General features: G+C 69.3%; 54 protein-coding genes (1 of these 54 running past the window's edge). 20 read left to right on the forward strand and 34 right to left on the reverse strand.

Features of this window, described 5'->3' with window-relative positions; all coding sequences use genetic code 11:
• Positions 1-340: 340 nt before the first annotated feature.
• On the forward strand, positions 341-667 hold the full coding sequence (locus AB0B28_RS01835; RefSeq protein ID WP_360114855.1) for a hypothetical protein: 327 nt from the start codon (positions 341-343) through the stop codon (positions 665-667).
• 4 nt (positions 668-671) lie between these two features.
• Here the strand turns inward: AB0B28_RS01835 and AB0B28_RS01840 are convergent, their stop codons facing one another.
• Positions 672-1,334 carry a pentapeptide repeat-containing protein gene (locus tag AB0B28_RS01840; protein WP_360114858.1) on the reverse strand — a complete coding sequence of 221 codons (663 nt, stop codon included), beginning with the start codon at positions 1,332-1,334 and terminating at the stop codon, positions 672-674.
• A gap of 77 nt (positions 1,335-1,411) precedes the next feature.
• A complete protein-coding gene (locus AB0B28_RS01845; protein ID WP_360114861.1) occupies positions 1,412-1,981 on the reverse strand; it encodes a CGNR zinc finger domain-containing protein in 570 nt (189 codons plus the stop codon).
• A gap of 80 nt (positions 1,982-2,061) precedes the next feature.
• Between AB0B28_RS01845 and AB0B28_RS01850 the strand changes: the two genes are divergently transcribed.
• Together AB0B28_RS01850 and AB0B28_RS01855 are read left to right on the forward strand one after the other, a co-directional pair.
• Positions 2,062-3,078, forward strand: coding sequence for a DMT family transporter (locus AB0B28_RS01850; protein WP_360114864.1), 1,017 nt, complete (start codon positions 2,062-2,064; stop codon positions 3,076-3,078).
• Positions 3,079-3,229: 151 nt separating this feature from the next.
• The gene (locus AB0B28_RS01855) at positions 3,230-4,216 is read left to right on the forward strand and encodes a DUF1731 domain-containing protein (RefSeq protein ID WP_360114867.1); all 987 of its coding nucleotides are present in this window, start codon (positions 3,230-3,232) and stop codon (positions 4,214-4,216) included.
• Between the two features lie 124 nt (positions 4,217-4,340).
• Here AB0B28_RS01855 and AB0B28_RS01860 read toward each other — a convergent pair whose 3' ends face one another.
• The 3 genes from AB0B28_RS01860 to AB0B28_RS01870 form a co-directional block, all read right to left on the reverse strand.
• The gene (locus tag AB0B28_RS01860; RefSeq protein WP_360114870.1) at positions 4,341-5,000 is read right to left on the reverse strand and encodes a YoaK family protein; all 660 of its coding nucleotides are present in this window, start codon (positions 4,998-5,000) and stop codon (positions 4,341-4,343) included.
• Positions 5,000-6,343 carry a choice-of-anchor A family protein gene (locus AB0B28_RS01865; RefSeq protein WP_360114873.1) on the reverse strand — a complete coding sequence of 448 codons (1,344 nt, stop codon included), beginning with the start codon at positions 6,341-6,343 and terminating at the stop codon, positions 5,000-5,002. Before AB0B28_RS01865 ends, AB0B28_RS01860 begins: the two co-directional genes overlap by 1 nt.
• Positions 6,344-6,818: 475 nt before the next feature.
• Positions 6,819-7,721, reverse strand: coding sequence for a TetR family transcriptional regulator (locus AB0B28_RS01870; protein WP_360114876.1), 903 nt, complete (start codon positions 7,719-7,721; stop codon positions 6,819-6,821).
• 74 nt (positions 7,722-7,795) lie between these two features.
• On the opposite strand from AB0B28_RS01870, the gene AB0B28_RS01875 reads away from it, so the two are divergent.
• Together AB0B28_RS01875 and AB0B28_RS01880 are read left to right on the forward strand one after the other, a co-directional pair.
• The gene (locus AB0B28_RS01875; RefSeq protein WP_360114879.1) at positions 7,796-9,022 is read left to right on the forward strand and encodes an MFS transporter; all 1,227 of its coding nucleotides are present in this window, start codon (positions 7,796-7,798) and stop codon (positions 9,020-9,022) included.
• 12 nt (positions 9,023-9,034) lie between these two features.
• Positions 9,035-9,424 (forward strand): carboxymuconolactone decarboxylase family protein, encoded by a 390-nt coding sequence (locus AB0B28_RS01880; protein ID WP_360114882.1) that lies wholly within the window; start codon positions 9,035-9,037, stop codon positions 9,422-9,424.
• Between the two features lie 45 nt (positions 9,425-9,469).
• Here AB0B28_RS01880 and AB0B28_RS01885 read toward each other — a convergent pair whose 3' ends face one another.
• Positions 9,470-10,591: a DUF5925 domain-containing protein gene (locus AB0B28_RS01885; protein ID WP_360114884.1), complete on the reverse strand. Its 1,122-nt coding sequence runs from the start codon at positions 10,589-10,591 to the stop codon at positions 9,470-9,472.
• 257 nt (positions 10,592-10,848) lie between these two features.
• On the opposite strand from AB0B28_RS01885, the gene AB0B28_RS01890 reads away from it, so the two are divergent.
• The 3 genes from AB0B28_RS01890 to AB0B28_RS01900 all read left to right on the forward strand — a co-directional run bounded on the left by AB0B28_RS01890 (position 10,849) and on the right by AB0B28_RS01900 (position 15,018).
• On the forward strand, positions 10,849-12,903 hold the full coding sequence (locus AB0B28_RS01890; RefSeq protein ID WP_360114887.1) for a cytochrome c oxidase assembly protein: 2,055 nt from the start codon (positions 10,849-10,851) through the stop codon (positions 12,901-12,903).
• Positions 12,904-12,969: 66 nt separating this feature from the next.
• Complete coding sequence (locus AB0B28_RS01895; protein WP_360114890.1) at positions 12,970-14,121, forward strand: PLP-dependent transferase; 1,152 nt, start codon at positions 12,970-12,972, stop codon at positions 14,119-14,121.
• Positions 14,122-14,229: 108 nt separating this feature from the next.
• Positions 14,230-15,018: a class I SAM-dependent methyltransferase gene (locus AB0B28_RS01900; protein WP_360114893.1), complete on the forward strand. Its 789-nt coding sequence runs from the start codon at positions 14,230-14,232 to the stop codon at positions 15,016-15,018.
• On the opposite strand, the gene AB0B28_RS01905 is transcribed toward AB0B28_RS01900, so the two are convergent.
• The 5 genes from AB0B28_RS01905 to AB0B28_RS01925 all read right to left on the reverse strand — a co-directional run bounded on the left by AB0B28_RS01905 (position 15,015) and on the right by AB0B28_RS01925 (position 18,725).
• Positions 15,015-15,590 carry a hypothetical protein gene (locus tag AB0B28_RS01905; protein ID WP_360114896.1) on the reverse strand — a complete coding sequence of 192 codons (576 nt, stop codon included), beginning with the start codon at positions 15,588-15,590 and terminating at the stop codon, positions 15,015-15,017. The genes AB0B28_RS01900 and AB0B28_RS01905 overlap by 4 nt on opposite strands.
• Positions 15,591-15,692: 102 nt before the next feature.
• The gene (locus AB0B28_RS01910) at positions 15,693-16,583 is read right to left on the reverse strand and encodes a biotin-dependent carboxyltransferase family protein (protein ID WP_360114899.1); all 891 of its coding nucleotides are present in this window, start codon (positions 16,581-16,583) and stop codon (positions 15,693-15,695) included.
• Positions 16,580-17,224, reverse strand: a complete 645-nt coding sequence (locus tag AB0B28_RS01915; RefSeq protein ID WP_360114902.1) for an allophanate hydrolase subunit 1 — start codon at positions 17,222-17,224, stop codon at positions 16,580-16,582. The genes AB0B28_RS01910 and AB0B28_RS01915 overlap by 4 nt, the downstream gene beginning before the upstream one ends.
• Positions 17,221-17,964, reverse strand: a complete 744-nt coding sequence (locus AB0B28_RS01920; RefSeq protein WP_360114905.1) for a 5-oxoprolinase subunit PxpA — start codon at positions 17,962-17,964, stop codon at positions 17,221-17,223. Before AB0B28_RS01920 ends, AB0B28_RS01915 begins: the two co-directional genes overlap by 4 nt.
• 320 nt (positions 17,965-18,284) lie before the next feature.
• Complete coding sequence (locus AB0B28_RS01925; RefSeq protein ID WP_360114908.1) at positions 18,285-18,725, reverse strand: DUF1707 domain-containing protein; 441 nt, start codon at positions 18,723-18,725, stop codon at positions 18,285-18,287.
• 81 nt (positions 18,726-18,806) lie between these two features.
• Here AB0B28_RS01925 and AB0B28_RS01930 point away from each other — a divergent pair, with 81 nt between their 5' ends.
• Complete coding sequence (locus AB0B28_RS01930) at positions 18,807-19,997, forward strand: NADH-quinone oxidoreductase subunit D (RefSeq protein ID WP_360114911.1); 1,191 nt, start codon at positions 18,807-18,809, stop codon at positions 19,995-19,997.
• A gap of 4 nt (positions 19,998-20,001) precedes the next feature.
• Here the strand turns inward: AB0B28_RS01930 and AB0B28_RS01935 are convergent, their stop codons facing one another.
• Entirely contained in the window at positions 20,002-20,655 is a 654-nt protein-coding gene (locus AB0B28_RS01935; protein WP_360114914.1) for a hypothetical protein, read from the reverse strand.
• Positions 20,656-20,746: 91 nt separating this feature from the next.
• On the opposite strand from AB0B28_RS01935, the gene AB0B28_RS01940 reads away from it, so the two are divergent.
• Positions 20,747-21,634, forward strand: coding sequence for a sigma-70 family RNA polymerase sigma factor (locus tag AB0B28_RS01940; protein WP_360114917.1), 888 nt, complete (start codon positions 20,747-20,749; stop codon positions 21,632-21,634).
• Between the two features lie 73 nt (positions 21,635-21,707).
• On the forward strand, positions 21,708-22,136 hold the full coding sequence (locus AB0B28_RS01945; RefSeq protein WP_360115899.1) for a carboxymuconolactone decarboxylase family protein: 429 nt from the start codon (positions 21,708-21,710) through the stop codon (positions 22,134-22,136).
• Positions 22,137-22,238: 102 nt separating this feature from the next.
• Here the strand turns inward: AB0B28_RS01945 and AB0B28_RS01950 are convergent, their stop codons facing one another.
• From AB0B28_RS01950 to AB0B28_RS01965, 4 genes are all read right to left on the reverse strand, one after another.
• Positions 22,239-22,550: a DUF1416 domain-containing protein gene (locus AB0B28_RS01950; RefSeq protein WP_360114919.1), complete on the reverse strand. Its 312-nt coding sequence runs from the start codon at positions 22,548-22,550 to the stop codon at positions 22,239-22,241.
• Positions 22,551-22,576: 26 nt separating this feature from the next.
• A complete protein-coding gene (locus AB0B28_RS01955; RefSeq protein ID WP_360114922.1) occupies positions 22,577-23,428 on the reverse strand; it encodes a sulfurtransferase in 852 nt (283 codons plus the stop codon).
• A 439-nt stretch (positions 23,429-23,867) separates the two neighbouring features.
• The gene (locus tag AB0B28_RS01960) at positions 23,868-24,590 is read right to left on the reverse strand and encodes a DUF2993 domain-containing protein (RefSeq protein ID WP_360114925.1); all 723 of its coding nucleotides are present in this window, start codon (positions 24,588-24,590) and stop codon (positions 23,868-23,870) included.
• A 55-nt stretch (positions 24,591-24,645) separates the two neighbouring features.
• Positions 24,646-25,665 (reverse strand): hypothetical protein, encoded by a 1,020-nt coding sequence (locus AB0B28_RS01965; RefSeq protein WP_360114928.1) that lies wholly within the window; start codon positions 25,663-25,665, stop codon positions 24,646-24,648.
• A gap of 405 nt (positions 25,666-26,070) precedes the next feature.
• On the opposite strand from AB0B28_RS01965, the gene AB0B28_RS01970 reads away from it, so the two are divergent.
• Complete coding sequence (locus AB0B28_RS01970; protein ID WP_360114931.1) at positions 26,071-26,793, forward strand: response regulator transcription factor; 723 nt, start codon at positions 26,071-26,073, stop codon at positions 26,791-26,793.
• 47 nt (positions 26,794-26,840) lie between these two features.
• Here AB0B28_RS01970 and AB0B28_RS01975 read toward each other — a convergent pair whose 3' ends face one another.
• On the reverse strand, positions 26,841-27,875 hold the full coding sequence (locus tag AB0B28_RS01975) for an arabinan endo-1,5-alpha-L-arabinosidase (RefSeq protein WP_360114934.1): 1,035 nt from the start codon (positions 27,873-27,875) through the stop codon (positions 26,841-26,843).
• 292 nt (positions 27,876-28,167) lie between these two features.
• On the opposite strand from AB0B28_RS01975, the gene AB0B28_RS01980 reads away from it, so the two are divergent.
• Positions 28,168-28,959 carry an SGNH/GDSL hydrolase family protein gene (locus tag AB0B28_RS01980; protein WP_360114937.1) on the forward strand — a complete coding sequence of 264 codons (792 nt, stop codon included), beginning with the start codon at positions 28,168-28,170 and terminating at the stop codon, positions 28,957-28,959.
• Between the two features lie 85 nt (positions 28,960-29,044).
• Here AB0B28_RS01980 and AB0B28_RS01985 read toward each other — a convergent pair whose 3' ends face one another.
• From AB0B28_RS01985 to AB0B28_RS02010, 6 genes are all read right to left on the reverse strand, one after another.
• On the reverse strand, positions 29,045-32,017 hold the full coding sequence (locus tag AB0B28_RS01985) for a S8 family serine peptidase (protein WP_360114940.1): 2,973 nt from the start codon (positions 32,015-32,017) through the stop codon (positions 29,045-29,047).
• A gap of 326 nt (positions 32,018-32,343) precedes the next feature.
• Positions 32,344-32,937 (reverse strand): DUF1707 domain-containing protein, encoded by a 594-nt coding sequence (locus AB0B28_RS01990; protein WP_360114943.1) that lies wholly within the window; start codon positions 32,935-32,937, stop codon positions 32,344-32,346.
• Between the two features lie 4 nt (positions 32,938-32,941).
• Positions 32,942-33,379 (reverse strand): hypothetical protein, encoded by a 438-nt coding sequence (locus AB0B28_RS01995; RefSeq protein WP_360114946.1) that lies wholly within the window; start codon positions 33,377-33,379, stop codon positions 32,942-32,944.
• A 303-nt stretch (positions 33,380-33,682) separates the two neighbouring features.
• Positions 33,683-34,531 (reverse strand): hypothetical protein, encoded by an 849-nt coding sequence (locus AB0B28_RS02000; protein ID WP_360114949.1) that lies wholly within the window; start codon positions 34,529-34,531, stop codon positions 33,683-33,685.
• Positions 34,532-34,705: 174 nt separating this feature from the next.
• A complete protein-coding gene (locus AB0B28_RS02005; RefSeq protein ID WP_360114952.1) occupies positions 34,706-34,987 on the reverse strand; it encodes a hypothetical protein in 282 nt (93 codons plus the stop codon).
• Positions 34,988-34,991: 4 nt separating this feature from the next.
• On the reverse strand, positions 34,992-35,828 hold the full coding sequence (locus AB0B28_RS02010; protein ID WP_360114955.1) for a hypothetical protein: 837 nt from the start codon (positions 35,826-35,828) through the stop codon (positions 34,992-34,994).
• Positions 35,829-36,271: 443 nt separating this feature from the next.
• Between AB0B28_RS02010 and AB0B28_RS02015 the strand changes: the two genes are divergently transcribed.
• The gene (locus AB0B28_RS02015; RefSeq protein WP_360114958.1) at positions 36,272-37,336 is read left to right on the forward strand and encodes a hypothetical protein; all 1,065 of its coding nucleotides are present in this window, start codon (positions 36,272-36,274) and stop codon (positions 37,334-37,336) included.
• A gap of 102 nt (positions 37,337-37,438) precedes the next feature.
• On the opposite strand, the gene AB0B28_RS02020 is transcribed toward AB0B28_RS02015, so the two are convergent.
• The 3 genes from AB0B28_RS02020 to AB0B28_RS02030 form a co-directional block, all read right to left on the reverse strand.
• Entirely contained in the window at positions 37,439-38,140 is a 702-nt protein-coding gene (locus AB0B28_RS02020) for a sensor domain-containing protein (protein WP_360114961.1), read from the reverse strand.
• A gap of 500 nt (positions 38,141-38,640) precedes the next feature.
• Positions 38,641-39,375: a hypothetical protein gene (locus tag AB0B28_RS02025; protein ID WP_360114964.1), complete on the reverse strand. Its 735-nt coding sequence runs from the start codon at positions 39,373-39,375 to the stop codon at positions 38,641-38,643.
• 60 nt (positions 39,376-39,435) lie between these two features.
• Positions 39,436-39,960 (reverse strand): hypothetical protein, encoded by a 525-nt coding sequence (locus tag AB0B28_RS02030; protein WP_360114967.1) that lies wholly within the window; start codon positions 39,958-39,960, stop codon positions 39,436-39,438.
• Between the two features lie 271 nt (positions 39,961-40,231).
• On the opposite strand from AB0B28_RS02030, the gene AB0B28_RS02035 reads away from it, so the two are divergent.
• Positions 40,232-40,963, forward strand: coding sequence for a hypothetical protein (locus AB0B28_RS02035; RefSeq protein ID WP_360114970.1), 732 nt, complete (start codon positions 40,232-40,234; stop codon positions 40,961-40,963).
• Positions 40,964-41,026: 63 nt separating this feature from the next.
• Here AB0B28_RS02035 and AB0B28_RS02040 read toward each other — a convergent pair whose 3' ends face one another.
• Both AB0B28_RS02040 and AB0B28_RS02045 read right to left on the reverse strand, forming a co-directional pair.
• Entirely contained in the window at positions 41,027-41,650 is a 624-nt protein-coding gene (locus AB0B28_RS02040) for a GNAT family N-acetyltransferase (protein ID WP_360114973.1), read from the reverse strand.
• Positions 41,651-41,771: 121 nt separating this feature from the next.
• The gene (locus AB0B28_RS02045; RefSeq protein ID WP_360114976.1) at positions 41,772-43,982 is read right to left on the reverse strand and encodes a hypothetical protein; all 2,211 of its coding nucleotides are present in this window, start codon (positions 43,980-43,982) and stop codon (positions 41,772-41,774) included.
• A 720-nt stretch (positions 43,983-44,702) separates the two neighbouring features.
• On the opposite strand from AB0B28_RS02045, the gene AB0B28_RS02050 reads away from it, so the two are divergent.
• The 4 genes from AB0B28_RS02050 to AB0B28_RS02065 all read left to right on the forward strand — a co-directional run bounded on the left by AB0B28_RS02050 (position 44,703) and on the right by AB0B28_RS02065 (position 47,648).
• Positions 44,703-45,506: a hypothetical protein gene (locus AB0B28_RS02050; protein ID WP_360114979.1), complete on the forward strand. Its 804-nt coding sequence runs from the start codon at positions 44,703-44,705 to the stop codon at positions 45,504-45,506.
• Positions 45,507-45,737: 231 nt separating this feature from the next.
• Positions 45,738-46,625 carry a hypothetical protein gene (locus AB0B28_RS02055; protein WP_360114982.1) on the forward strand — a complete coding sequence of 296 codons (888 nt, stop codon included), beginning with the start codon at positions 45,738-45,740 and terminating at the stop codon, positions 46,623-46,625.
• Positions 46,622-46,939, forward strand: a complete 318-nt coding sequence (locus AB0B28_RS02060) for a hypothetical protein (RefSeq protein WP_360114985.1) — start codon at positions 46,622-46,624, stop codon at positions 46,937-46,939. Before AB0B28_RS02055 ends, AB0B28_RS02060 begins: the two co-directional genes overlap by 4 nt.
• 118 nt (positions 46,940-47,057) lie before the next feature.
• The gene (locus AB0B28_RS02065; protein ID WP_360114988.1) at positions 47,058-47,648 is read left to right on the forward strand and encodes a TetR/AcrR family transcriptional regulator; all 591 of its coding nucleotides are present in this window, start codon (positions 47,058-47,060) and stop codon (positions 47,646-47,648) included.
• A gap of 66 nt (positions 47,649-47,714) precedes the next feature.
• Here AB0B28_RS02065 and AB0B28_RS02070 read toward each other — a convergent pair whose 3' ends face one another.
• The 6 genes from AB0B28_RS02070 to AB0B28_RS02095 form a co-directional block, all read right to left on the reverse strand.
• Positions 47,715-48,863, reverse strand: a complete 1,149-nt coding sequence (locus AB0B28_RS02070; protein ID WP_360114991.1) for a M23 family metallopeptidase — start codon at positions 48,861-48,863, stop codon at positions 47,715-47,717.
• Positions 48,860-49,384 carry a hypothetical protein gene (locus AB0B28_RS02075; RefSeq protein WP_360114994.1) on the reverse strand — a complete coding sequence of 175 codons (525 nt, stop codon included), beginning with the start codon at positions 49,382-49,384 and terminating at the stop codon, positions 48,860-48,862. Before AB0B28_RS02075 ends, AB0B28_RS02070 begins: the two co-directional genes overlap by 4 nt.
• 3 nt (positions 49,385-49,387) lie before the next feature.
• On the reverse strand, positions 49,388-51,271 hold the full coding sequence (locus tag AB0B28_RS02080) for an MFS transporter (protein WP_360114997.1): 1,884 nt from the start codon (positions 51,269-51,271) through the stop codon (positions 49,388-49,390).
• 56 nt (positions 51,272-51,327) lie between these two features.
• Entirely contained in the window at positions 51,328-53,952 is a 2,625-nt protein-coding gene (locus AB0B28_RS02085) for an ATP-binding protein (RefSeq protein ID WP_360115000.1), read from the reverse strand.
• 494 nt (positions 53,953-54,446) lie between these two features.
• Positions 54,447-54,836, reverse strand: a complete 390-nt coding sequence (locus AB0B28_RS02090) for a hypothetical protein (RefSeq protein WP_360115003.1) — start codon at positions 54,834-54,836, stop codon at positions 54,447-54,449.
• 32 nt (positions 54,837-54,868) lie between these two features.
• A complete protein-coding gene (locus AB0B28_RS02095) occupies positions 54,869-55,147 on the reverse strand; it encodes a hypothetical protein (RefSeq protein ID WP_360115006.1) in 279 nt (92 codons plus the stop codon).
• 321 nt (positions 55,148-55,468) lie between these two features.
• On the opposite strand from AB0B28_RS02095, the gene AB0B28_RS02100 reads away from it, so the two are divergent.
• Positions 55,469-55,748, forward strand: partial view of a hypothetical protein gene (locus tag AB0B28_RS02100; RefSeq protein ID WP_360115009.1) — the 5' end (the start) only. It continues 473 nt past the right edge of the window; the window shows 280 of its 753 coding nt (coding positions 1-280); its start codon is at positions 55,469-55,471; the stop codon falls past the right edge of the window.

Below are 55,748 nucleotides of genomic sequence, written 5' to 3' on the forward strand. Positions count from 1 at the left end.
CTGCCGCCTGCCGCCTGCCGCCTGCCGCCTGCCGCCTGCCGCCTGCCGCCTGCCGCCTGCCGCCTGCCGCCTGCCGCCTGCCGCCTGCCGCCTGCGCTTCGCTGCGGCGCCGAGCCGAGTCGCGCGTACGCTCGCCGCCGTCCCGCCGTCCCGCCGTCCCGCCGTCCCGCCGTCCCGCCGTCCCGCCGTCCCGCCGGGTGGGGTGGTGGTTGGTTTTGGGTTTGGTGGAGTCGGGCATTCGGCGGTTCGGGGGCTGTTCGCCTCTTAGGTTGGAGGGCGGCTCGGCTCGGTGACGCCCGTGGGCGTGGCTGGGCCGTGTATCGGAGTTGAGGGAGGGTGTATGAGCGACTTCGCGTTTGCGGGGAAGAGTTTTGAGATTCGGCTCGACAACGGGGTGGTGTTCTTCAACAGTTATGGCCCCGAGGGGAACCGGCTCCTCTACGAAGAGGTCGACGGTGTGGCCGAGAGCGGTTCCGAGGAGGTTGAGCTGTCGGTCGGGGAGGTCGCCAAGGGGATCTATCTGCTCGGGTGGAACGAGGTTTCGGGCGCGACCGTCAGTCAGGTGCTCGACTTCAACAAGGGCACCGTGACCGGCTACTGGTCGGTCGATGCTGGTGGCAAGCGCACCGGGGAGGTGCGTTCCGGCGTGTTCCGGGAGGTGAAGTAGCCGGTCAGGCCAGGGTGAATCCTGCCGCTTTCGCGAGTTCTCCGGCGATCTCTACGGCCTGGTCGGGAGTGATGAGCGTGCCTCGCAGGCTCATCAAACCGGTGATGCCGTCGAGGTCGGAGCGGCGCATGTCGCAGCCCTTCGCGTTGGCGACTCGGGAGAAGTCCGCGCCCGGGAATGTGCAGTCGATGAAGACCGCTTTGGAGAAGTCGCCCAGGAAGGTCGCGTTCATGAAGCGGCAGCGTTCGAAGACCAGCGGTCCTTTGGCCGTGCCGATCGAGATTCCCGCGAAGTCCGCGCGGGAGTCGGCGATGTAGAGGTCCTGCGCCATCGCGAATTGCGCTTGCCAGCCCACCAGTTGGCTGTCGGTGATCTCGACCCGGCGCGCGGTGGCCCGTTCCCAGCGGCCGTTGGAGAGGACCGACCGCTCCACGGTCACGTCCACGACCTCGAACGGCGAGATCGCGGTCTCCGAGAGGTCGACGTTGCGCAGCTGGGACTGTTCGAGGCTGCCGTCCAGGTGCGCGCCGGACCAGTCGGCGCCCTCGATGAGGTGCTCGCTCAGTTCGAAGTCGGATTCGGGGAGCTCGCCGAGGGGCCGGAGTCGGTCGGGTTCGACCAAGGGCCTGCGCATCGAGCGCTTGTCGTCGATCTTCCTGAACTTCACGGAGCCTCCTCGGTCGGCGCGGACTCCGGCAGGCTACGGGAGGCCACCGACATTCGAGGCGCCGGACGCTCCGAGGTTCAGCTCCCGGTTTCGCGGTTGCGTTCTCGGTGGGCGCGGACGCGCTGCTTGACGCCGCAGCGGTCGCCAGGGCACCAGCGGCGGCGCCCGCTCGGGTCGGCGAAGACGTCGCCGCAGTCGTCGGCGGCGCAGCGGCGCAGCTGCCGGGCGTCGTCGCCGCTGAGCATGAGCACCGCCTCGAGGGCGAGCCAGGACATCGCGGTCTCGACCGAGTGCGGTCCGGAGTGGCGAAGGCGCCCTTCGTCGACCCACGCGCGCGGCGGGGTGTACGGCTCGATGGCGCGGTTGGCTGCGGCCACGGCGGCGATCGGCGGGGCGGTGCCCGCGATCGCGGAGTCGGCCAGCGCCTGGAGCGCGTCGCGGGCCCAGCGGGCCAGGTCGAGATCGGCCTCGGTCACCTTGACCTCTGGTTCCGCTCCCATGCCCCGGCGCAGCCACTCGGCGAGGCGGCTGGTGTCCGACAGCCGCTCGAGGGGTTGAGTCGCATGTAGATCTGCTTGTGTCGCAATGAAATCGAGCCACGGACGGCCCGCGTGAAACGTGAACTCGCCAAGTGTGTCAATTTTCATCACGACACTGTAACAGCTTGACTTGTTACAAACTAGGGCGGAACGTTGTAACGAGATGAAGCGTTACAACTGGAGGTTCCATGACCGCGCACGTCGCCGCACCGCCCACCGCCTCCGCCACAACCGACTACCCGATCCCGCTCGCCACCCCCGCAGCAGTCGACACTCCCGCCGCCGTCACCACCACCACCACACTCTCCCCGCTCCAGCGCCACCCGTTCCTCCTCGGCCCCGGCCTCTCCATCGCCTTCGTGGTGATGTGGACCGGCGGCTACATCGCCGGCCCCATCGGCGTATCGGCGGCCAATCCACTCGCTCTCTGCTTCTGGCGCTTCGGCATCGCCGCAGCAGCCCTGACGCTCCTGGCGGTCCTCACCCGCGCGCGCTGGCCCGAGTCCCGCGCCGCGTGGGGCCAGGTCATCGCGACCGGCCTGCTCATGCAGGCCGGCATGTTCAGCTTCGCCTACCTCGGTCTCTCCCTCGGCGCTCCGGTCGCACTCGTCGCGATCGCCAACGGCGCCTCTCCCGTGCTCGTCGCACTCGGCGGCGTGCTGCTCCTGCGCGAACGCCTTCTACCAGTGCAATGGGGCGGCACTTTACTCGGCTTCGCCGGCCTGGCCCTGGCCGTCACCGGCGAATGGACCGGCTTCGCCATCGGCGCGGCCGCGCTGCTGCCGGTCGCGGGAGCGATCGCCTTCGCGGCGGGCACCCTCGTCCAGCGCCGGACGGGAGCCCGCATGGACCTGCGCTCCGGTTCGGCCATCCAGATGGCCGTGGCCGCCGCGGTCACCATGCCGCTCGCCATGATCTTCGAAGGCGGGCTCTACATCCCGGTCACCCAGACCACCGTGGGCGCCATCGCGTTCCTCGTCGTCGGCAACTCCGGCGCCGCTGCCGCGCTCACCTTCCTCATGCTCCGCCACCGCAAAGCCGCCGACTCCACCCGGCTGATGCTGCTCGTGGCCCCGCTCGCCACGCTCTCGGCCTGGCCGCTGTTCGGCCAGCTCCCGGGCCCGATGCTGTGGATCGGCCTAGCCGTAACCATCGTCGGGATCGCGCTGGCGACCCGCCATCCCCGACACGCAGCGACCACATAGGACTAATAGGTCGGGCGGTGCGCGAGTACCGCCCGACGCATTCCCATCGCATCCACCGCAGCCGATGCCGTAGTGGGCGAGACAACCTCCGAAAAATATTTGAACACGTTCAAGTACTGGCGTATCGTTGGCCGGGAAGGAGGAAGCCCTCATGAGAATCGTCATCCCCGGCGGGACCGGGCACCTCGGCGCCGTCCTCGAACGCGGCCTGCTCACCGCCGGACACCACCTCACCGTCCTCACCCGCAACCCCTCCAGGCCCCACCACCTCCACTGGGACGGCCGCACCCTCGGCCCCTGGGCCACAGCGATCGACGGCGCCGACGCGGTGATCAACCTCGCCGGACGCAGCGTCAGCTGCCGCCCCACCCCAAAGAACCTCGCGGCCATGACCGCCTCCCGCATCGACTCCACCCGCGTCGTCGGCCAGGCGATCGCCGCGTCCGCGCGGCCACCGGCCGTGTGGCTCCAGGCCAGCACCGCCACGATCTACGCCCACACCCACGGCTGCGCCAACGACGAGGCCACCGGCCTCATCGGCGGCACCGAACCCGACGCGCCCGCCCACTGGCGAGCGAGCATCGACCTCGCGCTGGCCTGGGAACGGGCCCTCGACGAGGCCGAGACGCCCGGCACGCGCAAAGTCGCGATGCGCTCGGCGATGGTGATGAGCCCCGATCGCGGCTCGGTCTTCGACGTCCTGTCGAAAATGTCGGCGCTGGGCCTCGGCGGACCGGTCGCGGGCGGGCGCCAGTTCGTGTCGTGGATCCACGAAGCGGACTTCACGCGCGCGATCGAGTTCCTCATCGGACGCGACGACCTGGCCGGACCGGTCAACCTCGCGGCCCCGCACCCGTTGCGCCAGAAGGACTTCATGCGCATCCTTCGGAGGTCGAGGGGCCACCTGATCGGGCTGCCCGCGACGAAGTGGATGGCCGAACTCGGAGCGTTGGCCCTGCGCACCGACACGGAACTGCTGCTCAAGAGCCGCCGAGTGATTCCCGGACGCCTCGAAGCGGCCGGGTACGAGTTCGACTACCCCGCATGGGAAGCCGCAGCACGGGACCTTGCCCGCCGGAGGCCGGACGCACGCCAGGTGGCGGGCGGGGCGGCCATGCTGCTCGCCAGCCGAGCCTGAATCAGAGCGGAAGCAGGGCGGCCGCCGGTGGGAAGGGTGGTCGTGCGGCGCGGTGGCGGCGATTGCGCCGGTCAGGCATCCGGCGCGAGCGCTCACCGCGCCTCGACCGGTGACTCGCCTCGCCTCAGGCCTTGTCGCGCCTTGCTTCGGTGAAGGCTGCTATCGCCATCGTCGCGGCCACTGCCGCTGCGCCCCAGCAGACTGCGCTGAACGACAACTCGTGCGCGATGGTGGCTCCGAGCCCGGCCGCGACCAGATACACGCCCCACACCCCGGCCTGGAGACGCGCCGAACGCAGGTCGTTCCTGTCGCCGGAGAGGTTGACCGACAAGGCGATCAGCGTCCCGGTGAGCACCGTCGTGGTCACCCCGGCCAGGCCGATCCTCGCCGCGTGGATGCTCTGCACGCCCATCGCGAACGCCGCCAAGGCGATCGAGAGCACGAACGTCCCCGAAAGCCCGGCCAGCGCGAGCACCACCACCTCGGCCACCAGCAGGAACGGCACGCCGAAACTGGTGAGCACGTGCCGCCGCGTCGTCAGTGACGCCAGCACCGCGCCCACCGAAAACCCGACCAGCGAGCACAATGGACCGAGTGCTGAGAGACCGTCCTCCCTGCCGGTGAGCTCGCCCGAGACGGCCACGGCGAGGAGGACGGCGTTCCCGGTCTGGTTCGCCACGAACTGCTGGCCGAGGCCGAGGAACCCGGCCCCGTCGACCGCGCCCGCGAGTGCGGTGAGCACGAGCGCGGTCCACGCGTGCGCAGGAGTGGCGTTGCGGGGCATCAGCCGCGGGCGGCCTTCTTGCGGCGCGAGGCCACGACGAGCACGACGGTGCCGACCGCGAGCAGCGCGCCAGCGGCGATGATCAACGGCCGCAAGGAATCACCGGTGGTCGTGAGCGAGCCGTTCCCGCCGTTGCCGCCGGGGCCCTCCGAGCTCGGCCCGGTCGAGTCCGACGGGCCGTTCGCGGGAGTCGAGGGAGTGTCCGAAGGGGTCGGTTCGACGTCGGAGTCGCACGAGAGCTCGGCCGAGAACGGCGCGTGGTGGATCTCGCCGCCGTTCTCGCCGACCTCGCCGAGGCTGGCGTTCTTCGCGATGATCTGGCCTTCCACGTTGGTGGGACTCACATCCGAGTAGTCGGCGTTCGGGGCGAGGATACTGCCCTGCCCCGTGTCGCCTCCGGCGATCCGCAGCCGTGTGGTGTCGCCGAAGTTCCACAGCAGGTACGGCGATTCGACGATGCTGATCGGCGACTGCGGCGCGACGACCCAGTCGAACTCGCCGCCCGTCCCCGAGGTGTCCACATTGATCAACAGCGGCGTGTCTGCCGAGGGGCGCACGCCCGGGAACACCAGGTCGGCCATGTTGTTCAGGTCCTCGCCGGTGACTTCGAGGACGTTGGTCTGCCCGGGCTCCAGGTCGATCCGGATCTGCTGGCCCGGGGCCACTTGGCCTTTGGCGACGGCCGCGCCGCTCGCGTCGCGCATCGTGACCGTGCTCGCGCACCCGACGAGGAGGGCCGAGTTCTCCCGCAACTGCGCGAAGGCCGCGTCGAAGTCGATCGGGGAGGTCGGACCGACCGAGGAGATCGGTTGCTGCGCGGTGAGTTCCACGCGTGGCGTGCTGTCGTACCCGGCGCCTTCGGAGACGAGGCGGGTGTTGACGCTCGCGCCGTTCTGGTCGGTGTTGAGCACGTCGGTGTCGGACAGGTCGCCCACTTTCACGTACCCGCCGTTGAGCACCTGCACGACCGAGGTCGCGGGGTCGACCCCGAAGTCGATCCGCCCGCCCACGACGAGCGCGCTGGGGGAGGAGTCGCCGGGCGCGGTGTAGGAACCGGTGCCGGTGTGGATCATGACGTTGTAGGAGCCCTCGATGAGCAGGTCGCCGCCGGTGGCGATCGGCCCTTCGGCCTCGGTGGAGGCCAGGACGGTCTGGTCCTCCACGAACGCGTTGAAGCCCAGCGCCGGGTCGAGCGGGTTGAGTGTGACGGTCGCGGCCTGCGCGAACGGCGCGGTCCCGGCGGTCCCGAGCGCGAGGACGGCGGCGACGCCCGCGGCCCCGAGCGCCGCGAGCCTCCAGGCGGTGCGGCGGACGTTCGGCGGTCGGTTCGATGTGTGCTGCAAGGTTGTCCCCTGGGATGGTCGACGGTCGGTGGCGGCGGGGGAACCGCGAACGAGCCTAACCGCGAGAGCGCTTGCGGCGGGTGAACGAAACACCTCAATGGGCAAACGGCTGCCCGAATCGGGGACGCGGGCCGGTGGGCGAGCGGAGCGAGGCGGCGCGGGAGTGTGGAGAACCAGGCGAGCGATCGCCCGGGCTGGCGAGGGGTGGGGAGAAGCGCGGAAAAGTAAACGATGAACGGCGGCCCGAGGCAGAAACGGCCCGGTGAGTGAGCGGGGCGAGGCGGTGCGGGAGTGCGGGTGACCGGTCGCCAGGGCTGGCGAGGGGGCGGGGCGCGGGAGCGTCAACGACGACCGGCGGCCCGAAGCGGAAACGGCCCGGTGAGTGAGCGAGGCGGGCGCGGCGGCGGCCTGGCGATTGGTCGCGCAGGCTTGTCGGGGCCAGAGCGATTGCGTCTGTTGGCGGGCGTGCCAGCGGTTATGCGGCCAGGAGTTTGAGGACCACTGGGCGGGAGATCGTGCCCGCTACCGATTTGGCGAGGTGGTTGGCGCTCGCTCCGGCGGCGTTCGCGCTTCGGAGGGCTTCGCCGAGCGCGGCTTTGGCGGCCTCGGTTTCGGCTTGGGCGCGGCGCAGTCGTTCGGCGGCGGTCGCGACCGGGTCGGCTGCACACGTGTCGTTCGCGGCGGTGTCGTTCAGAATCGCCGTGCCCGTGCCCGTGCCCGTGCCCGTGCCCGTGCCCGTGCCCGTGCCCGTGCCCGTGCCCGTGCCCGCGGTCAAGGTATTGACTGAGCCCGCTACCGCGTTTGCGGCTCCCTCCGCGAGGGGGATCAGGAAGGCCTTGATCGCCTCAGCATCGTTCGCCCTGTCGCCGAGCATCAGGTGCCGCAACTGCGGGACGAGGTTGATCCAGTTGGGGATCCCGCACAGCGCCAAGGCGAGCAGCGCGCCCTGGAAGGGGCCGTCGGTCCCGAAGCGTTCGGCCACGCCTTCGCGCTTCTCGCGCGAGTGCTGGTCGCGCCAACCATCCACGTCGTGGGCGTCGTCGCCGCGGTGCAGCGCCTCCCATACGAGCAGTCTGAGCAGCTGGGGGTGTTCGCGGTGGTAGTCGTAGAGGCGGCCGACGAAGTCCCCGGCGCTGTGGGAGCGCCACAGCGGGACCACGGTCTCGGCGAACTCCTGCATGACGTCGACCAGGACCGCGTCGAACAGCTTGTCCTTGCTGCCGAAGATCCCGTAGATGCGCTCCTTGTTGACCCCGGCGCCCTCGGCGATGCGGTCGACGCGGGCGCCCGCGAGGCCGAGTTCGGCGAACTCCTCGCGGGCCGCGGTCATCAAGGCGGTGCGGGTGGCGTCGGAGCGTTTCCCCTCAGGTGTCGGCATGAGGCCTAGATTACCACGAACTAAACCAACTATTTGGTTGACAACGGCTCGGATGCGGGCCTAGATTTGCCGCCATGACAGCACCCACCATCGCGTCATCCACCCACGCTGACGCGCCGCGTCCGGCCCCCGGCGCCCCGACCGCCTTCGCCTCGGCGGGGCGGACCGTGCCGGTCTTCGCGCTCGCGGCCCTGCTCGCCACCGGCCAGATGTACGTCCCCATCCCGATGTTCGCCGAGATGGAGGCCTCGTGGAACGTCGGCCTCAACTCCATGACCTGGATCATCAGCGCCTTCGCGTTCGGTTACGCCGGGGGCTTCGTGCTCTTCGGCCCGATGGCCGACCGCTTCGGCCAGAAACGCGTCATGCTCATCGGCCTCACCGCCGCCGGGGTGGTCACACTGTTGACCAGTCTGGCGCCGAGCCTGGCCGTCGCGATCCCGCTGCGCATCGCGCAAGGCCTGATCGTCGGCGCGATCCCGCCCGCGATGACCGCGTACGCGACCTCTCGCATCGCCCCAAGGCGCCGCGCCGTCGCGGTCACCACCATCATCACCTCGTTCCTCGCGGCCACGGTGATCGCGCAGCTCATCTCCCAGACCGCGGTCCAGTACGCCGACTGGCGCTGGGTGTTCGCGGCCTCGGCCGCCCTGTTCGCCCTCACGGCCCTCGTGGTCTGGCGGGTCATGCTCCCCGACGCTCCCCCCGGCCCGGGCCGCCTCTCCGCGAGCTACGCGGCCATCCCGCGAGTGCTGCGCCTGCGGCGGCTCCTGCCGCTGCTCGGGGCGGGCTCGCTGGCGATGTCGGTCATGGTCGCGGTCTACACCGGCATCGAACTGACCGGGATCGTCACCGGCTCAGGGGAACTGCTCGCGCTGCGGGCCAGCGCCCTGCCGGTGATGATCGCGCTGCCACTCATCGCGATCCCTCTGGCGCGCTTGGCGAAGCCGACGCAGATCCTGGTCGGCACGATCGTGGCCGCGGCCTCGATGGTCGCCGCCGTGTTCGCCTCGGGTCACATTGTGCTGCTTGCTGTCCTGCTCGCGGTGCTCGTGGGCGGCCTGGGCGTCGTGGCCCCGGCGACCACGCAGACGGCCGGGGAGCTCGGCGGCGAGCACCGCGCGGCCGCGTCCTCGGTCGCGATGTTCAGTTTCTACGTGGGCGCGACCGCCGGGCCGCTGGTCGCACGCGCCACGGCCGGGCATGGGTTCGCGGCGCTGGCCTGGACCCTTGCGGGGATGATGCTGCTTGCAGCAGGATTGGCCTTGTGGGGCAAGCGGATGCAGGCCTCACAGGATTAAGGAGTATCCCTGATGGATCATCATGGTGAACGCTACGAGCGCGGATACAAAGCGCTCCAGCAACTCTCGGGCGAGGCCGAGCCGACCGCGATCTCCTCGCTCGCCGACATCGCCCCCGAGCTGGGCCGGTTCATCGCCGAGTTCGCTTACGGGGACGTCTATTCGCGGCCGGGGCTCGAACCCCGCGACCGCCAGCTCGTGACCCTCGGCGCACTGGCCGCGCTGGGCAACGCCGCCCCGCAGCTGCGCTACCACATCAACGGCGCCCTCAACGCCGGTTGCACACGTGAGGAAGTGGTCGAGGCGCTCATGCAGATCGCGGTGTACGCGGGCTTCCCTGCGGCCATCAACGCGCTTGGGCACGCCGAGGCGGTGTTCGCCGAGCGCGACGCCGAGCAGTAGACGAGGGACGGGCGGCGGGTCTCCCCGCCGCCCGTCCTCGTGTGTCTACAGGTATTGGCCGACCTGTTGGGGGATGGGCGAATCCGAGCGGTGGGGCTCGGTGCCGCCGCGTCGCGCGTACAGTTCGGCGAGCGTCATCGGCTCGGTGACGGTCTCGCCGTCGAGCCAATCGGTCGCCTCCAGTGTGGACAGAGCACCGACCTCGATCTGGGCGAGGCACCGGCCAGGGCGGACCACGGCCGGGTGCAACCGGTCGAGGCGCTCGTTGGTGGTGATCGCGACCATGATCTCGCGGCCTTGGCCCAGCAGGCCGTCGGTGAGGTTGAGCAGGCGCGCGAGCGACTGGCCCGAGGCCTCCTTGGCCTCGCCGCGGATCAGCTCGTCGCAGTCCTCCAGGACCATCAGCCGCCACTGCGGCTTGCGGGCCTCGCCGGATTCCAGGTCGGCGTCCATCGACAGGTCCATTTCGGACCCGATGATGACCTCCATGAGATACGAAGGGTCCGAGAAGAACGCCTCCGGGTCGAGCACGGTGTCGACCTGGCACCACGGCGCCCACTCGCGCGCCAGCGCCCGCAGCGCCGTGGTCTTCCCCGTCCCGGGCGGGCCGTGCAGCAGCACCAGCCGCCCCGTGACGTCAGAGGAACGCGTGGCCATCAGCTTCCCCAGCGCCGAGGCGGCGCTGGAAGAGTAGTTCTGCTCGATCTCGGGCCACTGCGGGGCGCTGATCGACCGCGTGGACCGGAACGGCCCGCGCGCCGAGCGGTACCAGAAACCCATGTCGACCTTGTCCTCGCGCGGCTCCTCGGCGGTGCCGGTGCGATCGGTCACGAACGCGGCGATCTCCTCGGCGCGCTCACGCGTGACAGCGGTCACGAGCGCCTGCCCGGAGCCGTCGCGCCACCGCTGCCACCGCAGGGTCCAATCCTCGCCGGTCACCAACTGGAGAAAAGAAGTCCCCGAAATCGACCGAACGAGTGAACCGCCCTCAGGTATGAGATCGGCGTCCTCCGCGACCAGGTCCAACCCCCGCGCCACCGCGTGCGGCTGCGCGCCACTCACATACGCCTCCAGGGCCATGAGGTTCAGCACATTCGACGGGTCATCGCCCCCGTCCAGCGTGAAGTGCATATTGCCGAGCACGCCACCCCCCTGAAGCAGGTTCATGATCTCACCGCGTCTTTCGATGATTCCCATCGCGATCCACCATAGAAAACTACGGGCCCGCCCACCGCGCCAGACGATGCGCGACTGCGCCTGAGTACGACGCCGCCGAGGTACGACGCTGCGAACGGTTCACCGTGATCGTGTCTTATGAGCCCGACTCGACTGGCCGCCGCCTTCGGGGCGCGCCTGGGAGTTGTCGGAGATAACTGCCCCACCCGGTGGGGCGTGAGCTGGATTAATCAGCCATGCTGGGTGACGTGACCGCATCGACCGAGACCAGCCAAAACACCGCCGCTACCATACCTGGCGGCGGCGTGGGGTCCCGAAGCGGCCCCGAGCAGGGCCCGAGGCGCGGCAGGCGCCTCCTGGCCGTCTGCGCGGCGATCCTCACCGGCCTGGCCGCGGCCGTGGCCGCCCTCGACCTCGGCGGTGCGGTCGACGTGGCCGACATCCCCGGCCTGGCCGCCCCCGACCCCACCGTCACCTGGGCCGCCGGTCTCCTCAAATACGCGTACGACCTCGCGATGCTCGCCGCCGTCGGCTGCACCATCGCCGCCGCGTGCTTCCTGCCCGGACGCGAAGGCGACCGCACCCGCTTGGCCGCGCAATCGTGGCGGTGGCTGCGCATCGGCGCGATCGGGGCGGCGCTGTGGGCCGTCGTCGCGCTCGTCAGCATCCCCGTCGACTTCGCGAACACCTTCGCCCGCCCCCTCGACCAGGTCACCCTCCCCGGCGTGTGGTCCTACGTCGCCCAATACGAGCAGGGCCAAGCCCTCGGCCTCACCGCGCTCCTGGCCACTACCGCCGCGATCATCGCCGCCCGCGTCTTCACCGTCCCCGGCGCGTTCGGCGCCGCCGCGTTCGCCCTCGCCGCGACCGTGCCCACGATCTTCACCGGCCACTCGGCCTCCAACGGCAACCACCAGATCGCCGTCGACGGCCTCCTCATCCACGTCGTGGCCGCCGCGTTCTGGGCCGGAGGCCTTCTGGCGCTGTTCATCGCCCGCCGCGACCCGGCCGTCGCCGCCCGCCGCTACTCCTTCGCCGCCGCGCTCGCCTACCCCGCGGTCGGCGCGTCCGGCCTGATCGTGTTCGCCGCCAACGTCGACATCGCCGATTTGTGGCAGACCCCGTACGGGCGCATCGCGCTCGCCAAGATCGCCGTCCTGGCCGTCGGCGGCGTCCTCGGCTGGGCCCACCGCCGCCGCACCCTCCCCCTCGTCCAGACCGGCGACCGCCGCGCGTTCGGCCGCCTCGCCGCGGTCGAACTCGTGCTCATGGCCGTCGCGTTCGGCCTCGCCTCGTCCCTGTCGGTGACACCGCCGCCCGCGAGCGAACTGCCCGACCCCAACACCGCGCTCCTCGGCTTCTCCACGCCAGGGCCGGTGACGTTCACGTCCGTGGCCCTCGACTGGTACCCCTCGATCCTGTTCTGCGCCATCGCGATCACCATGACCGGCTTCTACATCGCCGGAGTCGCGCGCCTGAAGCGCCGCGGCGACGCCTGGCCCTGGTACCGCACCGCCCTGTGGATCGCCGGATGGGCCGTCGTGGTCGGCGTGACCTCCACCGGCCTGTCCAAATACGGGATGGTCCTGTTCAGCGCCCACATGATCCAGCACATGGCGCTCAACATGCTCGCCCCGATCCTCCTCGTCATCGCCGCGCCGGTCACCCTCGCGCTGCGGGCCCTCACACCCGACCGCGCCGGCGGGCCCCGCGAATGGCTCCTCGCCGCCGTCCACAGCCGCTGGTCGCGCCTGGTCTCCCAGCCGCTCGCGGCGCTGTTCATCTACCTGACCAGCCTCTACCTCATGTACTTCACCGGGATGTTCGAGTGGGCCATGCGCTCGCACTTCGGGCACCTGTTCATGACCGCGCACTTCCTCGCCGCCGGGACGCTGTTCTTCTGGGTCATCATCGGCCCCGACCCGAAGCCGCGGCCGCTGAGCTACCCGGCGAAAGTCCTGCTCTACTTCGTGTCGATCGTGTTCCACGCGATCTTCGGCCTCACCCTCATGATGGGCACCGACCTCATCGCCGCCTCCTGGTACACCCAGATCGCCCTCCCGTGGGTCGGCGACCTCCTGGCCGACCAGCGCGCCGGCGGCGGCATCGCGTGGGCCTTCGGCGAGATCCCCAGCCTCATCATCATCGGCGTCCTCATCGCCCAATGGACGCGCGCCGAAGACCGCGAAGGCCGCCGCCTCGACCGCATCGCCGAACGCGCCAGCGCCTCCGGCCGCCCCGAGGACGACCCCCACGAGGTCTACAACGCCTACCTCGCCAGCCTCGACCAGGAACGCCGCTGAACCCAGTCACCTGACCCAGTCGAACGACCGTTGCCGCCCACCGGCCCCGGCCGTATCGTCGGGGCCATGAGCGAAGCGCGATTCGAGACCCTCGCCGTCCACGGCGGCGAACCCCGGCCCACCCCCGACGGCGCCGTCGTCCAACCCATCTACCAGGGCACCGTGTTCGAGTCCCGCCCCGGCGACGACTACGACGACATCCAGTACCTCAGGCTCAACTCCACCCCGAGCCAGGAGTACCTGCACGGCAAACTCGCCGCCCTCGAAGGCACCGAGGCCGCGCTCGCCACCGCCTCCGGCATGGCCGCGATCACCACCACGCTGCTGGCCACCCTCAGCGCCGGGGACCACATCATCGCCGCCGGGGCGTTCTACGGCGGCACCCACCACTTCCTCACCGAGCAGGCACCACGCCTGGGCTGGGACGTCGACTTCGTGGACCCGGGCGACCCCGACGCGTGGCGATCGGCCCTGCGACCGGGCACCAAAGCGTTCATCGTCGAGACCATCAGCAACCCGCTCGTGCGCGTGGCCGACCTCGCCGCGATCGCCTCCTTCAGCCGCGAACACGGCCTGACCAGCGTCATCGACAACACCTTCGCCACCCCGGTGCTGCTGCGGCCGCACTCGATCGGGTTCGACGTGGTCTGCCACTCGGCCACCAAGGCGCTCAACGGGCACTCCGACATCGTCGCCGGAGTCATCGCCGGGAGCGCCGAACACGTGGCGCGCATCCGGGCCGTGCTCAACCTTTACGGCGGCTGCCTCGACCCGCACGCGGGATTCCTGCTCGCCCGCGGACTCAAGACGCTCGCGCTGCGGGTGCGCCAGCAGAACGCGAACGCCTCAGCGCTGGCGCGGTTCCTGGAGGGCCACGAAGCGATCGCTCAAGTGAACTACCCGGGCCTGGAATCGCACCCCGACCACGCTCGGGCCGCGGCGCTGCTCGACGGGTTCGGGTCGATGCTGTCGTTCAGGCCCGCCGGAGGGGTCGAGGCCGCCGAGGCGCTGTTGAAGGGGCTGCGGTTGCCTTACACCGCACCGAGTCTGGGCGGGGTCGAGTCGCTGATCACGCGCCCGGCGCGGACCAGCCACGCGGGCATGAGCGCCGAAGAGCGCGCCGCAGAGGGAATCCACGACGACCTGATCCGGTTCTCCTCCGGCATCGAGTCCACAGAGGACTTGATTGCGGACTTTGCGCAGGCGCTGGGAGACTGATCGGCGAATTGTCCATAAACGAGCGATGACGACCCGTTGGCAAGCGTTCGCGCGCCGTTCATTAGTGTGGGCGGTGCGCGAACGTCGACCCGTGAAGGGGGCGAAGCCATGCGACGGTCCGACCGGATGCTCCTGCTCGAATTGACTGAGGGGCTGGGGGATCTCAGTGCCGCCGTGGCCGCACTGGGCGAGTCCCAGCAGCGGATCGAGCGGCGACTCGACGCGATCGAGGCCGAGGCGGCCGCGAACCGCAAGGCCGCCAAGGCGGCAGCTCGGGGCCTGTACGCGCAGGTCGAAGACCTCATGGCGCTGCAACAGGGCCTCGGGGTCGAAGCGCCGCTGCCGCGGATGCGCGGCTGGGCCGCAGGGCCGGAGCTGATGCGGTTCCTGTTCGAGGAAGTGGCCGCGCGCGGCGGGGCGCGAGTCCTCGAATGCGGATCGGGAACCTCCACTGTGGTTCTCGCTTACGCGTTGCGGGCCTTGGGTTCGGGCCGGGTGACGGCGCTGGAGCACGACCCGGCGTACGCGGCGCGGACACGGCGCGAGATCGCCGAGCGCGGGCTCGGCGAATGGGCCGAGGTGGTCGACGCGCCGCTCACCGCCGTCGACATCGACGGCGAGTCCTGGCGCTGGTACCTGCCCGCGGCCCTGCCCGGCGGCGAGATCGACGTCCTCGTGGTGGACGGCCCGCCGGGCCGCACGGGCCCGCAGGCGCGCTACCCGGCCCTGCCGGTGCTGTTGTCACAGTTGGGATCTGACGCGGCGGTGGTGCTCGACGACGCCGACCGCCCCGACGAGCGCGCCATCGTGGCCCGCTGGTGCGCGGACTTCGAGGAGTTCACCGCCGAGCGGCTGCCGTTCGAGCGCGGCGCGGTGGTGCTGCGCCGCGGACGTTAGAGCGTTTCGAGGCTCGCGAAGAGTTCGAGGAGCTCGTCGTGGCCGGTGCCGGACGGGTCGTTGGAGAAGCCGTAGAGGCCTGTGAACGCGGCCTCGCCCGAGACGACGATGATCATGCGGCCGTAGACGGGCCCGTGGACAGGGTCGGTCGCGGTCAGTTCGACCTCGTGCGCCTCGAATGCGCCGAGGCGGACCGATTCGGAGCGCAGCAGCTCGAAATCCACGGCCTCCGGCCGCATCAGCAGGGTGTGGTCCTCGGCGAGCAGTTCGGCCAGGACGGCCGGGTCCTGGCTGGGGGCCACCGGTTGGGAGAACGTGAACGCCACGGCCCCATGGGAACCGGCGTCGGCGCCGGAGGAGTACATGTCCCACCGGTCGTAGGAGGGGATCTCCTCCCAGCCCCGGGGCAGCTCGTAGGCGAGCCCGGCGCGTTCGTCCTCGACCCGTTCGAGCGGCAACACGAACCGGAGCACGGCGACTGCGACACCGGTCCCTATGAGCGCGAACAGGATCGCGTAGACGAGGACGGCGCCGCGCGTTCGGCGTCGCGGGGCCTGCGGGCCGTCGGTCATGGCGGTGCTCCAGGGGCGCTCGAGGGTGCCCCCATGCTATAGCCGCGGCGACGCGGCGTGCCTGGCCAGCGGGTCGCTCGGACGTTCGGGCCGCTGGCCAGCTCAGGCCCGCTTCCCCCAGTGCGGCAGTGGGATCGGGACGAAGCGGATGCTCGTGCCGGGCCTGGCCTGCGCGGCCGCGGCCCCGGCTTCGGCGCCGACGACGCCGATCACCGGATAGCCGCCCGTGGTCGGGTGGTCGGCGCCGAAGAGGATCGGCTGGCCGTTGGGGGGTACTTGGAGCGCTCCGGCCACGATGCCTTCGCTGGGCAGTTCCGTGGCGCCGTCGAGCCGCCGCAGGGACGGCCCTTCGAGGCGCAGGCCGATCCGGTTGGAGTGCTCCGAGACCGTCCAGACCCCGCGGGTCAGCTCCGCGACCGCTTCGGGCCGGAACCAGTCGAGCCTCGGTCCCAAGTGGAGTTTCATGACCAGTTCGTCGCCGATGCCCGACCACGGTGCGGGCCATTGGGTCGGCAGCGGCGGGTGGGCCAGGCTCGGGCCGAGCGGGACGCGGTCGCCGACTTTGAGCGGGGCCGGGCCGAGCCCGGAGAGCAGGCACGTGGAGTGCGAGCCGAGGCTCGACTTCGGGTGCAAACCACCGGAGAACGCGAGGTAGGAGCGGACACCGACCTCGGCGGGACCGGCATCGAGCACCGATCCGGCCTTGAGCTTGACCGGCTGCCCCCAGGATTCGGGGCGCCCGTCCACGGTCACGGCGCACGGCGCGCCGCCGACGACCACGGTCACGTTCCGGTGCGCCTTGACGGTGCAACCAGTCAATGTGGTCTCCAGAGCGCAGGCCCCGGTCGGGTTGCCCGCCAACTGGTTCGCGAGCCTCCATGAGGGCCGGTCGGCCGCCCCTGAGGGCGGTACTGCCAGGTGGCCCCAGCCCGGGCGGCCGGAGTCCTGGCAGGTGGTGAGCACGCCGGCTCGCAGGATCTCTATGTAGCTCATACCCTCACCGCCGCGAACCGGACCCGCGTCCCGGGCACCAGCAGCGCCGCGGGCTCGCGATGTTCATTCCACAATCGACCTGGATTGGTCATGGTCGCGATGAGTTGCCAGCCGCCGGGGCTCGACCGCGGGTAGACCCCGGTGTAGGGCCCGGCGATCGCGACCGACCCGGCGGGGACCGAGGTGCGCGGGTTTTCCCTGCGCGGGACCTGATACCGCTCGGGGAGCCCTTCGAGGTAGGCGAACCCGGGGGAGAACCCGCAGAACGCCGCCTCGTACTCCACTTCGGAGTGGATGTCGGCCACGTCGTCGGGTCGCACGCCCCACAGCGCGGCGACCGCTTCGAGGTCGGGTCCGTCGTAGCAGACCGGGATCTCGACGGTCTCGCCGCCGGTCTCGATCTCGTCGGTCAGGGGCCAGCCGGGCAGTTCGGCGGCGAGCAGTTCGGGTTCGTCGACCCCGCAGACGAGCACGGTGGTCGCGCCGGGCACCAGATCCGAGGCCTCCAGCAGCCCGGACATGCGGCGGGCCTGGAGGGATCGGTAACAGGCGCGCGCGGCGGCGGTCGTGCCGCAGTCGATCAGGATGGCTCGCGGTCCGGCCGGGAGGGGCCTGAGCCGAGTGTGCTTGGCGGTGCTCACGAGAAAGCCTCCACGTCGATGCCTTGTTCGTCCAATGCGGACCGTATCGCCGACGCGAGGGCGACCGCGTCCGGCCCGTCGCCGTGCACGCAGATCGACTCGGCCGCAACCGGAGTCGGGGTGCCGCAGGTCGCGGTCACCGAGCCCTTCTCGGCCAGTTCGAGCGCTTGGGCGAGCGCGGCCTCCGGCTCCAGGAGCGCGCCGGGCGCACCTCGTGCGACCAGGCGGCCGTCCTTCAGGTAGCCGCGGTCGGCGAAGGCCTCGCCGACCACGCGCATGCCCGCCTCGGTTGCGGCGCGGTCGAGTTCGTTGCCGCGCTGCGTCAAAACCACGCTCACCCCCGCCAGGCGCATCCCCTCGACGACCGCGGCCGCTTGGAGCGGGTCGCGTCCGGTCCGGTGGTAAAGGGCCCCATGGGGTTTGACATAGGCGACGTGTGATCCGGCGGCTTCGGCGAAGACCCGCAGCGCCCCGATCTGGTAGGCGACCTCGGCGGCCAGCTCGCCTGGCGGGACGTCGATCTCGCGCCGACCGAAGCCGGCGAGGTCGCGGTAGGAGACCTGAGCGCCGATGCGCACGCCCGCGGCGGCGGCCAGATCGCAGACCCGGCGCAGCGTGGGCGGGTCGCCGGCGTGGAAACCGCACGCCACATTCGCGCTCGTGACGATCCGCAGCAGCGCAGGGTCATCGGTGAGCTCCCAGCGGCCGAAACCCTCCCCCAGGTCAGCGTTGAGGTCCATGTGTCAACGGTACCGGATCACTCTTTCGGGTGCATTCTGCGCACTCGGGTGCTTGCGGCGACGATTCCTGTCGGTGGTGTCTGAAACGATCGCTTCCTCTTCCCCTCTTGGGAGGGTGGGGGTTTGGGATGGCATCCCCCCCCGCGCGAGAAAAAGCCGCCCACCGCCGCAAGCGGCGAGAGCGGCACGAGATCGAGAACCAGCGAGGCGGTTCGAAACACGGGCGGATCGGGCGGCGCGCTCTGCGCCGGGTTCGGCGCGGAACAGGCCCGCGGGGGCAGTCGCGCTCAGGGGCCGCGCCCGTCACCGAGTCCGAGGGGTCAGAACAGGCCCGCGAACGCGGCCACCACGAACAGCACCAGGATCACCAGGACCGCGATCGCCGCCCACAACAACAGCTCCGGCGCCACGAGGAACAGCACCAGGGCCGCGGCGATCGCGATCGCCACCGCCACGCCCACGATCCGCCACTTGCGGGCCGCCGGCTCCTGGCCCTCACGCAACTGCTGGTTGGCCTTCGACAGCGAAGGGGGCATCATCCGCGTCGGCTCGACCGGGCCGTCGGCGAACCCGGGCGGGGACAGCGCCTGGAGGTCCGACAGCAGCACGTCCAACTCCGAATAGGTGCGCGCGAGCATCGCCGCGTCCACCCGGTCCTGGTACTCGGCGACGTCGAGCCGCCCCTCCTCGACCGCCTGGCGCAACCGCTCCATGACGACCTGCCGGTCGGACTCCGAAGCGCGCATCTGATCGCGGTCCATGCGGTCACCTCCATAGTCGTCCGCTCCGTCTAAGGATGCCAGGGCCCGGCAAGCCCCGCCAAGGCAACGCCCGGTACGGACATGCCCGACGCGGCACTTCCCCAAACGCGGCGAAACTGCGACGATGGGGCGGTGACCGAACAGCAGATCGCCGTCGGCGTCGGCGCCGGAACCGAAGCGGCCGACATGGTGCTCAACATCGGCCCCCAGCACCCCTCCACCCACGGGGTCCTGCGCCTGCTCCTGCGCGTCGACGGCGAGCGCGTCACCGCCTGCGAACCGGTCGTCGGCTACATGCACCGCGGCGCCGAGAAACTCTACGAAGTGCGCGACTTCCGCCAGATCATGCTCCTGGCCAACCGGCACGACTGGCTCTCGGCGTTCTCCTCCGAACTCGGGGTCGCCCTCGCGGCCGAGCGTCTCGCCGACGTCGAGGTCCCCGAGCGGGCCGTGTGGCTGCGCATGGCCCTCGCCGAGATGAACCGGGTCCTCAACCACCTGATGTTCCTCGGCTCCTACCCGCTCGAGATCGGCGCGATCACCCCGATGTTCTACGCGTTCACCGAACGCGAACGCCTCCAAGCGGTCATGGAGGAGGCCAGCGGCGGCCGCATCCACTACATGTACAACTGCGTCGGCGGCCTCAAACAAGACGTCCCCGCAGGGTGGGAGGACCGGTCCCGCCGAGCCCTCGACGAGGTCGAGCACGGCATGGTGCGCCTGGACAAACTGCTGCGGCACAACGAGATCTTCGCGGCCCGCACCCAGGGCGTGGGCGTCCTCGACGCCGCGACGGCGGCCGCGTACGGCGTCACCGGGCCCGTCGCGCGTGCCAGCGGCCTCGACTTCGACCTGCGCCGCGACGAGCCCTACCTCGCCTACGCCGAACTCGACGTGCCCGTGGTGGTGCGCACCGAAGGCGACTGCCACGCCCGGTTCCTGTGCCTGCTCGACCAGGTCGCCGTCTCGATCGATCTCGCCCGCGCCTGCCTCGACCGGGCCGCCGCACTCGACGGGCCGGTGAACGTGAAGCTCCCGAAGATCTTCAAACCCCCGGTCGGCGAAACCTATGCGTGGACCGAGAACCCGTTGGGCGCCAACGGGTACTACCTGGTCAGCCGCGGCGAGAAGACCCCGTGGCGGCTCAAGCTGCGCACCGCCTCGTTCGCGAACGTGCAGGCGCTGGCCACGCTCATGACCGGGTGCCTGATCCCGGACATGATCGCGATCTTGGGGTCGATGTTCTTCGTGGTGGGCGACATCGACAAGTGAGACCTCAGGCGCAGGTGCCCGTCGTCTCCAGGACGCGGAACGGGGCGGCCTCGACGGCGGCCGTCCAGCTCGACAGGACTTCGCCGCCGGGGCACGGCACCGACCCGTACGCCCATGTCGCGTCGGCTTCGAAGGGCGGCTGGGGCGCGAACGAGGCGACCTGGCCCTCCAAGGGGCGGCAGCCGGTCGAAGCGCGCAGGACCACCGGTTCGGACCAGCGCCCGCCCGCGGGGTCGGCGCCGACGGTCGTGATCCGCAGGCTCACGAACGTGGCGGTGGTGCCCGACCACACGGCCTCCTTCGCATCCTCGGCCCGCTGGAGGGACCGCAGGGAGAACCGCTGGGCCAGCGCCTCGACTTGATCGACGGTCGCGCCGGAGATCTGCACGGTGCGCGACAGGGACAGGCCCGGCCGGGCCGGGGTGATCTCGCACGGTTCGGATTCGAGGGGCCCGGCGGCGAGGACCGCCGCGCCCGAGAGCGACCCGGCCGCCTCGCCGAGGGTCGCGTCCATGACCGCTCTTGCGGCGGCGGCGTCGACCTGTTCGGGGACGGTGGCGCGGGAGGCGGCGAACGCCGAGGCGAGGAGCAGCACCGCCCACACCGCGACCGCCGCGCGGAGGCGGCGGCGCCAGGTCGCCGACAGGTTCGAGAACACGAGAGACAGTCTGCCCTACCCGATCCGTGCGATGACGGTCACAATCCGCGATCCGGTGTCACACTCGGGAACCATGCCCCGTCCTCATCACATGCAACCGACGCGAGCGCGCACCGCGGCCGAGGCCGCCGCGGTCTTCGAGGGGCTCCGGCCCCGGCTCGTCGGCGTCGCCTACGGGCTGCTGGGGACGCTGCCCGAGGCCGAGGACGCCGTCCAGGATGCGTGGATTCGTTTGCAGCGCACCGATCTCGAAGCGATCGAGGATCTGACCGGCTGGCTCGTCACCACCACGTCGAGGCTCGCTTTGGACGTGCTGCGGTCGGCCCGCCACCGCCGGGAGGCCTACGTGGGCCCGTGGCTGCCCGAACCGGTCGAGACCGCCCCCGACCCGGCCGAGGCCGTCAGCCTCGCCGATTCGCTCTCCTGGGCGATGCTCGTGGTCATGGAGACGCTCAGCCCCGCCGAGCGGGCCGCGTTCGTCCTCCACGACGTGTTCGGCCTGCCCTTCGACGAGCTCGCGCGCGTCCTCGCCCGCACTCCCGCGGCCTGCCGAAAACTCGCCAGCCGCGCCCGTTCCCACATCGCCGAGCGCCGTCCCCGCTTCGACGCCGACCCCGAGCAGCACCGCGACCTGGTCGAAGCGTTCGTGCAGGCGACCGGCAGCGGCGACCTCGAAGGCCTCCTGCGCCTGCTCGACCCCGAGGCGGTGCTCGTCTCCGACGGCGGCGGCCGCGTCTCGGCGGCCCTGCGGCCCATCCACGGCGCCGACAAGGTCGCCCGCTTCCTCATCGGGGTCGACGCCCGTTACCCCGACTCGGTCAAGCGCACCACTCTCGTCAACGGCGGGCTCGCGCTGGTCATGATCAGCGGCGGCGCCGTCGCCACCGTCACCGCGCTCGGCATCCGGGGCGGGCGCATCACCACCCTCGACCTGGTTCGCAACCCCGACAAGTTCCACGGCCTCAACACTCGGCCCTGACCACGAAGGAGTCACCATGGAATCCCGACTCGCCTACCACGGCACCGAATTCGGCAAGGCCTACTACAAGGCCATGCTCGCCATCGAGAAGCTGTTCCACACCTCCTCGCCGATTCCACAGTCGACGATGGAGCTGGTCAAGTTGCGCGCCAGCCAGATCAACGGCTGCGGCCTGTGCACCGACATGCACTACAAGGACGCCGTGCACGCCGGTGAAGACCCCGAGCGGCTCAACCTCGTCACCGTGTGGCGCGAGGCCCCGGCCTTCACTGACGCCGAACGCGCCGCCCTGGCCCTGGCCGAGGAGTCGGCGCGCATCGCCGACAACCCGCACGGCGTCAGCGACGAGACCTGGGAAGCGGTCCGCAAGCACTACGACGACGAGCAGGCCACCGCCCTGGTCGCCATGTGCGCCCAGATCAACGCCTGGAACCGCGTCAACGTGATCCTCCGAGCCCCCGCCGGGTTCTACGACCCGGTCACCCGCACCTACAAGAAGTAGCAGCGAACGCCGAAGGGGCCCACCGCGAAAGCGGTGGGCCCCTTCTCGCTGCAAGGGACTGGGAAAAGCGAGCTGAGCCTCCCGAAACCGTCCCTGGCGGACTCAGCGGCTGACGGCGAGTTTCGTCTCGTTGAGGCCGCGGGCGGCCTCGATCTCGCCGGTGGCGTCGCCGTAGCGCGAAAGCGCACGGAGCGTCCACTTGCCGGGGGCGGCGAAGAACCGGAACCGGCCCCCTTCGCCGGTGACGACCTCGGCGGTGAACTCGCCGGTGCCGTCGAGCAGACGCACATAGGCGCCCTGGACCAGTTCGCCCTCGTCGGTGACGACCGTGCCGGTCAGCACGGTCTCCTTCGCGAGGTCGACCGACTCGGGCAGGGCGGTGTCCTGATCGGGTGCGGCGCAACTGTCGGACATGGTGTTCCTTTCCGTACCGTCGCCGGCTACTTGGTCCCAGGCTCGTCGCCGAGCGCGATCGGGACGCCCACGAGCGACCCGTACTCGGTCCACGAACCGTCGTAGTTCTTGACGTCCTCGTAGCCGAGGAGCTCGCGCAGCGCGAACCAGGTGTGGCTGGAGCGCTCACCGATGCGGCAGTAGGCGATCGTGGCCTTGGACTCGTCCAGGCCCGCCTCGTCCACATAGAGCTCGCGCAGCTCGGCCTCGGACTTGAACGTGCCGTCCTCGTTCGCGGCCTTGCTCCACGGCACGCTCAGCGCCGTCGGGATGTGACCCGCGCGCTGCGACTGCTCCTGCGGCAGGTGCGCCGGAGCGAGCAGGCGGCCCGCGTACTCGTCGGGCGAACGCACGTCGATGAGGTTCTTCGAACCGATCGCGGCCTCGGCCTCGTCCCGCTTGGCGCGCAGCGACCAGTCCAGCGGACCGGCCACATAGGTCGTCGCCTCGCGCTTGGGGACCTCGGTCACGACCTCGCGGGCGTCGAGCTCCCACTTCTTGCGGCCGCCGTCGAGCAGCTTCACGTCCTGGTGGCCGTACAGCTTGAAGTACCAGTACGCGTACGCCGCGAACCAGTTGTTGTTGCCGCCGTAGAGGACGACGGTGTCGTCGTTGGCGATCCCGCGCTCCGACAGGAGCTGCGAGAACTGCTCCTGGTTGACGAAGTCGCGGCGGATCGGGTCCTGGAGGTCGTCCTTCCAGTCGATCTTCACCGCGCCCTTGATGTGGCCGGAGTCGTAGGCCGAGGTGTCCTCGTCGACTTCGACGAACACCACACCCGGGGTGTCGAGGTTCTCTTCCGCCCAATCGGCGGTGACCAGCACGTCTTCACGAGCCATGGCTGTTCTCTCCTGAACGTTAATGGAATGACTAGGTTTCGACTGTTCCGAGTTCGAGAGCGTGCCCAGAGAGTGGCGCGGAGCGTTGCGCCGCCGAAGCGGCAGAGCTGGATTCGTTCAGGGAAGATTCCCGATCAAGCCGATGCGGCCCCGGTTCCCGACTCGCGCACACAGGCGACTGCGGGTGAAAAAACGTGGGGGCCTTGCTCTGGAATTCGCGCACGCTGGGCCGCAATGCGGCGACTGCCTCGGGCATGGAGCCCGGCGAGTCGCCTAGGGCATTCGACAGAGCGTGGCCGCGATCATGCAGTAGTCGATCGCGCGCCGCTTCGTGAGCATCGGCTTGCGCATGGCCAGAACGCTAGCAGACTTCCCGCCCCGAATCCACACCCGTTCTCGCGATGCGGACATCCATGCGAACCGTGCGTGACCGCGAACCTCAGTTCAGGACCACGTCCTCGGCGCTGGCGGCGACGGCCAGAGCGCCGTCCTTGAAACTGACGTCGGCCAGGACGATGCCGTAGGGCAGCTCGGGGAGGCCGATCGTGGTGCCCAGCTCGGCGGCGAACTGGTCGATCTGGGACTCGACCTGCGCCGGGAGCGAGGACGTGAGCGACTCGACCGCGTCGGGGCGGTAGGAGAGCGCGCCGTCGGCGATCTCGATCTGCCCCGTCGCCCGCAGCTCGATGGTGAACCCGGCGATCTCCCTGGTCGCGTTGACCACGGCCGTCCCGTCGTCGTCGATCTCCAGGTCCAGGCCGGTCTGCTCGGCCAGCAGAGCCTCGACCGACTCGATCGAGATGGTGCCCTCCAGGTCGAGGGTGCGGGCGATGACCTGGCCGCCGTCCGAGAGCTCACGCCAGTCGGCCTCGACGTCGCGGGCGACCATCGTCAGCTCGGGGAAGACCAGGTCGTTCGCGCCCACGTCGTGGAGGGTGATGTCGATCTGCGCGAACTCGCCGCCCCACGCCTGGGTCAGGAACGGCCAGTCGTGGATCTTGACGTCGGGCCGCTGGTCCGAATGCGCGCCGTGGTCGGCGGCGGTGGCCGCGACCTCGTCGGCGATACGCCGTTCGGCCAGCGCGTTCGCGACGCGGTCGCCGAGGGCGACGACGGCGGCGAGCACGACGAGGGTGATCAGGACGCGGCGGAAGATCTTCACCGAGTGCTCCAAATAAGGGGGAGGCGGGGTGCGGGTGGCGTGAGGGGCGTTTGTGTCAGTCGATCATGTAGTAGGCGCTGACGAGGTAGACGACCGGTCCGGTCACGGCGAACGCCAGCAGCGGCCCGGCGGCGCTGACCACCGGGTTCGGGGCGGTGCCGGCCTCGTCGATGCGGCGGGACGCGGACAGGTAGCCGCAGGCGAGGTCGGCGAGCACTGCGGTGAGCGCGACGAGGAGGCCGCCGATCGCCGCGTGGGAGGGCTCGGGGCCCTCGATCACGAACCCGGCGTACGCGGCCGAGGCGGTGCCGCACATGGTGCCGATGACGATGCCGAACGCGCCCCGCGTCACCTGCCGGTTGATGCGCGGATCGGGCATGACCAGGTCGACGGCGCGGGCGGCGAGGATCGCGGTCCCGGCGGCCACGACCGCCGAATACATCGCGGGCGGGGCCGAACCCAGGCGCGAAAGCACGATGTAACACGCGTATCCGCATACGGCTACGCATACGAGCATGGTGAACCCGAGGCGTTCGGTCACCCCGGCGTGGTCCTTGCGAAGCAACTGACCTGCGACGGTCGCGCCGAAGGCGAGGGCCAGGAGCACGGTGATCGGCAGGAGCGAGACCGGCTGCCAGGTGACGGCCGCCCAGTCGGCCGCGAGCGCCAATGCGGCGGCCACGGCGAGCGTGATCCACACGCCGTCGATCTTCCGCACCCACGTGACCAGGGCGATCATCGCGAACTGGAGGACGGCGATCCCAGCGGCGTAGACGGGGCGTTCCATCTGGGTGCCGAGGATGAGGCCGGCGCTGACGACCATGGTGACCGCGATCGCGGGGAGGCGGTGCCACAGCGCGGGGCTCGGCGGGGGGAGCGTGTGGTGCTCGCGGCCGTCGTCGTCGGTGGAGCGGTAGGAGCCGGTGGCCGGCTCGCGGCGGGCCTCGGCGGCGCGGCGCTGCTCGGTGGGGGTCGGCTCGGCATCGGCGTAGGCGCCGCCCCAGGCGGGAGCGTCGGCGGCTTCCTCCGTGGGCGGCTCGTAGCCCCAGGTCTCGTCGGGTCGGCTGTACGACACGAGCAACAGCCTACGGCAGGCCCCCAACGCCGCTCGAAAGCTCGCCTCACGCGCCTGGGTGAACCACCGCTTCGGCAGTGGCGCAGGGGGTTCGGGAGGTGCGGCGCGTCGGCGGCTCGACGTCACGGCGAACCCGAATCGAATAGGATATATCCTATAGGATATAGGACATCTGGTTCGCGGCGGTCGCAGATGAGCGGCCGATGACGGTCGAATGAACGATTGGCGTCCCACTTCTCACGCCGCGACGTCCCGCATCGTGAGGTGACATGCGGGTGACGCTGGTCATTCGGTTGGTGACCGTTTACACTTGGCCCAGACTCCACCTACCGCATGTAAGCCCACCCGTCGCCGAAGCCGGGAAAGCGATAGTCGCGCGTGCGCATCTACCAGCGGAGGACTGCCTTGGAAATCCTGATCCTCACTTCCAACCCCGTTCCGGAGTCGCCAGAGTCGATCCTGCCCTCCCTGGAACTCCTGCCGCACCGATCCCGGTACGCCGGACGGGACGTGCGGGCCCTGCTTTCGGGCCCCAGCCCCGACGCGGTCATGGTCGACGCCCGAGCCGACCTCGCCGACGCGCGCGCCACCTGCCGCGTCCTTCAAGCCACCGGCCTCACCGTCCCGCTCTTCGCGATCGTCACCGAAGCGGGCCTGGCCGCCCTCCAAGCCGACTGGGGCGTGGACGACTTCCTGCTCTACTCCTCGGGCCCGGCCGAAGTCGAGGCCCGACTGCGCCTGGCCACCGGCAAACCCAACGCCGCCCAAGCCGCGGGCCCGGCCGTCATCCGCGCCGGCGACCTCACCGTCGACCCCGACACCTACGCGGCCAAACTCAAAGGCGCGCCCCTCGACCTGACCTACAAGGAATTCGAACTGCTGCGGTTCCTCGCCCAGCACCCCGGACGCGTCTTCACCCGCGAACAACTCCTGCGCGAAGTCTGGGGCTACGACTACTTCGGCGGCACCCGCACCGTCGACGTCCACGTCCGGCGCCTGCGGGCCAAACTCGGCAGCGAATACGAATCTATGATCGGCACCGTCCGCCAAGTCGGCTACAAATTCGTCGCCCCGCCGCCCGACCACCTCCGCGAAACCGAACCGGCACCCGAACGCGTCGACGCATGAGCGAAGGCGGGCCCACCAGGGCCCGCCTTCGCTGTGCCGTAAGCGTTTCAGGACCCGTCGAGGACGGGCCAGCCGCCGCTCCATTCGATGGCCTCGACGCCGAGGTCGAAGTGGCCGTCCTCGTGGTAGGAGTGGTATGCCATGAGGCCGTTCATGATCGACTGCCCGCCGGTGGCCACGTAGTCGCCGTGCGCGCCGAGGACGAGCGTGCCGCCGCCCTGGGTGAGCGGGACGCCCGCCGCGTCGGTGAACGGCCCGGTGGGGGAGGTCGAGCGGCCGACCCGGATGTTGTAGGTCGAATCGGCTCCCGCGCAGCAGGTGTCCCAGGACGTGAAGAGGTAGTAGTAGCCGCCGTGTTCGACCAGCGCCGGCGCTTCGATGCCGGCGCCGCCGCGCCCGGCGACGTGGATCGGGTTCGCGCCGGGTTTCACTTTGCCTGAGGGCCAGTCGAGTTCGAGCATGTAGATGCCCTGCCACCATGAGCCGTAGGCCATGTAGTGCTTGCCTTCGGCGGCGAGGATCGTGGGGTCGATCGCGTTGTAGGGGTCGCCGGGGCTCGACTCCCACACCTGGCCTTCGTCGATCCAGGCGTAGGCGGGGTCGGCCGGGTCGAGGGTGGTGTTGGTGGCCAGGCCGATCACCGAGCGCTGATTGCCGAATGTGGACGCCGAGTAGTACAGGTAGTAGCGGCCCTCCGCCGCGTCATGGTAGATCTCGGGCGCCCAGAGGTTGTCGACGCCGGGCACGGCCGCGGTGAGCCACGCGGGCTTGACGTCCCAGACGGTGTCCACATAGGTCCAGGTGGCGCCGTCGTCGGTGGAGGTGCGGATGGTGATGTTGCCCTGGCCGAGCGGGCCCCAGCCGGTGGCGAACACGTACCACGGCTCGCCGTCCTCGCAGGGCGCGAACAGGCCCGGATCGTGCGCCCCCAGATCGCCGCCGACCGTACCGGGAGCGTCGGCGGCGCAGGCCTGGCGCGGCCCGGCGGGGTCGGCCGCGGCGGTGGGGGCGAGCGCGGCGAGGCCCGCGAGGAGCCCCGCGGCCGCGAGCGCGGCGATGAGGGAGGTGCGTTTCGGAGTCATACGGGACCGCCCGTCCTTCGATCGAGAAATAGAACAGAGTCGATGTTATCGGAAACATATGTGAACGGTCAAATCTCCGGTGTCCCGCGCCCGGGCGTGACGCCACCAAGGTGCCCCCGAACCAATCCACCTCCGCGAAACCGAACCGGCACCCGAATGCGTCGACGCATGAGCAAAGGCGGGCCCGACAAGGCCCGCCTTTCCCCTTGCCCCGCAAAGTAGGGCAGACCCCACCATCCCCACACCCGGCCACCGGATTGCTCACACCGACCACCCCCCATAGCTTCAGGGCATGAACGCCACCAGCAACCACCGCCGCGCGCTCCCCGCCGCACTCGCGGCCCTCGCCCTCGCCGCGACCGGCTGTGCCACCACGAACGACCCGGCCCAGCGCACCTACGTCGCACTCGGCGACTCGTACGCCTCCGGCTTCGGCGCAGGCGACTACGACGCCGACGACGGCTGCCACCGCTCAGCGCACGCCTTCCCGGCGCTGGTCGCCGAGGCGATCGATGAGGAGCTCGAGTTCGAGGCCTGCTCGGGCGCGGTCGTCGCCGACGTGGTCGAGCAGCAGCTCGACGCGCTCGACTCGGCGATCGACTTCGTCACGATCACCGTGGGCGGCAACGACTCCGGACTGGAGGCCGTGCTCGGCGCCTGCGCCGACACCGACACGGCGGCCTGCACGGCCGCGATCGAGGAGGCGCGGGCCCTGATCACCGAGGACCTTCCCGGGAGTCTCGACGGCCTGTACACGCAGGTCGAGGCCCAAGCAGGAGAGGCGACGATCATCGTGGTGGGGTACCCGCGGCTGTTCTCCGAGACCGCCTGCGAGGCCGTGCTCGACACCACGCCAGACGAGCAGCGGGCCGTGAATGAGCTCTTCGACCTCCTCGCCGACACCATCGCGGCCGCGGCGACCGGCCACGGCTTCGCGTTCGTCGACCCGCGGGACGCGTTCGACGGACACGAACTGTGCACAGAGGACACTTGGGTCATGGGTCTGGAATCGGCAGAGCCGTTCCACCCCAACGCCACCGGGTACGAACGCTACGCGGAACTGGTCCTCCCGCACTTGAACTAGGCACGCGAAAGCGCCCGCCGCGTTGGCGCGGCGGGCGCTTCGCTCATCTCGTTGTATGCGGCCTAAACCGCTGCGGTGCAAGCGGTCAGGTGGCGATCCCCACGATCGTGGAGTCGATCAGCGTGCCGTCGGCCGCGTAGTCGACCGTGCCCAGGTAGCGGGAGTCCACGTCCAGACCCGACCAGGCCAGGTCCAGCGAGTACGGGGACGCCATCGACACCGTCTGCTCGGCCGGGCTGACCTCCAGGGTCCCCTCGTCCGTGCTCGGCACGATCCAGGTGTGCAGGGTCGCCTCCAGCGGCGAAGGACCGGCCCACTCGTCCACGAACACCACGAACGTGTAACCGCCCGGCAGCGTCACGGCCTCGTTCGAACCGCCCGAAGCCGAGTAGCCGACCAGCGTCAAAGCGCCGGCCTCGTCCTTGACGTACACGAACAGGTCAAGGTCGGTCCCGAGCGGGTGCTCCTCGTCGAACGTCGCGAACCGCACCAGCGCCGCGTCCTCGGGAGTCGAGAACTCGTAGGCGACCGTGTGCGAGTTCTCGGCCGGCGAACCGGTCGGGAACGAGGACGAGTCCGGGTCGGTCAGCGTCGCCGTCGACACCTCGGAGGCCACCAGGCCCGACACCGTCGAGGTCAGCGTCCCGTCGAAGCCCGCCACGCCCGAAAGCGAAGCCGAACCCTCGTCGCCGTTGAACGACACCTCGTCGGTCGCCGCGAGCTGCGTCGGCTCCACCGTGATCGGCGAACGCACTTCGTGGACGGTCTTGGTGCCCTTCTTCTCCACCCAGGTGATGTCGCCGAACGCCCAGTCGCCGAACGCCGCGTCAGTGCGCGTGATCGTCAACGTGTACGTGTGCGACTCGCCCGGCTTGAGCGTGAACTCCTTGGCGTCCACCGAGACCTCGAAGCCCGCCGGAGCGGTGATCGTCGCCTTGTAGGTCGACTTCTTCTCCGAGATGTTGGTGACCGTGCGCGACACCTCATAGGTGCCGGTCAGCTCCGCGACCGTGATCGACGGGTAGTTGAGCTGCGAGGGCTCGATCGAACCCAAAGCGTCGCAGTTCGACTGGATCTTGTACGCCTCGGGCGTGCCGCAGATGTACTGGATCCACTCCACAGGGGACGACTCGTACACCAGGCCCGGGTCGAGCATCTTCGCCCCGTCGGCGTGACCGGCGCCGTAGTCGAACGGCGTCGCGTCCTCACCGGCGCGCTGGATCGGGTTGCCCGCCTGGTCCTCCTGGTAGGCGGTCGTCATGATCGCCGACTTGATCGCCATGGGCGACCAGCCCGGGTTCGCCGACTTCAAAAGCGCCGCAAGGCCGGCCACGTGCGGGCTCGACATCGAGGTGCCCTGGTTGGTCGCGAAGTCGTTGCCCGCGTGGTTCTCCGGGGTGGTACCGGCGAGGATCTCCACACCCGGGGCGGTGATGTCGGGCTTGAGCAGGTTCTGCTCGGCCGACAGCGCCGGACCGTTCGAGGAGAAGTCGGCCATGGTCGGCGCGTTCTGACCCTCCCGCTCCGAAGTCTCCACCTTCACGCGCGGGTTCTTCTTCGAGTCGACCCACGCCTGGAGGTCCTGACCGTCGGTGTAGGACACCGAGAGCACCGGAACCGCCTGCGAAGTGACCGTGACGGCCGGGCCGCGCTCGAACTGGTCGACCACGATCAAGGCCACGCCGCCGGCGTCGGCGACCTGGTTCGCGTTGTCGGTGAACAGGTTCCCCCGCACACAGATGATCGCGAAGTCCTCGGTCTTGGCCGGGTCCAACGTGCCCGCGTCACAGCGGGCCGCGGCCTCGGGGTCGGCGTCGTCGTACGCCGCGTCGACCGCGTTCTTCACGTACCACTTCGCCTTGCCCACGAGCCCGGCGACCTCGATGTCCTCGTTGCCGAACTCGAGCTCGGTGCGGAAGGTCTGGTCGTGGGTCGAGGCCGCCACCGTGGTCACCCACGGCTCCTGGTGGTCCACAGTAGAGGTCGGGCCGTCGTTGCCGGCGCTCGCCGCCACGAACACGCCCGCCGCCGACGCGTTGAAGAACGCGATCGACACCGAGTCGAGGAACTCGGGCGTACCGGTCGAACCGATCGAGAAGTTGATGACGTCGACGCCGTCGTTCACGGCCGCTTCGATACCGGCCACCAAGTCCAAACCGGAGCAACCACCCCAGCAGACCTTGTACGCCGCAACGCGAGCCGCCGGAGCCAGCCCCGAGAACTTCCCGACGTTCTTGCCGTCGATGAAGACCTTGGTGCCGTAGTTGCCCGCCGCAGTGGTGGCGGTGTGCGTGCCGTGACCGTTCGAGTCACGCGGCGACGCATACGAATCGACCGAGACGCCGCGCGCATCGAACCAGCGCGCGCCGATCAGCTTGTTGTTGCACTCGATGTTCGCGGCCGGGTCCTCGTCCTCACCGGTCTCGCACTCGCCGTTCCACTTCGCGTCGATCGTGGCCTGGTCGGGCCGCGGCTCGGACAGCGGAGCCAGCGACGGGTTCTCGGGCCAGATGCCGGTGTCCAGGACACCCACGATCACGCCTTCGCCCGCGCGTTTGTGGGAGCCGAACTCCTCTTCCCAAGCGCCCTTCTTGCCGGCGACGTTGATGAACTTCGTGGTGTCCACCGCGGCGGTGGGCTCGTAGATCACGTCGGGGATGACCGCGAGGACGTCGTCGCTCGCGGCGAGCTCCTCGGCCTCGGCCGCGGTCAGATGCGCCCCGAAGCCGTTGAGGACCGTGTCGTACTCGACCAGCGCGTCCACGTCGAATTCGGCGATCACGTCGGCGCGCTCGGCGGCGAGGAAGTCGCCGTACTCCTCGACCGCGCTGGTCGTGAAGTCGATGGTGTCGCCTTCGGCGGGCGCGGTGGCGTCGAGGCCGGACTCGCCGCCTTCATAGGTGGCGATGGGGTCCGACGCGAGCTGGACGACGTAGTAGCCGTCCGCGTATTCGATCGCGGTGTCGGCCGCTTCCTTGAAGTACTGCGGGGTCACCTCGGGCAGCGCGGGGAGTTCGGCCGAGGCCGGGGAGGCGGTGGAGGTGAGTGCGACGACCACGACGGGGATCGAAGCCGCCGCGAGGGCGGCTCTGGTTCGCGCTCCGGCGCGCCGGGGGGCGCGTCTTCGCAGACTTCGGGGGGACGGAGATCCCATACGATGAGCTCCTCTCAAGGGGGACGAGCGCCGCTGGGTGAATACTCGGCCACGGTTCGCGAGGGAACCGTGGCTGCGGCGCACGGAAACGAGCCTATTGCGAGGAAGGTTCGGTGTAAACCCTCATATGAGGAGAATGCCGGGATCAGGCATGACTGTTATGCGGCCGTTACAAAAGACGTACCGACAGTTGGCCATTCAGTGAATGACGAGGGCGCTGCGCTGCGGTTCTACCAGCGCCACCACAGGAAGCGGCGCTCGTGTCGAACGGTCACGGAGCTGATCTTCATCCGACCATAAAGGACGAATCGGATACCGTCGACCCCTTGGTACGAGGCCTTGTTCTCGACCGAACTCGCCACCACGTCGATGTTCTCGTCCACCGCGTACGCGCCCGCGGGAAGCACCAGTTCGACCGAAGAGGCGATGAGATTGAGGTCGATCTCGACCTGGGTGCTGTTGATCTTCGCGTGGCGGCAGTCGAGCTTCACCGAGCTGGCCTTGGCGTCCACGGCGAGTTTCCGCGGCACCAGCCAATCGCCTTTTCGCTCCACAGAGGAGGCTTTGGGGTTGAGCCTGAGCTCGGCGGGTCCGGCGGCGGCCGCGGGCGCCGGGGTGGTGGTGGCGAGCGTCCCGGTGGTCTCGGGCAGGTCGGCGAGGAGGCGCTCGACCTCGCCGTAGGTGCGGGCTTCGTAGGCTTCTCGGGAGCGGTCGGCGAATTCCTGGAGATCGAGGCGGCCTTCTTCGGTGGCGGCGTGGAGCCGCGCGATGATGGCTTCGCGCTCGGCGTTGGAGACGCGCATGTTCGGGTCGGGCGGGACCATGTGCTTACCTTCTCGTCGGGCCGGGGTTGAGTCGCCTGGGTCTGCGCACGAGGCCGCCGTTGCACCATTCGTGGTAGTCGAACAGGTCCGGCTGGCGGATGAGCGCTTTGGTGTTGGCGACCCAGAGTCCAACATACTGGTCTTTGGACTCGGATGCCTTGTCGAGGAGGCGGTCGACGCGCTTGCGGGTGTGGACGCGGAACTTGGTGCGGACGGCGTCGCCGGCGTAGATGTAGAGCACGTGGAGGGCGAAGGAGCGCTTGGGGCAGGTCTCGTCGGCGGCGAGTTCGAGCCAGGTGTCGGCGAGCTCGTCGGTGGCGAGGGTGAGGTCCCACTGGCGGCCCTCGGGGGCCGTGGAGTAGGGGTCGAGCGCCCAGGCGCGGATCTCCTGGGGGGTCGGCACCGCGGGGCGCGCGAAACCGGTGAACGAACCTTCCGCCACGTGCGCTCCCCGACGACTCGAACAATGCTCGCACTGATCGTAACCCGGGCGCGCCCGGAACTCGGTCCGCGCTTTCCGCTCGGAGGCCCACCCCACCCGGGGGCCCCTCCCCCCCCGCCCCCCACCCACCCCTCCCCTTCGATTGCCCACCCCACCCTTCGGTACCTGCCCTCCCTCGGTGCTGCGCGTCCGCGAGGGGGCGGACGCGGTGCGGTTGTCCCGGTTGCGAGGGCGGCCGCTCGCTTCGGGGCTCGGCTCCGGGGTTGCGGGAGGCGCCTTCTCGCTTCCCCGGAGCGTTGACCGCTATTGGTGCAGGGCCATGGTCACCGCCTCGATTCGGGTCTTGATCTCCTCGAGCTCGTCCTGGTCGGGGCTCCAGCCTCGTTCGAGGAGCGTGTCTCGGAGGCGGGTGAGCCAGGGGCGGGGGTGTTCGGTGACATCGGATGCGGTGAGGACATGGACCTCCCAGCCCAGATTGCGGAGCGTTTGATGGCGGCGGTGGTCGGCGGTTTCGGCGGTGAGGCCGAGGTGGGTGGCGAGGCCGTCGTATTCGACTCCGACCCGCCATCGCTCCCAGCCGAGGTCGAGGAACTTGACCCGCCCGTTCGGTGTGCGGACCCGCAGTTGCGGGACCGGGGGTGGCAGGCCCGCGTCACCGATGAGGCAGCGGGTCCAGGACTCCATGGGCGATTCCGCCCGCGGGTCGGCCGACAGGAGGGTGGTGTTCGCCTGCCTCAAGCGCGCGCCGTGGACCGGTTCGAGCGCGGCCAGGAGGTGGTCGGAACCGATGCCCGCGCGGAGCATCTGGTCGGCGGCGGCCACCGCCTCCAGGCGAGGCAGGTCGGCCGCGCAGTCGACCAGCGTGCGGGCGAGGGTGGTCACCGGGAGGCCGTCGACCACCGTGATCTGGGACAGCGGCGGGTCAGGCGAGCTTTCTACCGGCCAGCGCCGCTGGTCGGCGCCCGGCGGGAGGACATCGAAGCCGTGGATCCAGGCCGCGGTGCGGCCGGTCGCGACCAGGCGGTAATCGGATTCGAAGGCCGCTTCGAAGCGCATGAGGAGGTCGGAATGGGAATCCGACATTTCCTCGTCGAAATAGGTGGTGTCGGTCATCGTGGCTGTCGCGGTGCGATACGTCGGTATTTGCGTCATGTGACAACTGTGACCACTCTGCCACCAGGTGTCCACAAAAACTTTCCGCCTGTGGATAACTTCGGCTGAAATCCGCGTAATCCCAGCTCAGTACCTGTGGATAACTTGCTAGGGGTGGCCCGGTCGCTTCGCGACCGAGCCACCCCTAGCAAAAACAACGAGCCTGACCGGCCCCTAGCGGTACCCCAAAGTGCAGGCCTTATCGGCGTGCGCCTTCGCGACCTTCAGGAACTGAAGCTGCCGGTAGCACTGCGCGTACCCCACCACCTTGCCGCCGGCCTGCGCGGCCCTGCACGCCTGCGTCATCCCCACCGACACCGCATACCCCTGGTTCGTCAGGTACTTCGTGCAAGCGAACGCGTTGGCCTGCGCCGGGGCCGCGACCGCCAGCGCGGCCGCGGCGCCGATGAGGAGCGCGCTCAGTGTGAGCGCGAGTCTGCTTGCGGCCCTTCGCATGAGGTCAGTATTCGACGTCGCAGAGCTTCCATTGGCCGCCTTCTTCGACAGCGGTGAACGTGTAGCCGCTGCCTCCGTCGACGTCCTCTTGGCTTTCGGGCGCCGAGTCGTCCATGGTCCAGCCGACCCAGACTTCGGTGCCGCCGGAGACCTCGCGGGACATGCTCCACAGCAGGAATCCGAAGCCCCAGCCTTCGTTCTCCAGCTCCCAGTCGCGGTCGAACTCCATGCTGTCGGTGGGGTTGGCGCACACGACCGATTCGAGCGCCGCGTTGTCGTCGGAGTCGGCGGCGAGACGGTACGTCAGAGCCGCGCCTTCGGGCGTGTTGGCGTCGAAGCTGTCGGAGTTGACGGGCGTGCCCCAGGTCGCGAAGTCGTCGTCGACGGTGCCGCCGGTGTCCTCTTCCTCCGTGGTCTCCTCTTCGACCGGTTCGGAGGAGGGCTCTTCCTCGGCGGTGGTCTTGTCCTCGTCGCCGCCCTTGGCGTCGGGTTTGTCGTCGCCGAGGCCGGGGATGATGAGCACGGCGGCCACGCCGAGGACCAGGACCAGGCCGATGACGACTGCGAGGATGACGCCGAGGCTGCCGCCCTGCCGCGCGGGCGGGAGCGGGGGAGGCAGGACCGATCCGGGCGCCGTCGGGTAGCCCTGTTGCACGCCCACCTGCGGTGACATCATCGGCGGGCCCGGCTGGGTGTACTGCGGCTGCGGGGGCTGCTGCTGGTAGTAGTTGCCGGGCGGAGGCGTGGTGTTGTACCCCTGCATGTAGGGGTCGGTGGGCGGCTGCGGCTCGGGTTGCAGCTGGTACTGCGGGTTCTCGCCGCCGGGGGGCGGATACGTCATCGCTCGGTACGCCTCGTCTTCTCGGGGGAATCGGACGCGGTGAATGGGTTTCACCGGAGGTGACCTCGATCGTACAGGCCACCGGCGTCATTGTGGCACCCCGAAACGTGCAGGTCGAGGGTCGCTTGAGCGCGCCTGACGCATATGGGCACGAACCTCGCCCCGGCCCCTTCCGCCTCATTGGTGACGCCTGGGACTGCGCATTGCGTCCTGTCGCACACCCTGTGCGATCGGGGCTGGCGTGGCGGGACTACGATTCTTTCCCCGGCCCTCTGCGCGCCCGCGATCCCTCAGGCGCGCAACCCGCCCCGACGGACCCCCGCCGTGGCCGGCGGCGACGCCGTACCGAGAAGTTCAGGCAGCTAAGAGAAACGCTTCTACCCGAGGTTCAACGTATGGCGAACGCCAATGCAGTGCAGCTTTGGACGCTCCGATGCTCCGTGATGCTCGCGCCCGTTCCGGTCGTGGAGCTGTCCGGGGTCAACCGCCTCTGGGGCTACGGCCTCCTCTACCCCGCCATCGCCGCGACGTGGGCGACGAGCCGCTGGCAGCGCCGCAGGCGCGCCCGCGCGCAGCGCGATGAGCAGCGGTCCCGTTCGGGTTTCTGGGACGCGGAGGGCCCCACCACGATCGGCATGGCCGTCACGGCCACTGTGGACGCTGAGACGCATGACCGCCGCGACCGCGCGATGAGCAGCCTGGTGGCCTCGATCCAGAACGAGGCGCTCGACCCGGACCTGCGCATCCAACTGATTCAGGACCTGGTCGACTTGGGCGGCAAGGACATGGCGCAGCGGCTCGCGCCTGTAGCGGTGACGTCTGAAGTGGACGTCGAGGTGCGTCTCGAAGCCGCCGAGCACATGAGCCGCTTCGATCTCGACGACGCCTCGCGGGCGCTGGAGTCGATCGCGGCCGATGCCGCTGTGGCGGACAAGTATCGCCTGGACGCTGCGAACGCGCTGGCCGACTGCGCGCGTCGGGCGGCGGGGATCGCTCTGATGCAGTTGGTGACCGATGACAAGGTCAGTGAGTACGTGCGGCATTCGGCGGCGAACACGCTGCGGCGCGTGAACCGGGACGCGGCGGCGATGGCGTTGCGGCACTTGGCGATCGCGCCGTTGGTGAGTGCGCGGTTGCGGATCATCTGCGCTGAGCAGCTCGCCGACTTCAACTCCGAGGACGCCGAGAACGCGTTGTGGCGGTTGGTGAAGGGCGTCGAGGCGGTGATGGACCATCACTTGGGGATCGACGCGGCCGAGGCGATGCACGGGATCAACCCGGAAGTGGGGATCGAGGCGTACTCGGTGCTGGCGGTCGATTCGTGCATTCACTGGTCGGGGCGGATCGAGGCGGCCTACCGGCTCGGGCGGCTCGGCATTCGCGACGGGTTCGACATGCTCAGCGACTTCGCCTGCGCCGCTTCGGTCGCCGACGTGTACGGGCTCGCCGCGCTGGACCGGCTGTTCCAGCTGGAGGTCGAATCGGGAACGCTCGACCCGGAGGACTAGTCGAACGACGAATGCGATTGGCGGGGTGTGCGCTATGCGCACACCCCGCCAATCGCATTCGTTCACGACCTCGCGCGACGGTGGCCGTTCGAACGAGCCGACTTACACCGTCGTCAGGCGCTCCTGGATCCTCACCACCTCCGCTTCGGTCACCGCCGAGCGGATCTCGTGGTGCGGCGTGTCTGCTTCGGACAGTGAGGCCAGGAGGGCCCGGCCCAGGCTCGCTTGCGTCAGGGCGAACAGGCGCAGCAGCAGCGGCAGGAGTGCGGCCAGGACCAGGCCTCCCAGGACTGCCAGCGTCGAGACCGCCAGGTAGGAATCGCCCCAGCCGAGCCAGCGCGTCGCGTGCTCAATGCCGTCGGCTTCGCCGGTGGCGCCGCGGATGATCCAGGAGTACAGCGGGTAGGTCAGCGAGGCCAGGGTCGCGGCCCACATCGTCAGGGCCACAACGAAACCGGTGATGGCGAGTGGGAAGTTCACCAGGCCCCACAGCAGGTTGAGCCAGGACTGGCCGTCGGCGATGGGGGAGAGGAAGCGGCGCAGGCCGGTCTTGTCGGTGTGGCGGTAGTGGGGCGCGGGGACGGGCTGGCCGAGGACCGCGGCGAGTTGGAGTCGGCCGGCCGTGGCCAGGCCCCGCATGGCGTAGAGGGTCGCGGCGAGGATCGGGACGCCGATCCAGATGACGGCGGTGCCGAGGCCGGCGGCGAAGCCGGCGATGGTGATGACGAACGCGGGGATCGCGATCGGGAGCGAGGAGAGCAGGTAACCGGTGTCGGTGCGAAGCTGCTTGAAGATCGTGTTCATGTCTTCAATCCTGGCCGCCGCGGCGCCCGGTTCCGAGCCTGCGAGCAGGCATTTCGCCGGTAGGGTCTGCCCTACCGTGAACCGGGGGTCCGTGGGGCACAGGTGCGGCCCGGGTCGTTGACCTCGACACCGGGCCGCTATGTGCCACATGTTGCCGCTTCGTCCCGTACGGGAGTCGTTGAGGCTGCTGCTAGCATCGCGCTCTGCCATTGAGCTACCGCCGCATGTGGTGCGGCGGGAGGGATTCGAACCCCCAACCTTGATGTCCCAGAGAGACTCCTCGCGGGTCGCGCGGCGTGGCGAATACTGAATCTGGAGCGAGCGTCTACTGCTTCGCGGCCTGCCTCTACCGTTTGGGCTACCGCCCCGGACGGTCGCGCCGGGACGGGAGGGACTCGAACCCCCACTCGGGCCGCGTTGTATTGCGGCTGAACTTCAGTTTCAGTGTGTTCGGCGCTTGCGCGCCTCCCCTGTCGCTCAAAACAGGGGGTCTAGGGGGCCTATTCGCCCAGGAGGTACCCGAAGACCTTCGCGCCGACCTTCTCGTCGACGACCTCGGTCCCGTTGGCCTCCTCCCGCGCGAACTTGACGGCGGTCTGGAGCTTCTCGACCCGCTCGGCCAGCTGCGTGACGCGCTTGGCCGGGGCCGCACCGGAGAACTTCACGGTCGTCCAGTAGCCGACCGGGATGTCCTCGTAGTACACCTCGACCTGCGCCGGGTGCTCCTCTGTGGCCTCGGCCTTGACGTGGTTGCGCGGCACCTTCTTGGTGCGCACGGTCTTCACCGCGTCGGTGGCGTGGCAGTCGGCGGCGTCGTTGAACGTCCACGACTCGGCCGCGTCCAGCACCGGCAGGGCCCTGACGAACGTCTGGAGTTCCCCGAGCTGCTTCTCCAGGAACAGGAGGTAGGTGACCGGGACGTCGGCCACGAGCGTCTCCCCGTCCACCACGATGTCAGCGGTCGCGAGCGCGTTCGTGCGGTCCTTTGTGGCCACCACGTCGAACAGGCGGGTCAGCGCTTCGGCCACGTCCCGCAGCTGCTCCTCGACGCGCCGCTGCACCTTTGTCGACTCGGGCGGCAGCTGCTCGCCCTCCTCGTCCTTGGGCTGGTAGGTGCGCGAGATGCCCGACAGGAGCGGCGCCTTCGAAAGCTCGCGCCCCGCTTCGTTGAGTACGCGGGCGGCTTTGGTCTTGGTGGACTTCTCGATCGCGATGATCTGGTTCAGCTTCGTCACGGGGCTGTCCTCACTTTCGGGCTCCACCATAGGGAGCCGGTGCCACCGGCGGCAAGGCGTTTAGCGGTCGCACCACCATTTCGATTTGTGGGACGAGAGGAAGCACATGACGAGGATGGGCAGCACGATGGCGACGCAGTCGAAGTTGATGTAGATGAAGCCGGTAGGGCGGGCGAAGTCGATCGCCGAGACCAGGACCGCGCCGAGCGCGCACTGGAAGACCAGGCCGACCGCCTCGAGCGCGATCGCGTACGTGCGGGCCGTGGCGCTTCGGCGGTAGATCCGCATGGCGAGGATCCCGCGCATGATCGCCCACGCGAGGGCTTGGGCCCCGATGGCGGTCTGGAGCAAGGGTGCCCATTCGGCCATGACCGGGTAGGCCTCGCTGTACGCGCTCGGATCGGTCACGAGGAGGGTCACTGCGTTGATGACCGTCCACACTGAACCTGCGAACAGCACCCACATCATGATGAACGCGGTCAACGTCAGGCCCGGGATGCGCGGCGGGCGCATCGGGTAGGGGACGTGGCCCAAGTAGGGAGGCGGGCCGTCGTGGATCGGGTACTGCGGCGGGGGCGTGGCCACGGGGACTCCGGGTGCTGAGGGGGCGAGGGTGCTACCGAGTGTATTCGGATCCGGTGCCCGGCAGGGTCCGCGCTTGGTGCGCGGCCCGTGCCGGGCCGGGGTTCGGCGGAGGTTTTCGGGTGGGTATGGGCGGGGTACCCTCCATGCGGCCTGAGTGTCGTCGCGGCCACGGACCGTCCTCCCGGTGCCTGAAAAACGGGAGGAAACGTGCTGAACCGGGCGGTCGCGAGGGCTCCCATGCCCGGATGCCGTGGTGGGAACGGAGGAGCACATGATCACGCGTTTGGCCGAGTCGCTCGGGTACCGGGTGACAGAAGTCGAGGACGGCGACGGCACGGTCTCGATCGGCGGCCACGACGGGGCCAGCGCGCTGCGCATCGGGTGGCGACCGCTCATCGTCGAGGGCTACACCGGTTCGGGCTCGATCGACCGGTTCGCGATCCGCACCCGCGACGCGGTCCTGCGCGCCGCGCTCCGCGGCCTGCGCGAACGACTTCGATCCTCCACTGAGGACCCGGTCGAGTTGGCGGGTCCGATCTTGGCGCTGCTGCAACCGGGGCACTACGGGGTCCGGGTGTGGCGCGACGCGAATGTCCACATCGAACCGTTCGGGGAGAACGAGACCGCCTGGTGGTACCCGTACGAGCCGATCGGCACCGAAGGCACCGCGGTCATCCCCACCGATGCCTGGCCGCCCTTGGACGACGCGACCGTGGCCGCCTACGCCGAGGCGATCGGCCGCGGGGAGCGACCGCTCGCGGTCGCGTTGCGCTCCGAACCGCCGGGGGACGAGCAGGACTGCGTCACCTTCCTCCTCGACGGCCACCACAAACTCGCCGCCTACCGCCGGGCCGAGGTCAACCCGCATTTCCTCGACATCGCGCGCCTGGCCGACCGACGCCCTTGCACCCCAGAGGATCTGCGCGGCGTGATCGACGGCGACGAGAAGCTCGGCGCCTCGGCCGCGAAGCTCATGCGCTACCTGGAGGACCGCCGAGGCTGAACGAGGGCCCCTCTGGCGGGGGAGGTGCGCTGATCGGTGACAGGAACCGCGAATCCTGAGCGATCACTCCAGTGGCACGCCGCCGGGGCGGTCGGTCGCCTCGAGTAGCGCCGCCGCTTCGGCGTCGGTCGGAGTGTCCCCTTCGGATGCTTCGAGGTATTCAGTCAGGAACGCCCGCAACGCCTCTCCCGCGAAACGGTCGGGCGCGGGTGTGAATGGCGTGTCGGCGTGGAGGACGAGCAGCAGCATGCCGCGAATGCGCCCTTCGGGGCCGCCGATGCCCGGCTGGAAGTACGGCAGGTCCAGGACCTTCGCTCCGGCCGACCTGTAGAACGCCAGACGCCTGCGCGGATCGCCATGCGCCGCAACCTGAGCCACCGCATCGGGCGACTCGATCTCCGCGACCACCGCGCACGGCGCGTACCGCTCGGCCCACGCCGCCACCGCCTCGCCCAGCAGCCTCCCGCCCAGGCCCGCGCCCCGCGTGCGGGCATGGACGGCCAGGTAGGTGAGCAACTGGATCCGCGAGGCCGCCGACCAGCGCCCGAACGCCGCCCCCGCCGCCTCGCCCGCCTCGTCGACCGCGACGAACAAGCTCCCCTCGCCCGCATCCAGCGACGCCGCGATGCTCGACGCAGGCTCCAACTCCCCGGCCGGGAACGAAGGCGCGAACAGCTCGTCGTACACCCGCGCCACCAACGAATCCGGCCGCCGCACTTCAACAATCCGATACTCCACAATGCCCCCCGACCCACCAGTATCGGCGAGCCCGACCCCGCAGGGGCCCGTTTCCGGATCGACACCGCAGCTATAACCGTTCGAGCCGCCGCCTCCCGCTGGCGCCCGACCAGACCCAGCGCGCGAACGTCACCGGCAGCTTCACCGCATACCAAGCGGTGGAACGGAACCCGTTGTAGTTCACCCACCGGCCCATCACGTACACGACCGCCCAGAACACCACGAACCCGGCCGTCAGCCCCCACGCCTGCGGCGTCCAGAAGCCCGCGGCCTGCCAGATGCTGATCGCCGCGCAGATGCTCAGCGCCGACACCGCCGCCGTGGTCGAATCCCGCACGCGCTGCTGGCGGTCGCCCTCCCACCGCTGCAACGTCGCCTCCGACTGGTCGGCCATGACCTCGTTCAGGCGCGCCTGGAACGTCGCCAACTGCTCGTCGACGCCGCTGACGGCCAGCAGCCGCCGCAACGCCGCCGCGTTCGAGGGCGAGCGCAAAAGCGAGGGCGAATGCAGCAGCGCGATGACCCGCCGCGTCTCGTTCTCGAACCCGAGCATCCTCGTCCGCGCGGCCTTCATCGCCTCCAGCTGCGCCGAGCGGTCGGCGCCGACGCGGTGGTACTCGTTGATGAACCCCGTGACGTCGGCCCGGTAGGCGTCGAGCTGGTGATTCCACGCCGCGAGCGTCCCGCTCAGGCACGCCGTGAACTCCCCGATCGCCTCCATGTCGCCCGAGATGAAGTTCGGGGCGTCCAGCGCCGCGATCACCGTCGTGTTCTCAGTGGAGATCAGCAGGTCGCCTTGGTTGCGCTGGTTCCAGATCCGCCTGCTGTGGTCGTCGGAAAGCCGCACCCAGTCCCACAGCGACTCCTTCGCGTCCGGCGCCGAATGCAGCAGGACCGAGGACCCGACCAGGGTCAGCAACCGGTGCCCGTCCTGGACGAGCGGCCGGTCGACCTCGCTGTGCCCCTCGAACTCGTGCCGCCGCTCGCTCGCACGCAGGACCCGGACGATCACATGAGATCGTCCTCTATGGACTTCAATTGGTTCGCGTTGGGCTGGGCCGGTGTTGAGCTGCTCGGGGAGTTGCCGCAAGATCACGTCTCTTGCGAAGCGCGCCAAGCGATCCCAAGTCTTGCCTTCGCAGTCGACTTCGATGCGGCCGTGCTCACGGGCCGCGCGGAACATCGCCGCGTGCAGCTCGCTGGGGTACATGTCCTCGACCGACCGCTCCAGGCGCAGGCAGTGCACACCCAAGGGCGAGAGGCGGATCGAAGCCGCCAACTCCTCCGTCGTGTCCTCGTCCACCCGCAGTCGCACCTTCGGCAGTCGCAGCTCCATGCCGTCGAACCGCTTGCGCTGCTCCAGATGCGGCTCCCAGATGTCCGCATGGGCCGTGAAATGGTCGAGCACCGCCGTCGGCGACACCACCGCGCCGCCGCCCTGCACGAAAGCGGCCCGCAGCCGCGCCGTGATCTCGTCGTAGTCCAGACCCGTCACGCCGAAAGGGAACAGGTACACGATGCGGCCCTCGTCGACCCGCATCCACGGGCGCTTCGCCTCCTGCGCCTCCTGGAGGCGCTCCAGGGCCTGCCGGTGCGCGTTGAGCTTGGACAGCTCCACTGAGGAGAACGCCCACTCGTTCACCAGCCGACGCAGGTCCCGGCGGAACTCGAACCGTTTGTGCTTGCCCGCCGACTTCGCCGCCAGCGCGCTGTTCGCGACCCGCAGTTGGACGTGGTACTGGTGGCGGACGGCGACCTCGCTGAGGACGTAGGCCGCGATCGGGCCCGCGAGGGCCTCGGCGCCGCGCATCACCTCCTCGCAGGAGGCGATCACCGACTCCAGTGCCGCCTCGTAGGCCTTCCGGGAGCCGGTCTTGAGCCGGTCTTCGAGCCCGATTTCCTCGCGCACCAGGGCGCACAGGCGCAGTGCCAACGCCACCAACGGATCGGGGTCGGTGTCCACCGCCCAGGCGCGGCGGGCCACCGTCTCGAAGCCGATCATCGAAGAGGTCAACAGGTCCACCCGGTAGGTGTGGTTCCAGGCCCGGACGGTGGAGTAGTGGACCCACAGGCACAGCAGCGCCTGGTCGACGCTCGTCCGGGTCAGGTGCGTTTGGCGTTCGAACTCGGCTTCGGCGCGGGCCATGAAATCGGCTTCGGCGTCGCCCGCGGCGCGGGCCTTGCTCTCGGCTTGGAGGCCGTTCCACACGAAGCAGTCCCGCAGGGTCTGTGTGTCGACCCCGCACCTGACCTGGAGTTCGGCCTCAATCCTGGTGTGCACCTGCGGATCGCGAGCGGTGAGCTGAAGCGCCGCCTCAGCTACCCGCGGCCCCGGCACCTGTGCCGCCTCAGTCGCCCTGGTCTGCACAGCGAACCACCTCCTCCAACCTCGCCCCAGCCTAAGCCGCCCGCGCACTAAAGAGGGCCCTCACCAACTCGCGCAACTGAACGTCGACCCCGAGGAATTGCGCGCCCACGCGAAGGCCAAAAGGGCCATGTTCGAGCAGGACCAGCTTCGATCGGGCTCAGCGGCGCTCGATGATGTTGACCGGATGTACGTCGAGTACACCGAGCCGGACGACTGTGGTTGTGTTGGGCGCGTGGACGCGGATGTGCCTTCTGATGGGGGCTGGTGGTGGCAGCGGGTGCCCGAGCGCGGTCTGGTCAGGGCAGAGTAGGAGAAGTTCTACGGGCATCCCACGGCTTCGCGGCTGTGAGTGGAAGGTGGGAGTTGTTGTGGGGGGTGGGGGTGGTCGCTTAGGGTTGGGGGATGGGTTGGCGTGGGGTTTTGTTTGGGCGGCGGCGGGTTTGGCGGCGGGGGTTTGGGGGGGCTTCCTCTTCCTCTCGGGGTTTCTCTTCCTTTTCTTCTTCCTCTGGGGCTCGGGGGGGCTCTTTGGGGTTTGTTGGGGGGGATGGGCAGCGGTACAAGGTGGTTGCCGTTGATGAGGGGGGTCAGGGGGAGCATGTTGATCCGCCGCGGAAGTGGGGGCGGGCCCTTGCCTTGGTTGGGGGTTGGGTTGTTCTTGTTTTTGTTGGGGCTGGTGTTGCGCCTGGGTTTGCCGCCTCTGGGAGTACTCAGAATGAGGATCCCCGAGACGAAGCCGCGACCGACGCGAAAGGCGCGGCCCTTCGGTATCTTCGGTATGGCTCTAATGAGGACCTTGACCGTGCCAGCGCCGCTCTCTGCGATGGTGCCTCTCCCGAGCTGACCCCCGCCGACCTCGACGCGATCCGGCAGGGCTACGCCGAGCAACTCGGCGGCATCACCGATGTCGATCCCCAACTCGGTGAACCCGTTCCGGCCGACGGCAGCATTGTTTTCACCGGCACGGTCGACTATGTCGCCGAAAGTGCGCAGCGCACCGCAGAATTCATCGTGACCGTTCAGGAAGACGACGGCACCTACTGCGTCTCTGACGCTGTACAAGTCAAAGAGGACCCAGGCCCCGACACCGATGGCACCTCACCGGAAGTCGAAGACCCTGAAGTTCTCGCCAACCGGTACCTGACCCACATCGTCGGCAACCGCGACACCGCCACTGCCTCGGCCATGCAATGCCCCGCCTACTCGGGCATCACCCTCGAGGACTTGACTGCGGCCCTTGACGAGTGGGAGACCAAGAACGGATGGCGCACCGGCAGCTCGCTCGGGGCCGAGTCCACAACCACCGAGGGCCCTGTAACAGTGCTCACCATCGAGGTCGAGCTGGAGGGTGACATCGCGGTCGACCGATACACCTTTGAAGTTGGGGTGCAAGGGAACTGCGTCGCATCACTTGAAGGTGCAGAGGGCCTTTTCGGCTAAGCCTGAAGGTGAAGTCCCCTTATGTTTCACGACACTCCGTGACCGGTGGTTGACAATCCAGCGATGTTCGCTCACCATTTGGTCAGCGCGTCCCGAATGCGTCGCTAGACCCCCGACGTAGTCGGGGCGCGCCACCAAACTTCATACGGCCGATTTTTCATCGCCGCCCGGTGGCCCTGTCGCCAAACTGAGTCCACCGGGCGGCTCCTAGAAACAAGGGAGCAAGCTCCGTTGTCGTCTACGACCATACGCCATTCCGGGCTGTCCGAAAACAGCAAATCCGGGCCGAACGCGAACCAGCGGCCCGGCGTTCCCGCCTACCTTGAGCAGGTACTTTACGCCTCTCCCAGCGACTCCGACTCGCCCGGCGCGTACCGCTACGACCCCGAGTCGTACGACCCGACCATCCCCGACTCCGACCCCCGCTCACCCCGATACGAACCGCCGCACCTCCGCCACCAACCAGGCGACACCTGGATCATCGACCGCAACCGCCCCTACGACCCCGCCGACCCCGGACCCTACGGCTCCCCCGGTTGGTACCCCGACCAACGCACCGGCCGCCACCGGCGCGGCGAACTCCCCGACGCCATTCCCGACTCCGACACGGGTTCCGGTCCCTCCATCAACCCGGCCGCCAACCGGCGACCCTCGCCCGGCCCCACCTCCGCAGAGCCCGAATCACCCCGGAGCCTGCGCGGCCGACCCGGCGGCGACCCGCCGCAACCACCTTCCCGCCCCCGCAAGCGCTACTGGGGCGAGGAAGACGACAACCGCCGCTACGACTTCGGCAACCTCCGCGAACAAGCCTGGACCCGCTTCCTGCGCGAATCCCAAGAACTCCACGCCGCCAACCTCACCCGCCGCACCGACGCCGACCGACCCTGGACCCGGATCTGGAGCGCCCTGTACGCCTTCATCCTCCGCGTCCTCACACCCACCCGCCGCACCGCCCGCCAGGAGGCCGCACCCGCCACCGTCAAACTCAAGATCGCCTCTCCGCTCGCCGCGATCCCGCAGCAGACCCCACACCGCGACCGACCCGTCAATCCCTACCTCGCCCAATGGGAACGACATTTCGACGCCGCCCACGGCTTCCGCGAGGCGGTGGCCCTGTGAGCTTCGAAATCGACTGCTCCCCAAGCCGCGCAACGCAATACGCCCTGCCCAGAGGGGTGACGATGATCGGCGGGCGGCTCCTGCACTTCGAGCCGTTCGTACCCCAAGCGCGCCTGCGCATCACGATGCGCATCCCCGGCGAGCCGTGCTCCGAAGCGCTCGGCTCGGTCATCCATCTGAATTCCGACAAACCCGCCCTGCGTGTCTGCGCGCCTCTGGAGGTCGAGTGGGCCACAATTCATATGGCTGAGATCGTCGACGAAGCAATCCGGGTTTGGGCATCCTCCATCACGGTTCGTCATTGCGACGGTTAAGACGAGCTCGGCAAAGGGTCGGCGCATTGTTGGGGATCATGCGCCGGCCACTTCTCTGCCCCGGATCAACCCCGCGGGGCCGTGACGCAGCCGGCAAACCCTTGTAAATGGTGTGAACATGACCTTGACTCCCGATTACATCGCTTCCGCCGCAAAGGAACTCATCATCGAAGGCGGCAGTGAGGGGATGAGCATGCGCAAGGTCGGCGACATGCTGGGCACGACCCCGATGGCCGTCTACCGCCACTTCCCCAGCCGCGAAGCGTTGCTGACCCGAGTGGCCGAGGACCTGTTCGAAGACACCTACGAACGCTTCTGCGTCTTTCCGATCCCGCCCGACCCCGTCGAAGCCCTCCACCGGGCCGTGGACGACCTGGTGCTCCTCGCCTTGGATCGCCCCGGCCAGTTCTCGTTCATGTTCCTCGAACCGCGCCCCGGCGCTCGGGACTTCCCCGACGACGTCGACAGCGGGCGCTCGCGCATCTTCGCCCTGATGACCGGGCCGATCGACGACGGGATCGCGAAGGGGCTCTTCGCCCCCAGCGAGTCCTGGAAGATCGGGCTCAGCCTCACCGCCAACGTGTACGGCCTGGTGACCCTGCTTCAGGCCGGGCGCTTCGCGCTCTCGAACGACCAGTTCCGGGCGCTGTGCCACGATTCCCTGGACATGCTGCTCACCGGCATTTTCATCGGCGGCGGCAGCGACTGAACGGCACTCGACCTGGTGCGCCGCCGATGAGAACCGCACTCGGGACCTACGGAGCTGTCCTGAGCCTCAGTCGAGCGGCGCGCCCATCTGGTTCATGAACGCCACCGGGTCGACCGCGCCGGCGGCGCTGCGGTCGGCGTTGAGGTGCGTCTCGAAGTGCAGGTGGGGCCCACTGGACCGGCCCGACGAACCCACATAGCCGAGGATCTGACCGGCCTGCACCACATCGCCTTCCTTGACCAAAGGCGCAGAAGCGAAGTGGCAATACCTGGTCAGGTAATCCCCGGCATGCAGGATGTTGACGTACCAACCGCAACCGGCGACCTCGGGCGAGCCGTCGACATCGCATGAATAGGGCTGGCCGTAGAGGCTCGCATTGCACTCGGAGGTGATGACCGTGCCGCTCGAAGCCGCGACCACGGTCGCGCCCCTCGGAGCCCCGATGTCCACGCCATTGTGGGTGGGCCGCTGCGGGGTCTGGAAGCCCGAGTTCACCGGCCCCTCCACGGGAATGATCCAGCCCGAGGCCGAGAGCTCACCCGGCTGCGCGCAGGTGCCGAGACTGGTGTCGACGGCTGAGACCCGAGCGCCACCGCCGGTCAGGGTGTTCACGATGTCCGTGGCGAGGGGCTCGTGCTTGGCGTACGCATCGGGGAACGCGGAGATCTGGACCCGTTGCGCCGCAACGGTGAGCGGGAGGGTCTCCCAGTTGTCGATGGTCAGCAGCTTGTCGTAGAACTTGGTCGAGGCGTACACCGGGTCGGTGACCTGCTCCGGAGTGCCCCAGCCCGAGGACGGGCGCTGCTGGAACAGGCCCTGCGAGTCGTGGTCGTTGCGGTCCCCCAAGTGACCCAGGTTGGTCAGGCGCGATTCCTGCATCGCGGTGGCGACCGCGATGATCCAGCCGCGCGCGGGGACCTCCATGTCCTGGCCGACCGAGATGATGATCGCGGCGTTCTGGATCTGCTCCGAGGAGTAGGGGCCGATCTCGGGGAACTCGGAGTCGGGGTCGATCACGACGTTGGTGCCGCACCCGGCGAGGATCACGCTGCCGTCGTCGTCGCTGGACTGATCGGACAGCAACTGCACCACCGAGACCACGACCCCGAGGCAGCAGACCATCGCCACCGCGAGCGTCCACATCAGCGGCCGGAACCGCTTGGGGATGCGCCGCCGCTTCGCGCTCGGGTCCACGGGATCGCCGATGGTGGTCATGACTGCTCCCAGTCGATCGCCGAGACGAGCCAGGCGTTGGGGCCCTCGACCATGGTGAGCGTGAGGGTGCCGGTGTCCATGGGGATCGTGACCTTGGTGCCCTCGGCTTCGGGTTCGCCCTCGATCTTGGTGGCGGGCACGGAGATCGGGTCGACGCCTTCCATGAGGTCGGCGCGCTCGGCGGTGAGGTAGGGGGCGATCGAGTTGTGCCAGCTGTTGGGGCCGTAGCCGTTCGGGTTGAGCCAGGCCGCGGTGAAGGCCACCGCGCGGTCAACGGCCTCCTGGGGGAGGTCTTCGACCGCGAAGCAATCGTCGCCGTCGCAGGCCTCGGTGGCGAACCCGTCGTCTTCGGTGATGGGCTCGGAGGTGCGCTCCCCTTGGGTGCCTTCGCTGTTGGATTCCATGCCGTCGAGCGGAGTCTGGCGGCGGTCGTTGGCCAGCGCGATCGCACCCAGCACGAGCACCAGGATGATGACGACGATCCCATAGCGGGAGAAGATGATCCGGAGGGCGCGGTTCATCTCCTAGTCCCTTCTCATAGGCCGGTAGACCTCTCCGGGGCCCGAGCCGCCGACGCCGCCGCCGGTGGAGGTCGCGGTGGTACCGGAACTGGTGGAGGTGGTGCCGGTGTTGCCCGAGGTGGCCTTGACCGGGCGATCGGCGGGCCCGGCTTGCTGCTCGGGGAGGGTGTCGCCCTTCCTGCGGGTCGAGCGGATGGTGTCGCCGCTCTCCTCGGGGCGGGCGTCGCTGCGGCGCTGCGCGGCGCGTTCCCGTTCGCGCTCGGCCTCGCGTTCGGCGCCGCTGGTTCTGCGACCGAGGAACGCATCCGCCGGGCCGCCCCCGCCGACGAGGCCTGCGATGCGACGCCCGGGTCTGAGCAGCAGCCAAGCGGCCACGCCCAATAGTCCAATCAGGACGACTTGGAGCCAGATGGGCATGGTGGTGCCCAGAATCCTGCCCGAGGCCCACACATAGATCACGGCGGCGAGCGAGAAGATCGCCACGTTGATCACGGCCCCGAGCACGGTGTTGACCAGGCGTTTGAACGGCCCGCCCGCTGGGCGAAGCAGCGCGATGGTGCCGATGATCGGCAGGGCCACGATCGCGAAGCGAACGATCATGAAGCCGAGGATGATGAGCACCGAGGCGGTGAGGTCGAAGAGCGAGAAGAAGATCGCGGTCAGCAGGGCCAGAAAGCCGGTGCCGGTGCGTTCCCAGGCGCGTTCGCCGCTGAGGTTGGCGTACGCCTCCGGGTCCTCGGTCTGGATCTGAGCGGCGAGCTTCCGCCAGTTCTCCTGCTTCTCTTCGATGAGGTCGTTGCGGTAGGTGGGGGAGTCCTTGGCCTGTTCGTTCTCTTGCCACGAGAACGCCTGCGCCGCAAAGAGCGCGGGCCCGTACTTGTAGGCCGAGTTCGACTCCAGGACCACCGGGTTGCCATCGGTGTCCTCGACCGGTTCGCCGTTGCGCTCCTGGAACCGGACCTCTTCGCCCTGGCCGAGCATCGTGCGCAGCCAGTTCTGATAGAGGACCTGCCCGGAGACGGTGTCGGAGGCGACCACGGCTGCGGAGCGGGTGTCGATGCAGTAGTTCGGGTTCGCCTCGTTGGCTTCCTTGAGCCGCTCGTACTCGGCGCGAGAGATGCCGGTCTTCCTGGTGCAGCCCTCAGTGGTGTCGTCGCTGATGAGGACCACGCTCAAGTCCATGCCGATCGTGAGCGCCTGGTCGGTGTACTCGGCGGCCTTGACCGGCCAGCGCACGACGGTGGTGACCAGGACGAGGATGAGGACGGCCCATGCGACCGTGGTGACCGCGTTGTTCATGTCGCCCTGGCGGGAACGCCACAAGAGGTAGATGCCGATGAGGCCGATCGTGACGGCCCCGAAGACGGTGAAGACCTGGCGGTAGAGGACCTCGGTGCCCTGCTCCATGAAGCTGTTGGACCAGCCCCACATCGTGTCGGGCTCCCACGCGGCCTGGCGCATCGAGTTCGCCGCGCCCACAGTGGCCACGGAGAGGTTGAACTCCATGTTGGCCAAGGCGTTCGCGGTGTCGGCTCCATTGGGGATGGTGACCGACTGGGTGCACTGGCCGCCGATACTCAACTCTTGCGAGCCGTACATCGGGAGTTGATAGCCCGCGTAGCCGTAGCGGCTGTAGGTGCCGATGCCCTCGCTCTTGTCGAGGTTGCCCGGGTCGGCGAACCAGCCTGCCATGCCCGAATCCGGGGAGGCCGGTTGCGGCGGGGCCTTGCAGTTGGTGTCGGGGGCGTCCGGGAGCTCGTCGATGCACTGGGACCAGTAGGTGTGCCACTCGTAGTCGCTGCACCCGTCAGCCTGCGCGCTCGCAGTGCCGGGAGTGAACACGAGCGCGCCGAGGGCGGCCGTCAAGGCGATCAGTATGGCGCCCAAGCGGGTCGCCAGCTTGCGTCGAGGGGGGCTCAAGTCTTCTTCGGTGGAGGGGTTGCTCACTTTTCCTCCCCAGGCGTGGTGTTGAGGTATTCGAGCAGGCCGCGGACCCAGCCGAAGTCGGCGCGGATGCGTTGGACGCGGCCGTCCACGTCACGCATCACGAACTCGCGGTAGGGGAGCTTGCGGGTCTCGGCAGCGTCCACTTCGGACAGTGAGGCGAGCACGCTCTCGTAGCCGACGCCGGTGGGGACCCGGAGCAGCTTGAGCGCCTCCTCGGCGACCTCGGTGTCCTCGGCGATGCGGCCGACGAAGACCGTGCTCACCAGGTTCTGTACGTCAAGACCCAAGATGTCCTTGGGGTTCTGGCTCGCCACGAGCGCGGCCAGGTTCCACTTGCGAGAGTCGCGGGCCAGGCGCACCAGGAAGCTGCGGCCGGACTTCCAGCCCTCCATGAAGTGCGCCTCGTCAAGGCCGACGAGCTTGCGGCGGTGCATGTCCCCGCCGTAGGCGCGGCGCACCGCGAGGCGGTGGGCGGTGTGGAGCATCGGCAGGGCCAGGGCCTCCTCGGCCGACCAGTACTCGCGCTCGATCCCCAAGTCGGGCAGGCGAAGGCCGGACATGGTGATCACGGTGAGCGCCGTGTCGTCCTCCAGCACGCCCTTGTCCGGGGTGCCGAAGAACAGCTTCGCCAGCGGCATCTCGGCGGTGTCGAGCAGGAGCGCGGCGAGCTCGGCGCCGTCGCCGGAGACGTGGTCCTCGGCGTCCTGGAGGGCCTCCACAATGTCTTCGAGCGCCGAATCCTCTTCGGCCGGAACATGACGGGCCGCATGGCGCAGGAGCCGGGCAGTGCTCGCCTCGCGCTGGACCTGCGGCGGCAGGAGCATCGCGCAGATGTCCTGCACCAGCATCCGGCGCTCGGAGCGGGCGTTGGAGACGGCGATGTCGTACTCGCGCTGGCCGTCAGGGCTGTCCTCGTAGTGCTCGCGGCGCGGGGACGGGATCAGCGCGTACGGCGCGAGGGTGCCGTACTCGGAGCCGGTGAGGTTGAGGACGCGCGAGAACGGCTTGAGCTCGGGCATCTCGCACAGCTTCGCGAGCGGGCCCGACGGGTCGAGCAGGGTGACCTGCACGCCGCGCCTGGCCGCGAGGTAGCCGATGGCGCCCATGAGCGTGGACTTGCCGCCGCCGGGCTCGGCCACGAACACGCTCAGGCCGGACTTCTCGCGGACCTCGGTGGCGAAGTGCAGATCGAGGAAGACGGGCCTGCGGCAGGTGCCCGCGGTGCGTCCGATCAAGTCGCCGCGTTGATCGCCCACAGTGGACGCCGCTTGCGGCAGGGCCGCGGCGAAGAGCTTGACGGGCATGCGGCGCACGTAACCGGTGCCCGCGACCGGCTCGCCGGGGATGAACTCGCGGGCGAGCCAGTCCTGGTTCTTGGGGTGCTGGAGCGAGATGCGCATGTCGCGCTGGTACATCTGCATGAGGGTGCGGGCGCGCTCCAGGCACTCCTCCTTGGTGTCGGCGGTGACGGCGAGGCGGTGCCAGCCGTGGGCGCGCGCGGCGTCGATGGGCAGGCCCGTGGTCATCTCGTCGCCCACGCCCAGGGCGCGCTCGGCGAGGCGCTGGAGCTCGGGCGGGGCGTCCATCGCGTGCTCGTCGTAGTCGCGCTGCTGGCTGCGGATGAGGCGCAGGCGGTGGTCGAGGTCGCGGAAGGCCTCGCCGGGGCCGAGGATGTCGATGCGGCTGGAGAGCTCGACCGGCCAGGGGCAGCGCTCGTGGAAGTGCAGCCACGGCTCGTGGCGCTGGGGGATCTCCAGCTCCTCCATGCGGCCCACGGTGAGGACGGCGGTGTGCTTCTCTTCGCCGGTGAGGCGGTTGACGAGCTTGACGGTGGAGCCGTAGGGGCTGCGGTAGCGCTCGATGGACTCGGTGAGGGCGAGGACGTCGCCCGCGTCCCAGTCGGCCTCGGTGCCCGAGAGCAGGCGCGGGGGCTCCATGCCCAGGGCCACCGAGCGGTAGACGAGGCCTTCGAGCTCGGCGGTGGTGGCGCGGCGGGCCCGCATGCCGAACGAGCCGAGGACCTCGTCGAACTGGAGGCTGCGCTTCTCGATCTTCTCGCGCTCGGAGAGGCGGGTGCCGCGGCCGAACATGCGGCCGACCTTCTCGCCGAGCTGGTCGAACGCGCCGCGGCGGGAGAAGGTGATGCCGAGGAAGGTCTCGCCCTCGGCGTGGGAGAGCTGCTGGAGGTGCCTCTGGGCGGCCACGAGGTGGTCGGCCCAGCTGGTGCCGCCGGGGACGGTGCGCAGCGGGCGGGCGGTGTGGCGGTCGACGGTGCGGGCCCACTGGTCGGCCGGGAAGGGCCGGGTGGTGCGCCGCAGGTGGACCCTCATGCCCGCGAGGCCGGCGAACTGCTCGGCGATGGCCACGATGAGCGCCTCGCGCTCCAGATCGGGGCGGAAGGACCAGCGGACGCCGGGCAGGGCGTACCAGGCGGTGACCGAGGCGGGCGTGAAGGTCACGTGGCCGGCGATCTCGGTGAGGCTCAGCTCGCGGAGCGGCTGGCGCTCTTTTTGGGCCGCGATGGGCTTGACGCGGGCGGGCTTGTCGGTGGTCTCCAGGACCGCTGTGGGGGCCTTCTTGACCGGGACGAGGTCTTGGCCGGGCACCCGTTGTGTGGTCATTTGGGCAGAGGGTTGGCGACCTGTGGAAACACCTCTGGGTGCCTGGTCAACAGGCTGTGGATAACTAGGGGCCGGTTGTGGATAACTTCCGTTGTTCTGTGGATAACCCTGTGGATTACCGCTGGTGGGGGCCTGTGGGTACTGCTGTGGACGAGCCTGTGGATAACTCGGCTGATTCTGTGGATAACCCTGGGGATAACCCTGTGGACGAACCGTCGAGGGAGGGGTCATCGACGCAGGTGGGGTGGCGTGTCGGGCCGGGTCCACTGGGGACGCGGGCTGGGGCGGGTTGGGGGTTGACAACGGGGCCGACTGGGGGGCCGGACTGGGGGCGGGCGGGGGCTGCGACGGCGGCTGAGGGGCTTTGAAGACAGCGTCAGCCAGAGCCGTGGCATCGTCGCCGAGGTCGCCGGACTTGCGCTCCCTGTCCCGGACCGGCGCGGGCGGCCGGGGGGCGGAGAACTTGGCGACGGGCTGACGGCGATCCTCGCCGCTCATAGGCGCTCCTCAGGTCGGACAGGCTCCACGAGTGTGGGCCTCAAGCGGATCGAACGGGTCGTGAACGCGGGGATCCGCACTTCGTGGCCGGCGTCCCTCGTGTGCTTCCAGTCGGTGAGCAGCGTGCGGAGGACGGAGGTCGCGGGGCGGTCGGCGTCGACGTAGCGGAAGATCAGCGAGGTCGCGACGAGGGCGAGGGAGATCTCGATGGCGGGGAAGAGGTCGACGTCGCCGGTGAACGCCCAGCGCAGCAACATGAACAGTGCGAGAAGAGCGGCGAACGCCCCGTACTGCCCGTAGGGGAGGTGGACGGGGAGGGTGTAGCCGGGAGGGCCCAGGTACAGCAGGCGGGCACGGTAGATGTCGTCATCGGTGCGCAAGCGCATGGGCTTCCTCCGTCCGGCCTCTCAGCGGGCTCTTAGTCCTCGGAGCTGAACAGGACGTCGACCAGGCCGCCGCCGACGGCCACCAGGACCACGGCCCCGGCGATGAAGGCGATGCCGATGATGGCGATGGTCGAGGAGGTGAGCACGCGGCTGACCTCGCCTTTGTTCGCTCGCGCGATGAAGATGAGGCCGAGGATGGCCAGGAGGATGGGGGCGATCTTGGACAGGAAGAACCCGATGATCCCCTGCGTGTTGATCTCGGCGCCAGCTTGGGCGTGCGCGGCCACCGTCCAGAGTGTTTCGCTCATCATCGTCAGTCCCGTCCTTTCGTCACAGGGGTCACTAGAACCTCAGGTAACACAATTTTCACTCATGTTTCTTGTCTCCCAACCCATTGCGGGTTCTGCCCTCATCATATGCCGGACCCCTGACGGAACGCACCTTCGTCGGCTCGAAGAGCGACCGTGAGGCCACTGAAACAGATCCGCGGGCGGGGGACAATCCGATGGCCGTGATCACTCCGTGTCGGTAATCCGACACTAAACTGGGGCTGCCCAGTGTCCTACGCTCGAAACCGGCGCGGGACCGCACAATAGAGCGGCATCGGCCGACACGACCTCGCGGAGACCACCTTGGACTACATCGACGACATCGCCGGGCGGCTCACCGTCGCCGCGATCGCCTTCGCCGTCGCCGGTCTGGCCCTCGCCGCGCTCTCGGCCGCCGCGCTCGGCGGGGTGCGGGCCGCGGAGAAGTGGCCTTCGGCTCCGGTGCCGAGGCTCGGGCGGCCGCTGGTGATGAGCGGGGCGCTCGTCGGGTTGGTGGTGTTCGCTCTGGCGGCGGGGCTGTTCTCCTTGGCGCAGATCGGGACTGTGCTCAATGCGAACCTGCGGGTGCTTTTGGCCGTCGCCG

It is taken from the genome of Glycomyces sp. NPDC046736 (assembly GCF_040645615.1).
Taxonomy (GTDB): Bacteria; Actinomycetota; Actinomycetes; order Mycobacteriales; family Micromonosporaceae; genus Glycomyces.

What these genes read in the sequence shown, in the direction of transcription:
- AB0B28_RS01835 (WP_360114855.1), top strand. Translation starts at nt 341, where the DNA reads ATGAGCGACTTCGCGTTTGCGGGGAAGAGTTTTGAGATTCGGCTCGAC.
- AB0B28_RS01845 (WP_360114861.1), bottom strand. Translation starts at nt 1,981, where the DNA reads ATGAAAATTGACACACTTGGCGAGTTCACGTTTCACGCGGGCCGTCCG.
- AB0B28_RS01850 (WP_360114864.1), top strand. Translation starts at nt 2,062, where the DNA reads ATGACCGCGCACGTCGCCGCACCGCCCACCGCCTCCGCCACAACCGAC.
- AB0B28_RS01855 (WP_360114867.1), top strand. Translation starts at nt 3,230, where the DNA reads ATGAGAATCGTCATCCCCGGCGGGACCGGGCACCTCGGCGCCGTCCTC.
- AB0B28_RS01860 (WP_360114870.1), bottom strand. Translation starts at nt 5,000, where the DNA reads ATGCCCCGCAACGCCACTCCTGCGCACGCGTGGACCGCGCTCGTGCTC.
- AB0B28_RS01870 (WP_360114876.1), bottom strand. Translation starts at nt 7,721, where the DNA reads ATGCCGACACCTGAGGGGAAACGCTCCGACGCCACCCGCACCGCCTTG.
- AB0B28_RS01875 (WP_360114879.1), top strand. Translation starts at nt 7,796, where the DNA reads ATGACAGCACCCACCATCGCGTCATCCACCCACGCTGACGCGCCGCGT.
- AB0B28_RS01880 (WP_360114882.1), top strand. Translation starts at nt 9,035, where the DNA reads ATGGATCATCATGGTGAACGCTACGAGCGCGGATACAAAGCGCTCCAG.
- AB0B28_RS01885 (WP_360114884.1), bottom strand. Translation starts at nt 10,591, where the DNA reads ATGAACCTGCTTCAGGGGGGTGGCGTGCTCGGCAATATGCACTTCACG.
- AB0B28_RS01895 (WP_360114890.1), top strand. Translation starts at nt 12,970, where the DNA reads ATGAGCGAAGCGCGATTCGAGACCCTCGCCGTCCACGGCGGCGAACCC.
- AB0B28_RS01900 (WP_360114893.1), top strand. Translation starts at nt 14,230, where the DNA reads ATGCGACGGTCCGACCGGATGCTCCTGCTCGAATTGACTGAGGGGCTG.
- AB0B28_RS01905 (WP_360114896.1), bottom strand. Translation starts at nt 15,590, where the DNA reads ATGACCGACGGCCCGCAGGCCCCGCGACGCCGAACGCGCGGCGCCGTC.
- AB0B28_RS01910 (WP_360114899.1), bottom strand. Translation starts at nt 16,583, where the DNA reads ATGAGCTACATAGAGATCCTGCGAGCCGGCGTGCTCACCACCTGCCAG.
- AB0B28_RS01920 (WP_360114905.1), bottom strand. Translation starts at nt 17,964, where the DNA reads ATGGACCTCAACGCTGACCTGGGGGAGGGTTTCGGCCGCTGGGAGCTC.
- AB0B28_RS01925 (WP_360114908.1), bottom strand. Translation starts at nt 18,725, where the DNA reads ATGGACCGCGATCAGATGCGCGCTTCGGAGTCCGACCGGCAGGTCGTC.
- AB0B28_RS01930 (WP_360114911.1), top strand. Translation starts at nt 18,807, where the DNA reads ATGCCCGACGCGGCACTTCCCCAAACGCGGCGAAACTGCGACGATGGG.
- AB0B28_RS01940 (WP_360114917.1), top strand. Translation starts at nt 20,747, where the DNA reads ATGCAACCGACGCGAGCGCGCACCGCGGCCGAGGCCGCCGCGGTCTTC.
- AB0B28_RS01945 (WP_360115899.1), top strand. Translation starts at nt 21,708, where the DNA reads ATGCTCGCCATCGAGAAGCTGTTCCACACCTCCTCGCCGATTCCACAG.
- AB0B28_RS01950 (WP_360114919.1), bottom strand. Translation starts at nt 22,550, where the DNA reads ATGTCCGACAGTTGCGCCGCACCCGATCAGGACACCGCCCTGCCCGAG.
- AB0B28_RS01955 (WP_360114922.1), bottom strand. Translation starts at nt 23,428, where the DNA reads ATGGCTCGTGAAGACGTGCTGGTCACCGCCGATTGGGCGGAAGAGAAC.
- AB0B28_RS01975 (WP_360114934.1), bottom strand. Translation starts at nt 27,875, where the DNA reads ATGACTCCGAAACGCACCTCCCTCATCGCCGCGCTCGCGGCCGCGGGG.
- AB0B28_RS01980 (WP_360114937.1), top strand. Translation starts at nt 28,168, where the DNA reads ATGAACGCCACCAGCAACCACCGCCGCGCGCTCCCCGCCGCACTCGCG.
- AB0B28_RS01990 (WP_360114943.1), bottom strand. Translation starts at nt 32,937, where the DNA reads ATGGTCCCGCCCGACCCGAACATGCGCGTCTCCAACGCCGAGCGCGAA.
- AB0B28_RS02000 (WP_360114949.1), bottom strand. Translation starts at nt 34,531, where the DNA reads ATGACGCAAATACCGACGTATCGCACCGCGACAGCCACGATGACCGAC.
- AB0B28_RS02005 (WP_360114952.1), bottom strand. Translation starts at nt 34,987, where the DNA reads ATGCGAAGGGCCGCAAGCAGACTCGCGCTCACACTGAGCGCGCTCCTC.
- AB0B28_RS02010 (WP_360114955.1), bottom strand. Translation starts at nt 35,828, where the DNA reads ATGACGTATCCGCCCCCCGGCGGCGAGAACCCGCAGTACCAGCTGCAA.
- AB0B28_RS02015 (WP_360114958.1), top strand. Translation starts at nt 36,272, where the DNA reads ATGCTCGCGCCCGTTCCGGTCGTGGAGCTGTCCGGGGTCAACCGCCTC.
- AB0B28_RS02020 (WP_360114961.1), bottom strand. Translation starts at nt 38,140, where the DNA reads ATGAACACGATCTTCAAGCAGCTTCGCACCGACACCGGTTACCTGCTC.
- AB0B28_RS02035 (WP_360114970.1), top strand. Translation starts at nt 40,232, where the DNA reads ATGATCACGCGTTTGGCCGAGTCGCTCGGGTACCGGGTGACAGAAGTC.
- AB0B28_RS02065 (WP_360114988.1), top strand. Translation starts at nt 47,058, where the DNA reads ATGACCTTGACTCCCGATTACATCGCTTCCGCCGCAAAGGAACTCATC.
- AB0B28_RS02070 (WP_360114991.1), bottom strand. Translation starts at nt 48,863, where the DNA reads ATGACCACCATCGGCGATCCCGTGGACCCGAGCGCGAAGCGGCGGCGC.
- AB0B28_RS02075 (WP_360114994.1), bottom strand. Translation starts at nt 49,384, where the DNA reads ATGAACCGCGCCCTCCGGATCATCTTCTCCCGCTATGGGATCGTCGTC.
- AB0B28_RS02085 (WP_360115000.1), bottom strand. Translation starts at nt 53,952, where the DNA reads ATGACCACACAACGGGTGCCCGGCCAAGACCTCGTCCCGGTCAAGAAG.
- AB0B28_RS02090 (WP_360115003.1), bottom strand. Translation starts at nt 54,836, where the DNA reads ATGCGCTTGCGCACCGATGACGACATCTACCGTGCCCGCCTGCTGTAC.
- AB0B28_RS02095 (WP_360115006.1), bottom strand. Translation starts at nt 55,147, where the DNA reads ATGATGAGCGAAACACTCTGGACGGTGGCCGCGCACGCCCAAGCTGGC.